Source organism: Dactylosporangium sp. NPDC006015, assembly GCF_040614215.1.
In the GTDB taxonomy this organism is placed as follows: domain Bacteria; phylum Actinomycetota; class Actinomycetes; order Mycobacteriales; family Micromonosporaceae; genus Dactylosporangium; species Dactylosporangium maewongense.
The window spans coordinates 115,188-170,612 of record NZ_JBEXUD010000008.1 but is presented as its reverse complement, the minus strand read 5'-3'; the positions used below and the strand labels follow the sequence as shown (position 1 = coordinate 170,612).

54 protein-coding genes and 1 pseudogene (2 of these 55 running past the window's edge) are annotated in these 55,425 nt (G+C 74.0%); 21 read left to right on the top strand and 34 right to left on the bottom strand.

Annotated features, from left to right (window positions below; translation table 11 throughout):
- Positions 1-271, bottom strand: the 5' end (the start) of a protein-coding gene (locus ABZ321_RS16550) for a helix-turn-helix domain-containing protein (protein WP_344509695.1). Its footprint begins 350 nt before the window's first position; 271 of the gene's 621 nt are visible here — the first part of the coding sequence; the start codon lies at positions 269-271; its stop codon lies off the left edge, out of view.
- A 50-nt stretch (positions 272-321) separates the two neighbouring features.
- On the opposite strand from ABZ321_RS16550, the gene ABZ321_RS16545 reads away from it, so the two are divergent.
- On the top strand, positions 322-1,269 hold the full coding sequence (locus tag ABZ321_RS16545) for an NADP-dependent oxidoreductase (protein WP_354891757.1): 948 nt from the start codon (positions 322-324) through the stop codon (positions 1,267-1,269).
- Between the two features lie 157 nt (positions 1,270-1,426).
- A complete protein-coding gene (locus ABZ321_RS16540; RefSeq protein ID WP_354891754.1) occupies positions 1,427-1,957 on the top strand; it encodes an N-acetyltransferase in 531 nt (176 codons plus the stop codon).
- A 69-nt stretch (positions 1,958-2,026) separates the two neighbouring features.
- Here ABZ321_RS16540 and ABZ321_RS16535 read toward each other — a convergent pair whose 3' ends face one another.
- A complete protein-coding gene (locus ABZ321_RS16535; RefSeq protein WP_344509689.1) occupies positions 2,027-3,223 on the bottom strand; it encodes a SpoIIE family protein phosphatase in 1,197 nt (398 codons plus the stop codon).
- A 68-nt stretch (positions 3,224-3,291) separates the two neighbouring features.
- On the opposite strand from ABZ321_RS16535, the gene ABZ321_RS16530 reads away from it, so the two are divergent.
- Positions 3,292-3,435, top strand: a complete 144-nt coding sequence (locus tag ABZ321_RS16530) for a hypothetical protein (protein WP_354891750.1) — start codon at positions 3,292-3,294, stop codon at positions 3,433-3,435.
- 40 nt (positions 3,436-3,475) lie between these two features.
- Here the strand turns inward: ABZ321_RS16530 and ABZ321_RS16525 are convergent, their stop codons facing one another.
- Positions 3,476-5,188, bottom strand: coding sequence for an MOSC and FAD-binding oxidoreductase domain-containing protein (locus ABZ321_RS16525; RefSeq protein ID WP_354891748.1), 1,713 nt, complete (start codon positions 5,186-5,188; stop codon positions 3,476-3,478).
- A 110-nt stretch (positions 5,189-5,298) separates the two neighbouring features.
- Positions 5,299-6,114: a DUF4142 domain-containing protein gene (locus ABZ321_RS16520; protein WP_354891745.1), complete on the bottom strand. Its 816-nt coding sequence runs from the start codon at positions 6,112-6,114 to the stop codon at positions 5,299-5,301.
- A gap of 261 nt (positions 6,115-6,375) precedes the next feature.
- Between ABZ321_RS16520 and ABZ321_RS16515 the strand changes: the two genes are divergently transcribed.
- Both ABZ321_RS16515 and ABZ321_RS16510 read left to right on the top strand, forming a co-directional pair.
- Entirely contained in the window at positions 6,376-9,159 is a 2,784-nt protein-coding gene (locus tag ABZ321_RS16515; RefSeq protein WP_354891742.1) for a ricin-type beta-trefoil lectin domain protein, read from the top strand.
- A gap of 128 nt (positions 9,160-9,287) precedes the next feature.
- A complete protein-coding gene (locus tag ABZ321_RS16510; protein WP_344509680.1) occupies positions 9,288-9,722 on the top strand; it encodes a PLDc N-terminal domain-containing protein in 435 nt (144 codons plus the stop codon).
- Between the two features lie 2 nt (positions 9,723-9,724).
- Here ABZ321_RS16510 and ABZ321_RS16505 read toward each other — a convergent pair whose 3' ends face one another.
- Entirely contained in the window at positions 9,725-10,612 is an 888-nt protein-coding gene (locus ABZ321_RS16505) for a polyphosphate kinase 2 family protein (protein ID WP_344509678.1), read from the bottom strand.
- 112 nt (positions 10,613-10,724) lie between these two features.
- Between ABZ321_RS16505 and ABZ321_RS16500 the strand changes: the two genes are divergently transcribed.
- Together ABZ321_RS16500 and ABZ321_RS16495 are read left to right on the top strand one after the other, a co-directional pair.
- A complete protein-coding gene (locus ABZ321_RS16500; protein WP_354891737.1) occupies positions 10,725-11,312 on the top strand; it encodes a hypothetical protein in 588 nt (195 codons plus the stop codon).
- 70 nt (positions 11,313-11,382) lie between these two features.
- Positions 11,383-12,195, top strand: coding sequence for an OmpA family protein (locus ABZ321_RS16495; protein WP_354891734.1), 813 nt, complete (start codon positions 11,383-11,385; stop codon positions 12,193-12,195).
- A 322-nt stretch (positions 12,196-12,517) separates the two neighbouring features.
- Here the strand turns inward: ABZ321_RS16495 and ABZ321_RS16490 are convergent, their stop codons facing one another.
- Positions 12,518-13,009 (bottom strand): hypothetical protein, encoded by a 492-nt coding sequence (locus ABZ321_RS16490; protein WP_354891731.1) that lies wholly within the window; start codon positions 13,007-13,009, stop codon positions 12,518-12,520.
- Positions 13,010-13,120: 111 nt separating this feature from the next.
- Between ABZ321_RS16490 and ABZ321_RS16485 the strand changes: the two genes are divergently transcribed.
- Both ABZ321_RS16485 and ABZ321_RS16480 read left to right on the top strand, forming a co-directional pair.
- Positions 13,121-14,035, top strand: a complete 915-nt coding sequence (locus ABZ321_RS16485; RefSeq protein ID WP_344509668.1) for a GH25 family lysozyme — start codon at positions 13,121-13,123, stop codon at positions 14,033-14,035.
- A gap of 61 nt (positions 14,036-14,096) precedes the next feature.
- Complete coding sequence (locus tag ABZ321_RS16480) at positions 14,097-15,467, top strand: squalene monooxygenase (protein ID WP_354891728.1); 1,371 nt, start codon at positions 14,097-14,099, stop codon at positions 15,465-15,467.
- 185 nt (positions 15,468-15,652) lie between these two features.
- Here ABZ321_RS16480 and ABZ321_RS16475 read toward each other — a convergent pair whose 3' ends face one another.
- The 3 genes from ABZ321_RS16475 to ABZ321_RS16465 all read right to left on the bottom strand — a co-directional run bounded on the left by ABZ321_RS16475 (position 15,653) and on the right by ABZ321_RS16465 (position 18,731).
- On the bottom strand, positions 15,653-16,207 hold the full coding sequence (locus tag ABZ321_RS16475) for a DUF3592 domain-containing protein (protein ID WP_354891725.1): 555 nt from the start codon (positions 16,205-16,207) through the stop codon (positions 15,653-15,655).
- Positions 16,208-16,291: 84 nt separating this feature from the next.
- Positions 16,292-17,584, bottom strand: a complete 1,293-nt coding sequence (locus tag ABZ321_RS16470; RefSeq protein ID WP_354891722.1) for a condensation domain-containing protein — start codon at positions 17,582-17,584, stop codon at positions 16,292-16,294.
- 415 nt (positions 17,585-17,999) lie between these two features.
- On the bottom strand, positions 18,000-18,731 hold the full coding sequence (locus ABZ321_RS16465; protein ID WP_354891719.1) for an SAM-dependent methyltransferase: 732 nt from the start codon (positions 18,729-18,731) through the stop codon (positions 18,000-18,002).
- A gap of 165 nt (positions 18,732-18,896) precedes the next feature.
- Between ABZ321_RS16465 and ABZ321_RS16460 the strand changes: the two genes are divergently transcribed.
- On the top strand, positions 18,897-20,759 hold the full coding sequence (locus tag ABZ321_RS16460) for an Hsp70 family protein (protein WP_354891716.1): 1,863 nt from the start codon (positions 18,897-18,899) through the stop codon (positions 20,757-20,759).
- On the opposite strand, the gene ABZ321_RS16455 is transcribed toward ABZ321_RS16460, so the two are convergent.
- The gene (locus ABZ321_RS16455; RefSeq protein WP_354891713.1) at positions 20,756-21,190 is read right to left on the bottom strand and encodes an HIT family protein; all 435 of its coding nucleotides are present in this window, start codon (positions 21,188-21,190) and stop codon (positions 20,756-20,758) included. The two genes, ABZ321_RS16460 and ABZ321_RS16455, sit on opposite strands and share 4 nt — an antisense overlap.
- A 28-nt stretch (positions 21,191-21,218) precedes the next feature.
- On the opposite strand from ABZ321_RS16455, the gene ABZ321_RS16450 reads away from it, so the two are divergent.
- Complete coding sequence (locus ABZ321_RS16450) at positions 21,219-21,737, top strand: O-acetyl-ADP-ribose deacetylase (protein WP_354891710.1); 519 nt, start codon at positions 21,219-21,221, stop codon at positions 21,735-21,737.
- 69 nt (positions 21,738-21,806) lie between these two features.
- A complete protein-coding gene (locus ABZ321_RS16445; RefSeq protein ID WP_354891707.1) occupies positions 21,807-26,090 on the top strand; it encodes a fibronectin type III domain-containing protein in 4,284 nt (1,427 codons plus the stop codon).
- On the opposite strand, the gene ABZ321_RS16440 is transcribed toward ABZ321_RS16445, so the two are convergent.
- Entirely contained in the window at positions 26,083-27,141 is a 1,059-nt protein-coding gene (locus ABZ321_RS16440; RefSeq protein ID WP_354891704.1) for an NAD-dependent epimerase/dehydratase family protein, read from the bottom strand. The genes ABZ321_RS16445 and ABZ321_RS16440 overlap by 8 nt on opposite strands.
- A gap of 92 nt (positions 27,142-27,233) precedes the next feature.
- Between ABZ321_RS16440 and ABZ321_RS16435 the strand changes: the two genes are divergently transcribed.
- Positions 27,234-27,857, top strand: a complete 624-nt coding sequence (locus tag ABZ321_RS16435) for a TetR/AcrR family transcriptional regulator (RefSeq protein ID WP_354892196.1) — start codon at positions 27,234-27,236, stop codon at positions 27,855-27,857.
- A 14-nt stretch (positions 27,858-27,871) separates the two neighbouring features.
- Here the strand turns inward: ABZ321_RS16435 and ABZ321_RS16430 are convergent, their stop codons facing one another.
- The 11 genes and pseudogenes from ABZ321_RS16430 to ABZ321_RS16380 all read right to left on the bottom strand — a co-directional run bounded on the left by ABZ321_RS16430 (position 27,872) and on the right by ABZ321_RS16380 (position 34,702).
- Complete coding sequence (locus ABZ321_RS16430) at positions 27,872-28,162, bottom strand: gas vesicle protein K (RefSeq protein ID WP_344509651.1); 291 nt, start codon at positions 28,160-28,162, stop codon at positions 27,872-27,874.
- Positions 28,159-28,479 carry a gas vesicle protein gene (locus ABZ321_RS16425; protein WP_354891701.1) on the bottom strand — a complete coding sequence of 107 codons (321 nt, stop codon included), beginning with the start codon at positions 28,477-28,479 and terminating at the stop codon, positions 28,159-28,161. Before ABZ321_RS16425 ends, ABZ321_RS16430 begins: the two co-directional genes overlap by 4 nt.
- Positions 28,476-29,288, bottom strand: coding sequence for a GvpL/GvpF family gas vesicle protein (locus ABZ321_RS16420; RefSeq protein ID WP_344509647.1), 813 nt, complete (start codon positions 29,286-29,288; stop codon positions 28,476-28,478). The genes ABZ321_RS16425 and ABZ321_RS16420 overlap by 4 nt, the downstream gene beginning before the upstream one ends.
- A gap of 22 nt (positions 29,289-29,310) precedes the next feature.
- Positions 29,311-29,802 (bottom strand): gas vesicle protein, encoded by a 492-nt coding sequence (locus ABZ321_RS16415; protein WP_344509645.1) that lies wholly within the window; start codon positions 29,800-29,802, stop codon positions 29,311-29,313.
- Between the two features lies 1 nt (position 29,803).
- Entirely contained in the window at positions 29,804-30,124 is a 321-nt protein-coding gene (gvpO, locus tag ABZ321_RS16410) for a gas vesicle protein GvpO (protein ID WP_344509643.1), read from the bottom strand.
- A gap of 19 nt (positions 30,125-30,143) precedes the next feature.
- Positions 30,144-30,377, bottom strand: a complete 234-nt coding sequence (locus ABZ321_RS16405) for a gas vesicle protein GvpG (RefSeq protein WP_344509641.1) — start codon at positions 30,375-30,377, stop codon at positions 30,144-30,146.
- Between the two features lie 3 nt (positions 30,378-30,380).
- On the bottom strand, positions 30,381-31,157 hold the full coding sequence (locus tag ABZ321_RS16400) for a GvpL/GvpF family gas vesicle protein (protein ID WP_344509639.1): 777 nt from the start codon (positions 31,155-31,157) through the stop codon (positions 30,381-30,383).
- 211 nt (positions 31,158-31,368) lie between these two features.
- Positions 31,369-31,560 (bottom strand): annotated as a pseudogene (gvpJ, locus tag ABZ321_RS16395) (gas vesicle protein GvpJ); the annotation flags it as partial.
- 6 nt (positions 31,561-31,566) lie between these two features.
- Positions 31,567-32,811: an SRPBCC family protein gene (locus ABZ321_RS16390; RefSeq protein ID WP_354891696.1), complete on the bottom strand. Its 1,245-nt coding sequence runs from the start codon at positions 32,809-32,811 to the stop codon at positions 31,567-31,569.
- A complete protein-coding gene (locus tag ABZ321_RS16385; protein ID WP_354891693.1) occupies positions 32,808-33,359 on the bottom strand; it encodes a hypothetical protein in 552 nt (183 codons plus the stop codon). Before ABZ321_RS16385 ends, ABZ321_RS16390 begins: the two co-directional genes overlap by 4 nt.
- 224 nt (positions 33,360-33,583) lie before the next feature.
- The gene (locus ABZ321_RS16380; protein ID WP_354891690.1) at positions 33,584-34,702 is read right to left on the bottom strand and encodes an RICIN domain-containing protein; all 1,119 of its coding nucleotides are present in this window, start codon (positions 34,700-34,702) and stop codon (positions 33,584-33,586) included.
- A 169-nt stretch (positions 34,703-34,871) separates the two neighbouring features.
- Here ABZ321_RS16380 and ABZ321_RS16375 point away from each other — a divergent pair, with 169 nt between their 5' ends.
- Positions 34,872-36,428 carry a hypothetical protein gene (locus ABZ321_RS16375; protein ID WP_354891687.1) on the top strand — a complete coding sequence of 519 codons (1,557 nt, stop codon included), beginning with the start codon at positions 34,872-34,874 and terminating at the stop codon, positions 36,426-36,428.
- 62 nt (positions 36,429-36,490) lie between these two features.
- Positions 36,491-36,943: a hypothetical protein gene (locus ABZ321_RS16370; RefSeq protein WP_354891684.1), complete on the top strand. Its 453-nt coding sequence runs from the start codon at positions 36,491-36,493 to the stop codon at positions 36,941-36,943.
- Positions 36,944-36,990: 47 nt separating this feature from the next.
- Here the strand turns inward: ABZ321_RS16370 and ABZ321_RS16365 are convergent, their stop codons facing one another.
- From ABZ321_RS16365 to ABZ321_RS16335, 7 genes are all read right to left on the bottom strand, one after another.
- Positions 36,991-38,253, bottom strand: coding sequence for a carbohydrate-binding protein (locus ABZ321_RS16365; RefSeq protein WP_354891681.1), 1,263 nt, complete (start codon positions 38,251-38,253; stop codon positions 36,991-36,993).
- A gap of 15 nt (positions 38,254-38,268) precedes the next feature.
- Entirely contained in the window at positions 38,269-38,826 is a 558-nt protein-coding gene (locus tag ABZ321_RS16360) for an N-acetyltransferase (RefSeq protein WP_354891678.1), read from the bottom strand.
- On the bottom strand, positions 38,823-39,815 hold the full coding sequence (locus tag ABZ321_RS16355) for a Gfo/Idh/MocA family oxidoreductase (RefSeq protein ID WP_354891675.1): 993 nt from the start codon (positions 39,813-39,815) through the stop codon (positions 38,823-38,825). Before ABZ321_RS16355 ends, ABZ321_RS16360 begins: the two co-directional genes overlap by 4 nt.
- On the bottom strand, positions 39,812-40,915 hold the full coding sequence (locus ABZ321_RS16350) for a GntR family transcriptional regulator (RefSeq protein WP_354891672.1): 1,104 nt from the start codon (positions 40,913-40,915) through the stop codon (positions 39,812-39,814). Before ABZ321_RS16350 ends, ABZ321_RS16355 begins: the two co-directional genes overlap by 4 nt.
- A gap of 98 nt (positions 40,916-41,013) precedes the next feature.
- Positions 41,014-42,270 (bottom strand): VWA-like domain-containing protein, encoded by a 1,257-nt coding sequence (locus ABZ321_RS16345; protein WP_354891669.1) that lies wholly within the window; start codon positions 42,268-42,270, stop codon positions 41,014-41,016.
- Positions 42,270-43,478, bottom strand: coding sequence for a MoxR family ATPase (locus ABZ321_RS16340; protein ID WP_354891666.1), 1,209 nt, complete (start codon positions 43,476-43,478; stop codon positions 42,270-42,272). Before ABZ321_RS16340 ends, ABZ321_RS16345 begins: the two co-directional genes overlap by 1 nt.
- A gap of 99 nt (positions 43,479-43,577) precedes the next feature.
- Positions 43,578-44,960 (bottom strand): hypothetical protein, encoded by a 1,383-nt coding sequence (locus ABZ321_RS16335; protein WP_354891663.1) that lies wholly within the window; start codon positions 44,958-44,960, stop codon positions 43,578-43,580.
- A gap of 193 nt (positions 44,961-45,153) precedes the next feature.
- Between ABZ321_RS16335 and ABZ321_RS16330 the strand changes: the two genes are divergently transcribed.
- Complete coding sequence (locus ABZ321_RS16330; protein WP_354891660.1) at positions 45,154-46,038, top strand: GNAT family N-acetyltransferase; 885 nt, start codon at positions 45,154-45,156, stop codon at positions 46,036-46,038.
- Positions 46,039-46,117: 79 nt separating this feature from the next.
- Positions 46,118-46,729 carry an HAD-IA family hydrolase gene (locus ABZ321_RS16325; RefSeq protein ID WP_354891658.1) on the top strand — a complete coding sequence of 204 codons (612 nt, stop codon included), beginning with the start codon at positions 46,118-46,120 and terminating at the stop codon, positions 46,727-46,729.
- Between the two features lie 43 nt (positions 46,730-46,772).
- Here the strand turns inward: ABZ321_RS16325 and ABZ321_RS16320 are convergent, their stop codons facing one another.
- Positions 46,773-47,936 carry an MFS transporter gene (locus tag ABZ321_RS16320; RefSeq protein ID WP_354891655.1) on the bottom strand — a complete coding sequence of 388 codons (1,164 nt, stop codon included), beginning with the start codon at positions 47,934-47,936 and terminating at the stop codon, positions 46,773-46,775.
- 184 nt (positions 47,937-48,120) lie between these two features.
- On the opposite strand from ABZ321_RS16320, the gene ABZ321_RS16315 reads away from it, so the two are divergent.
- Positions 48,121-48,282, top strand: coding sequence for a hypothetical protein (locus ABZ321_RS16315; RefSeq protein ID WP_344509601.1), 162 nt, complete (start codon positions 48,121-48,123; stop codon positions 48,280-48,282).
- A gap of 28 nt (positions 48,283-48,310) precedes the next feature.
- The gene (locus tag ABZ321_RS16310; protein WP_354891652.1) at positions 48,311-49,405 is read left to right on the top strand and encodes a tetratricopeptide repeat protein; all 1,095 of its coding nucleotides are present in this window, start codon (positions 48,311-48,313) and stop codon (positions 49,403-49,405) included.
- Between the two features lie 18 nt (positions 49,406-49,423).
- Here the strand turns inward: ABZ321_RS16310 and ABZ321_RS16305 are convergent, their stop codons facing one another.
- The 4 genes from ABZ321_RS16305 to ABZ321_RS16290 all read right to left on the bottom strand — a co-directional run bounded on the left by ABZ321_RS16305 (position 49,424) and on the right by ABZ321_RS16290 (position 54,450).
- Positions 49,424-50,209 carry a hypothetical protein gene (locus ABZ321_RS16305; RefSeq protein ID WP_354891649.1) on the bottom strand — a complete coding sequence of 262 codons (786 nt, stop codon included), beginning with the start codon at positions 50,207-50,209 and terminating at the stop codon, positions 49,424-49,426.
- Entirely contained in the window at positions 50,209-50,736 is a 528-nt protein-coding gene (locus tag ABZ321_RS16300; RefSeq protein WP_354891646.1) for a sigma-70 family RNA polymerase sigma factor, read from the bottom strand. The genes ABZ321_RS16305 and ABZ321_RS16300 overlap by 1 nt, the downstream gene beginning before the upstream one ends.
- A gap of 59 nt (positions 50,737-50,795) precedes the next feature.
- A complete protein-coding gene (gene eccCb / locus ABZ321_RS16295; protein WP_354891643.1) occupies positions 50,796-53,822 on the bottom strand; it encodes a type VII secretion protein EccCb in 3,027 nt (1,008 codons plus the stop codon).
- Between the two features lie 82 nt (positions 53,823-53,904).
- Positions 53,905-54,450: a class IV adenylate cyclase gene (locus ABZ321_RS16290; protein ID WP_344509591.1), complete on the bottom strand. Its 546-nt coding sequence runs from the start codon at positions 54,448-54,450 to the stop codon at positions 53,905-53,907.
- A gap of 111 nt (positions 54,451-54,561) precedes the next feature.
- On the opposite strand from ABZ321_RS16290, the gene ABZ321_RS16285 reads away from it, so the two are divergent.
- Together ABZ321_RS16285 and ABZ321_RS16280 are read left to right on the top strand one after the other, a co-directional pair.
- Positions 54,562-54,849, top strand: coding sequence for a hypothetical protein (locus ABZ321_RS16285; RefSeq protein WP_354891640.1), 288 nt, complete (start codon positions 54,562-54,564; stop codon positions 54,847-54,849).
- Positions 54,850-54,914: 65 nt separating this feature from the next.
- A protein-coding gene (locus ABZ321_RS16280; protein WP_344509587.1) for a hypothetical protein crosses the window boundary here: on the top strand, positions 54,915-55,425 show its 5' portion. 218 nt of this gene lie beyond the right edge of the window; only the first 511 of its 729 coding nucleotides appear in the window; it begins with the start codon at positions 54,915-54,917; the stop codon falls past the right edge of the window.

The window sequence follows — 55,425 nt, the reverse complement described above, 5'->3', positions numbered from 1 at the left end:
AGAAGCCGCGCCACGGGTCGGCCGCCGCCAGCCCTTCCGCCACGACCGCGGAGCACATCGTCATCTGCTCCGCGAACGCCTCGGTCAGCAGCGCCTCTTTCGTCTGGAAGTGCCGGTAGACCGTGGCGGGCCCGACCTCGGCGCGCCGGGCGATCTCGCGGATCGGCACGTCGGGCCCGTCGGCGGCGAACGCGAGGCGGGCGACGGCGAGGATGCGGCCCCGGTTGTCGCGGGCGTCCGACCGCAGCCGGGCTTTCACTTGTACCGTCACCGCTCTCACTTTAACGAAACGGACGGGGTGGTCCGTTACCGTCGGGCGGCATGCGAGCAGTGCAGTTCACCCAGTACGGGCCGCCCCACGTCGTCCACGTCACCGAGGTCGAGGCGCCACACGCGGGGCCAGGCGAGGTCCGGATCGCCGTGCGGGCCTCCGGGGTCTCGCCCGGGGAGGTGACCATCCGCTCCGGGCGCTGGCGGGACGTGGTGCCGACGACGTTCCCGTACCGGACCGGCTTCGACGCGGCGGGCGTGGTCGACGAGGTCGGGGCCGGCGTCACCGGCGTGCGGGCCGGCGACGAGGTCTTCGGCATGGTGAGCATGACGACCCGCGGCGCCAACGCCGACCACGCCGTCCTGACCGCCTGGGCGCCGAAGCCGGCCGCGTGGAGCTGGGAGGAGGCGGGCGGCGCGGCGGGCAGCGCCGAGACGGCGGTGCGGGTCCTGGACCGGCTCGCGGTCGGCGCCGGCCACACGCTCCTCGTGCAGGGCGCGGCGGGCGCGGTCGGCACCGTCGCCGTCCAGCTCGCCGCCGCCCGCGGCGCCACCGTCATCGGCACCGCGAGTGCGCACAACCACGACTTCCTGCGCACCCTCGGCGCCGAGCCGGTGACGTACGGCCCGGGCCTGCCCGACCGGGTCCGGACCCTGGCGCCCGGCGGTGTGGACGCGGTGTTCGACTGCGCCGGCGGGGCGCTGCCCGACCTCATCGCCATCGCCGGGGACCCGGCCCGCGTGGTCACGATCGCCGACTTCACCGCGGCGGCCCACGGCGTCCACCTGTCGCACGGCGCCCCGGCGGACGCCACCGACGACGCCGTCGGCACCGCCGATCCCCTGGCCGTGCACGCGCTGCCGATCGCGGTCCTGGCCGCCGCCGAAGGCCGCCTGCGGGTGCCGGTCGCGGCGGCGTTCCCGCTCGCCGAGGTCGCGGCCGCCCACGAGCTGAGCGAGACCCGCCACGCCCGCGGCAAGATCGTCCTGGTCCACTGAAAACCGGCTGGCCGCCCCGTGGGGCGGCTGGTTAGGCTCCGCCGCATGTCTGCACCAGTGCGAGCCGTCGTGCTCATCAAGACCCTGCCGGGCCGGCACGACGAGACCAACCGGGCGTTCCGTGCCGGGCCGGCCGAGGTGCTGCTGCTGGCGTCCTGTGGCTGAGCCGAGCACCCGGCCCGCGGTCGTCGACGACGCGTTCGTCACGGCGGCGCACGGGATCCTCGCCGGGCTCGTCGCCGACGGAGCGGCGCTCGGGTGGGTCGAGCCGCCGGACGTGGACGAGGTGGCGGAGCTGCTCGGGCACGTAGCCGCGGCGGTGGCGGACGGGGACGGGGCGCTGCGGGCCGCGTACGACGGCGGGCGGCTCGTCGGGCTCGGCTACTGGCTGCGGTACGCCCGGCCGACCCACCGCCCGCACGCCGACCTGGAGAAACTCGCGGTCGCGGCGGACGTCCACGGGCGGGGCGTCGGGCGGGCACTGACCGCGGCCCTCATCGAGGACGCCCGCCGGGCCGGGATCGAGGTGTTGACGCTCGACGCCCGCGGCGACAACGACGGTGCGCTGCATCTCTACCGGTCGCTGGGCTTCCAGGTGTACGGGCGGCTGCCGCGCTTCGTCGCGGTCGGCGACCGCCGCTACGACAAGGTCCTGCTCATGCTGGACCTGCGGGCGGCGCCCCGGTGAGCGACCGCACGGCGCCGCTCACGCCGGACCTGAGCGCGGCGCCCGGCGTGAGCGGTCGCACGGCGCCGCTCACGCCGGGCGTGCGGCCGGGGTCCAGGTGAGCACGAGGGCGGTCGCGTCGTCCTGCAGCTGGCCGTCCTGGCGGTCGAGCAGGGTCCGCACCAGCCGGCGCATCGTCTCCGCGGGGTGGAGCTGGTCGGCGAGGGCCTTGGTGACGCTCTCGACGAGGCGCTCGACGCCGAACTGCTCGCCGGCCGCGGTGCGCGCCTCGACCACACCGTCGGTGTAGAGCAGCAGCGCGTCGCCCGGCTCCAGGCGCTCCTCGGCGACGACCGGCGCCGGGTCGCCGAGGTAGCCGAGGCCGAGTGGCAGGGCGGTCGGCCCGGCCAGGGTCCGCACCAGCCGCCCGTCGCGCAGGAGCAGTTCCTCGGGGTGCCCGGCGCTGATCCTGCGATAGTCGCCGGTGGTGATGTCGAGCTCGCCGAGGACCGCGGTGACGTAGTCCGCCGGATACTGGGCATGCACCCACTTGTCCACCGACCGGTAGGTGTCGGCGAGGTCGAGCCCGCAGCGGCGGGCGTTGCGGTATGCGCTGATCGCCAGGGACGTCAGCGCGCTCGCCGCGATCCCGTGCCCGACCGCGTCGAAGACGGCGACGTGCAGCACCTCGTCGTTGATGGCGTAGTCGAAGGCGTCGCCGCCGACGTCATAGCAGGGCTCCAGGATCGCCGCGACCGCCGCGCTCGTGGTGGCGAACGTCAGCGGCGGCAGCTGGTTCCAGATGATCTCGGCGGCCAGCTGCATCGGCAGGCGCCGCCGGGTGCGCTCCAGGGCGTCGCCGTAGGTCCTGCGGGTCGCGACGATGCCGGCGAACGCGGCCGCGATGACCCGCAGCTCCTGGACGTCGACGTCGGTGTCCGGCCCCAGGTGGGCGGCGAGGACCCCGAGCCGGTCCGCGCCGCTGACGACGGGCACCCAGATCCGCTCGTCGGCGGCCGGGCCGGCACCGTCCGGGGCACGCACCGGCTCCCCGCCGGTGTACGCACGGCCGGCGAGCGTGCCGTCGATGCGCACCGGCTCACCGGGGGCGCTCCGCCCGCGCGGCAGCGGCAGGAGCTCCAGCTGCCCGTAGTCGACCAGATACAGCTCGACGTCCAGCGCGCCGAGCGCCACCGCGACCCGCGACGCTACCGCCGGCAGGTCCTCGGGCCGGGCATGGTGCAGCGCGTCGACCAGGTCGTGCACCGCCTGCATCGTCCGCGTCACCCTGTCCACCCCGGTCCTGTTGTGCCCACCCGATGGTGCTGCAGCATCGCCGAAACACCAAACGCGGCGTGACCGGCCACCTCTTCGCCGCCGAGCAGCACGCCGCCGCGGAGTGGAGCCGGCTCGACGCCCCGCGGCGCCGGCTCGACATCGCGTTCGCCGCCGCGACCCGGGTCGGCACCGTCTCGGCGGGACGTCGACGGACCCCCTGACGTGAGGCCGGTCACCACCCGGCGCCCGGCCTTCGCCCGTTCAGATGTCGAGGACCACGTCGGTCAGCGGGCGGGCGCAGCAGATGAGCACGATGCCGCCGGCGGGCGGGTCAACGGGCTCCGGATTCGAGGCGAAATCGCCGGACAGCAGGCCGGTCTCGCACGTGTGGCAGACGCCGGTCCGGCAGGACCAGCGGACCGGGACGCGGCAGGTCTCGGCGAGGTCCAGCAGGGTGCCGTCGCTGCCGGTCCAGCCCGCGGTGACGCCGCTGCGCGCGAACGTGACGGATGGGCCGGGCCCCGGGCGTGACCGGGGCGGTCCGGCCACGGATGTGCGTACACCTGGCGTCACCGCTGCAAGAGCGGTGAACTGCTCCCGGTGGATGTCGGCGACGCCGGCGGCGGTCAGGGCGGTCGTGACGTCGTCCATGAACCCGGCCGGCCCGCAGACGTAGGCGACCGCCGACGGCGGCAGGTCCAGCCCGCGCAGGACGGTCGCGTCGAGGCGGCCTTCCCGCGCGCCGCCGAGCAGGTCCTGCGGGCGGGGGCGGCTGTAGCAGATCACCTCGCGCGCCGACGGCAGCGCGCCGAGCAGCGCGTGGGCCTCGGCGGCGAACGCGTGGGCGGCGCCGTCCCGGCTGCCGTGCAGCCACCAGACGGGGCGGTCGGCGCGGCGGGCGGCGAGGTCGTGGAGCATGGCGAGCAGCGGGGTGGCGCCGATCCCCGCGGAGACGAGCAGCACCGGACGGTCCGACCGGTCGAGGGTGAACGTGCCGCGGGGTGCGGCGGTGTCGACGGTGGCACCGGCCCGCGCGTGGTCGCGGAGGTAGCGGCCGCCGGCGCCGTCGGGCTCGAGTTTCACGCTGACGCGGTACGAGGGTCTGCCCGGCTCCCCGGACAGCGAGTAGCTGCGCACCAGGCCGGGCGCCAGGCGCAGGGTGAGGAACTGGCCGGCTTCCGCGGCGGGCAGCGGGCTCCCGTCGGGCGCCTCCAGCCGCAGCGACAGGACGTCGGCGGTCTCGCGCTCAACGCCGGCGAGCCGCAGCGGGCGGAACCCGGGCCAGGCCGGCGGCGGCGCGACCGCGGCGAGGCCCGCGTTGCCTTCGCCGCCGGGCTGGTCGAGCAGGGCGCGCAGGGAGTCCTTCCAGCCGGGGCTGAGCGCCTCGATCCGCAGTGCCCGGGCGGCGGTGGCCCGGTCGTGGCCGGGCAGGTAGAGCAGCGCGTCGGCCGCCGCGACGGTGATGCTCTCCGGGCCGTCGGCGACCTTCACGATGTCGTCGCCGGCGCGGACCTCGCCCTCGGCGATGACCCGCAGGTAGAAGCCGGGGCGGTGATGCGCGACGAGCAGGGCCGGCAGCTGGGGCTCGCCGAGGCGCAGCCCGACCCGATAGCAGGTGACCCGCGGCTGGGTCACCTCGACGACGGCGCTCCCGACGCGGAACCTGTCCCCCACGCACACCCCGTCGTCGGGCAGTCCGTCGACGGTGAAGTTCTCGCCGAAGATGCCGGGCGTCAGGTCGTCGCGCCGGAGGTGTTCGCTCCAGTACCGGTATGAGGCGAGCTGGTAGACCAGGACGGCCCGCTGCTCGCCGCCGTGGCCCGCGAGGTCGCCCTGGCCGTCGCCGTCGAGGTTGAGCCGGCGCAGCATGACGGGCCCGTCGACCGGCGCCTTCCAGACGCCGGTGTGCACGGTCCTGCCCTGCCACTCGACGTCCTTGGGCAGGCCGACGTTCACCGACACCAGCGTCGCCACGGGACCGACGCTAGCGGCCCCACCGCCCGGCGACACCTCCCAAGGGGGTGACGCTCAGCCTCGACCCCTCAGCCTCGACCGCTCAGCCTCGACCGCTCAGCCTCGACCGCTCAGCCCGCCGACGCGGGAAGCACCGGCCCTCCGGGCACCGCCGGCCCGACCGGCACCGCGGACCCGGCAGGCACCGTAGGCCCAACGGGCACGGTCGGCACCACGGGCACCGTAGGAATTACCGGCATTGTTGGATTTACGGGGACCGTCGGCACAGCGGGCACGGTCGGCACCGCGGGAACAGTCGGCACCGCCGGAACAGACGGCACAACGGGCACGGTGGGCACGGCCGGGACGGACGGCACGGCGGGAACCGTCGGCGCCGGGGTCGCGGACGTCGCGGCGCAGTCCAGGTCGGTGAGGGCGTCGGCGATCGCCTTCCGGTGGTCGCGCACGGTCGGCAGCATCGTGCCGGCCAGCGAGCGCAGCTCCGGGTTGGTGCCGGTCTGGGCCTCCCGCTCGAACACGCCGACCGCCGCGACGTGGTCGAAGTACTCCACCATCGCGTACGTGCAGTCCAGCGCCGGCCCGGTCATCGACGAGAGCGCGGCGAACACGACCCGCTGCTCCGCGTCGAGCTGCTCAGGCACGGTCAGGCCCAGGCCGACCGCGAGGCCGCGCAGCGAGTTGCCGACCGCGGTGTGGTCGACGATCATCCGGCTGCCGAACGCCCGGATCGTCGCGTCCTGGGCGTTGATGCTGGCGTGCCGGCCGGCCGCGATCTCGAACGCGCCGCCGCGCCCCGCTGCCGTGGCGAACGCGCGGTCCTGCTCGGAAACGGCCGGCGGGGCCGCGAACGCGGAGGAGGTGGCGCCGGCGCCGGCGAGCGCGGTGCCGACCGCGAGGGACAGGGCGGCGCGAAGACGGAACCGCATGGCGCGACCTCCGGATCTTGAGGGGTTGTCACTGCCTACGGTTTCCAGCGCTCCCGGGCCGCTAACGCGGGCTTCGGGTGCAAAACGGTCGCCTTCTGTAGCGAGGCCACAAACTTTTGCTGAGAACGTCGAAAGGTATGGACATGTCGATGGGAACTGCCTAATCTTCCGGCGAGGTGGTCCAGTCGTCGGCGTCGATAGGCCCGCCTGCTTCGCGTCCCGACCGCCATCGAGACGCTTCCAACCCCCTCAGGAGGAAGCATGGTGCGCAGGTTCCTCACCGCCGCCACTGTCGCCGCTACCGTTGCCGCCATCGGAGTCTGGGCCGCGCCCGCCAGCGCGATCCCCGCGCAGGAGCCCGGGGTGACCCTGCGCGTCTACGACGTGCAGACCCCGCTCAGCGCCCTCTGCACCCTCAAGACCGGCCAGACCCCCAACGTCGACAAGCTGATGCCGACGATCAACTGGACCACCCCGGCCGACTTCGGATTCGACAACCTCTTCGTCTCGCAGGTCATCGCCAACGTCAACATCGCCACCGCCGGCAGCTACACGTTCCGGCTCAGCAGCGACGACGGCTCGCGCCTGGCGATCGACGGCGCCACCGTCATCAACCACGACGGCCTGCACGGCGCGACGCCGCCGAAGGAGGGCACCGTCACCCTCACCACCGGCTACCACGCGCTGCGCATCGACCACTTCGAGCGCGACGGCGGGCAGCAGATCACCCTCGAGTGGAAGACGCCCGGCTCGTCGGCGTTCGTGCTCGTGCCCAACTCGGTGCTCAGCACCGACGCCGGCGTCGTGCGGGTGACTGCGCCCGGCCGCAAGGAGTGCGAGGGCGCCGGCGACTCCCCCGGCGACGGCCTGCCGCTGACCTCGGTGCACCCCGGGTTCACGCTGACGAACCTGCGCCCGAGCGGCTTCGAGCCGAAGGTCACCGGCATGGACTGGCTGCCGGACGGGCGCCTCGTCATCTGCACCTGGGGCGGCAACGACCAGTCCGGCACGTCGCAGGCCGGCGAGGTCTGGATCCTCGGCAACACCGGCGGCGCGACCAGCCCGGGCAACGTCACCAGGAAGAAGATCGCCGGCAACCTGAAGGAGCCGATGGGGCTCAAGGTCGTCGACGGCATCGTGTACGTCAGCGAGAAGGGCAAGCTGACCGCGCTCGTCGACACCACGGGCGACGAGGTCGCCGACCAGTACAACACCGTCGCCACCTGGCCGTTCAGCGGCGCGTTCCACGAGTTCGCGTTCGGCCTGCTGTACCGCGACGGCTACTTCTACCTGAGCCTGTCGGTGCCGATCGACTACGGCGGCGCGAGCACCGTCCCGCAGCCCGTGGCCAACCGTGGCACGTCCATCAAGGTGAACAAGGCGACCGGCGCCGTGGAGTACGTCGCCGGCGGCCTGCGCACGCCGCACGGCATCGGCTGGGGCCCGGAGAACGGCCTGTTCGTCACCGACAACCAGGGCGGCTGGCTGCCCTCGTCGAAGCTGGTTCAGATCAAGCCCGGCCGCTTCTTCAACCACTACAACACCCCCGCCGGCCCGTTCGACTACAACGCCGTCACGCCGCCGGTGCTGTACATGCCGCAGAACGAGATCGCGAACTCGCCGAGCACCCCGATCGTCATGCCCACCGGCGTGTACGCGGGCCAGCTGCTCATCGGTGACGTCACGTACGGCGGCCTGCAGCGCGCGTACCTGGAGAAGGTCAACGGCGAGTACCAGGGCGCGCTCTTCCGCATGACGCAGGGCCTGGAGGCCGGCATCTCCGAGGTGAACATCGGCCCCGACGGCGCGATCTACCTCGGCGGGCTCGGCGCCGGAGGCAACTGGGGCCAGTCCGGCAAGCTCCTCTTCGGCCTGCAGAAGCTGACCCCGAACGGCACCGCCGTGTTCGACATGCTCGCGATGCGGGCCACCGCCGCCGGGTTCGAGATCGAGTACACCCAGCCGCTGTCGGCGGCGACCGCGACGGATCTCGTCTCGAAGTACAAGTTCGAGCAGTGGCGGTACGAGCCGACCGCCGCCTACGGCGGCCCGAAGGTCGACGAGGAGAACCTGACCGTCACCGCCGCGACCCTGTCCGCGGACGGCAAGAAGGTCTCGCTGACCGTGTCGGGGCGCAAGCCGGGCCGGGTCGTGCACATGCGGTCGCCGCGGCCGTTCAGCTCGAGCAGCGGGCTGTCGCTGTGGAACACCGAGGCGTGGTACACGCTGAACTCCATCCCGGGCGGCGCCACCGTCGCCAACCTGGCGCTGAACGCGGCCGCGACCGCGGACAGCTCCTGCATCGCGGCGGAGAGCCCGGCGAAGGCCGTCAACGGCACCGTCTCCGGCGGCACCGCCGACAAGTGGTGCTCCAACAGCGCGAACAAGTGGCTGCAGGTCGACCTCGGCGCCGCCAAGTCGGTCGGCCAGATCGTCGTCCGGCACGCCGGCGCGGGCCGGGAGAACGTCGCGAACAGCAGCAACTTCAACCTGCTGACCAGCACCGACGGCACCACGTGGACGACCCGCGCGACCGTCACCGGCAACACGGCGAACATCACGACGCACAACTTCGCCGCGGTCTCCGCCCGGTACGTGCGGTTCACCACCACCGACGCCTACGCCCGCGTGTACGAGCTGGAGGTGTACTCGCAGACCGGCACGACGGCCGGCCCGATCACGGGTATCGCCGGCAAGTGCCTGGACATCGACAACGCCGGCACCACCGACGGCACGAAGATCCAGCTGTGGACGTGCAACGGCACCGCCGCGCAGCGCTGGAGCCGGGTCGGCAACACGTACCAGGCGCTCGGCAAGTGCCTCGACGTCGACAACGCCGGCACCGCCAACGGCACCAAGGTCCAGCTGTGGACCTGTAACGGCACCGGCTCCCAGGTCTGGATGCCGCAGGCGAACGGCTCGATCCTGAACCCGCAGTCCGGCAAGGTCCTCGACGCCCTCGGCGGCGCCTCCGCCGACGGCACCCAGATCCACATCTGGGAATACGCGAACGTCGCCAGCCAGCGATGGGTGGTCGCGGCCTGATCGCGCAGGGGGCCGCGGTCTCGCCGCGGCCCCCGTTCACCCTCCGAGGGCGATGGACTCTCCCCCCGATCGGCTCACGCTGAAGGGGACCGGGACTCACCCGGGTGAGAGGCCTTCGGAGGTAGGCAATGGACGTCTCGTTCGGCGAAGTCGTGCTGTCGACCCTGTGGTTCATGCTCGTGTTCGCCTGGATCTGGCTGATGGTCAGCATCATCACCGATCTCTTCCGGGATCCGACCGTGTCCGGCTGGGGCAAGGCGGCCTGGACGGTGTTCCTGATCGTGCTGCCGTGGATCGGCGCACTGACCTACCTGATCGCCCGGGGTCGGTCGATGAACGAGCGGGCCGTGCAGCGCGCACAGCAGCACGAGGCCCAGTTCCGGCAGTACGTGCGTGAGGCCGCTGCTGAGACTCCCACGACACCACGGGTCGCCTCCAGCGCCGACGAGCTCGCGAAGCTCGCCGACCTGCGGCAGCGCGGCGTGCTGACCGACCGCGAGTACGAGCGGGCCAAGGCGTCGCTGCTCGGCTCCAACGGCGCCGCCGCACGCCAGACGGCCTGATCTCATCCCTCTTCCAACGCGCCGCGGACTTCCTGGAGTTCGCGGCGCGCCTGCGTGTCCAGGACCGGGTACTGCGGGTTGATCCCGTCCAGCGCGTTGACGATGACCGCCGCGGCGGCGATGCGGGAGAACCACTTGTGGTCGGCCGGGATCACGTGCCACGGCGCGTGCTCGGTGCTGGTGTGGGTCAGCATGTCGGCGTAGGCCTGCTGGTACCGGCGCCAGAACCCGCGCTCGTGGAGGTCGGCGGCGGAGAACTTCCAGTTCTTCTCGGGGCGGTCGATGCGGGCGAGCAGCCGCTTGCGCTGCTCCTCCTTGGACACGTTGAGGAACAGCTTCACGATCTGGAAGCCGTTGTCGGTGAGGTGCCGCTCGAAGTTGTTGATGGCCTGGAACCGGCGCCGCCACACCGAGCCGTTGCGGGCCCGCGGCGGCAGCCGCTGGCGGTCGAGCAGCTCGGGGTGCACCCGCACCACGAGGACCTCCTCGTAGTGCGACCGGTTGAAGATGGCGATCTCGCCGCGGGCCGGGAGGCGGGTCGCGTACCGCCACAGGAAGTCGTGGTCGAGCTCCTCCGCGGACGGCACCTTGAAGCTGTGCACCCGCACGCCCTGCGGATTGACGCCGCTCATCACGTGCCGGATCGTGCCGTCCTTGCCGGCCGCGTCGAGCGCCTGCAGCACCACGAGCAGCCCGTTGGTGTGCTGCGCGGCGAGCCGCGACTGGAAGTCGGCGAGCATGGCCACGCCGCGCTGCAACAGTTCGGTCCCGGCCGCCTTGTCGATGAGGTCGCCGGTGTACCCGGGATCGAAGTCCTTCGGCAGGCGCACCTTCGAGCCGGGACGGACCCGCAGCGGGGCGATGAGTTCGGCGATGCGGTCGTGCGGCATGGTGCTCACCTCTCGTCAGAGCGCCGTTCGTACCCATGGCCGAGCCCGCCAACCGCCGGGCGGCGCCGATCGCCCGCGCGCCTCACCCGGGAAGTGGCATAGTGTCGTCTCCGTGCAACGGGGACTCGCACCGCTCGCGCTCGCCGTCCTGCTGGCCGCGGCGGGCTGCTCGGCATCGGGCACCGCCGACTCGGCAAGCCAGGTGACGCCGTCGGCCCCCCGGCCGGCCCAGAGCCGGTTCGTCGCCGCCTGCGCCGCCCCGGTCTCCTCCGCCGCTGCCGCCCCGTCCTCGTCCGCCGTCCCGTCTGCTGTCCCTTCCGCTTCGGCCTCCCTGGATCCCGAGGAGCAGTTCCGGCTCAACGACCAGGCCAACAACGCGTTCCGGCAGCGCCGCGCGCTGCCTCCGCAGTACATGGCGGCGCTGCAACCGTGCGTGGAGCAGGTCAAGGCGGGACTGGCCCGGCTGCGCGCCGAGGGCCGCTTCGACGGTCCGTCGATCGAGGGAGTGCTGACCGGCGCCGGCCTGGCCGAGGTGGAGAGCCATAAGCCCGGCCGGCTGGACGCCAACGCCGGCGGTGGGCTGCTGTTCTGCGGCAACTCCGGCCTCGGGTACGTCTTCGGCGAGCACGGCCCGCCCCGCACCACCGTCGACGCGGGCGGCGGCATCGCCGACGGTGGATGCCTCCCGGCACCCGACTGAGTGACGCGCGGGGTGTCGGCTACCCGCAGGTGACGAGCGTCGCCCCTCCCGGCTGCCTACGCTCCGCGCCATGAGACCTGCCCGGCGTCACACCGCCGCCGCCATGCTCCTGCCGGCCACCGCCGCCGGCGTGCTGCTGCTCGCCGGCGCGCTGCTCGCCGGCTGCGACTCCGGCGGCACACCGGCCGCGAGCCCCACCACCGGCACGGCCGCACCCGCGTCCACCGAGGACACCGCGTCCTCCGGCGCCGAGGACCCGCCCGCGTCGCTGCCGCCGGGCGCCCAGCCGGGCCTCGACGACTACGACGGCGACGGCCAGAAGGACCCGACCTGCGCGACCCAGGACTTCGGCGCCGGCCTCGTCCTGCGCATCCCGTGCCAGATCGGCAACGCCCACGACCCGGAGAACGACACCCGTCTCGTGAAGGACTCCCTGTACCGCCTGCCCGGCCCCGACGTCGACCTCACCGGCGTCTCCGGCTCGATCCTGGAGGCCCGCACCCCCGAAGGCGTCCACGTCTACATCGTCACCTTCAACAGCGACGCCCTCTTCGCGACCGGCAGCGCCGACATCGGCAGCACCAACACCCTCGACAACACCATCAAGGTCATCAACAAGCTCTACCCGAACGGCACGATCCAGGTCCGCGGCCACACCGACGCCACCGGCTCAGCCTCAGCCAACCAGACCCTCTCCCAGCGCCGCGCCGAGACGGTCCGCGCGTACCTCACCAGCCACGGCGTCACGGCCACGTCGGTCACCTCCGCCGGCCTCGGCAGCACCCAGCCCCTCGTCGAGGAGAAGAACACCGACGGCTCCGCGAGCACGGCCGGCCGTGCCTTCAACCGCCGCGTCGAGCTCGTCATCCGCCTCCCGAAGTAGCCCGGACCGCCCGCTTCAGTTCCAGCCGGGCGCGAACCGTCGCATCACCGCGTTGCGCGTCAGGTCGGGGTGCTCCGCGACCAGGCGCGCGTACGCGGTGTCCACGAACCCGGTGCACCTCGACGCCATCCACCGTGAACTCGACGTGGACCAGGAAGAGCCTGTACCGCAGGTCGGTGTCCGTGAGCGACGCGGCATCACGGCCACCGGCCCGCTCCCACGTCACGGACCCCGGCGACGCCGGCCCGGGAACCTCGAAGTACATGCTGATCATGAAAGCTCCACGTCTGGACGACCGCGATGGTGCGCGGCATCTTGCCGGTCAGACCTGCGCGTGCGCCAGTTCCTCGGCCAGCATGGCGAGGAGGCTCTGGGAGAAGGCGCTGTCGAGGTCTGGGGTGACGAGGGTGACGAGGGCCAGCCCGGCGGTGACCAGCGTGGCCCGGTACGGATCAAGATCAAACCGGTATTCGCCGCTGCGGTCGTACGGGTCACCTTGCAGCTCGACCGGGACGGCCGGCACCGTCGCCGGCTGGTAGACCACCTGGAACGGGCCCTCGACACCGTCCATCAGCGTGTAGCCCTCGTCGTCCCAGCGATCCAGCATGTCCTTGTCCCGGGCCGCCAGCAGGTAGCCGGCGCGAAACGGCATCGCCTCGCGGGGGACGGGCCACGGCACGAACGCGTCCTCCCGATGGCCCTCCACCGCGACCAGCATCTCGGGCCACCGGGCGTGCTGACGCTGCAGCATCGCCCAGACGCCCGTCTCGACGCGACCGCCCGCCACGAACAGCGAGTCGTGCCCGGTGATCATTGCCCGTACCAGCCAGTTGTCACTCCGACTCAATAGCACATCGCGGCGTGGCGGGGCGGGCGTGGATCGGCGCGGCGGGCCGGGTGGGCGGGGGCGGGGCACACTGGAGCGGTGACGAAGGCTCCGGGGACGGTGTGGCGTCTGACCCGTGCGACCGTCGCGGGCCTCGTGCCGGCGTCGCGGCGCCTGTGGCGGGCCGCGGCCGGGTTCACCCGGCGGCACCCGCGGGGCGTGGCGGCCTGGTCGCTGCTGGTGACCGCGCCGGTGTGGGCGGTCGCATCGGCGCCGCTACTGCCGCTCCCGCCGGCGGACCCGCCCGTGCTGGCGGCGGTCGCGGCGATCCAGGCGGAGCGGCCGGTGGGGTACCCGGTCGGCGGGATCGACATCTCCAGCCACGACCACCGGCAGTTCGGCATCCACTGGCCGACCGAGGTCGCGGCCGGCAGCGCGTTCGTGTACATCAAGGCGACCGAGGGCAGCACGTACGTCAACCCGCACTTCGCGGCGGACTACACGGCGGCGCGGCGGGCCGGGCGGTACGTCGGCGCCTACGTGTACGCGCGGCCGGACCGGGGTGACCCCGTCGGGCAGGCCGAGCACTTCCTGCGGCACGCCCGGTTCACCCGCGACGCGCGGACGCTGGTGCCGTTCGTCGACCTGGAGTGGCCGTACGCGGGAGTGCGCACCGACGCCTGCTACGGGCTCACGCCGGCGCAGATGCGGGCCTGGATCCACGCGTTCGTCGACCGGATCGAACGGGGCGTCGGCCGCAAGCCGATGATCTACACGAACACCAACTGGTGGAACCCGTGCACGGGTAACGACGCGTCGTTCGGCGACCATCCGCTGGACATCGCCGGGTACACCGCGAAGCCGCCGAAACTGCCCGCCGGCTGGACGACGTTCGCGCTGTGGCAGTACCGGCCAGGGGACCCGGACGAGCGGCACAGCCATGACCGTGACGTCGTCAACGGCGAGCCCTCGGCGCTGCGGGCCCTCGCCTGGCCGCCCCCGCCGGGAGCCTGAGCGCCGCAGACCGCAACCACGGAGACGACATCGACCGTGTGTGATCCATAGGCTGCTGGGTGTGACAGGGGACACGACGGCGGTCGTCATCGGGGCCAGCATCGGCGGGCTGCTCGCCGCGCGGGTGCTCCGCGAGCACTTCGGCCGGGTCGTGGTGCTCGACCGCGACACGCTCGGCGCGGCGCCGGCGCACCGCCGCTGCGTGCCGCAGGACCATCAGCTGCACGTCCTGCTGGCCCGCGGGCGCACCGCGCTGGAGGAGCTGTTTCCCGGGCTGTCCGCGCAGCTGCGCGACGCCGGGGCGCCGATGGTCGACCTGCACGGGCAGGTCCACTGGTACAACGACGGATACCTGATGCGGCGGGCGCCTTCGGACCTGGTCGCCGCCGGGGTCGGCCGGCCGCTGCTGGAGCACACCATCCGCGAGCGGGTCCTCGCGCTGCCCGGCGTGCGGCTGGTGGCGCGGACCGACGTGACCGGCCTGGTGCTGTCCGCCGACGGCAGCGCCGTGACCGGGGTCCACCTGAGCACCGGCGGCACGCTGGCCGCGGACCTCGTCGTCGATGCCGGCGGCCGGGCGTCGCGCGGGCCGCTGTGGCTGTCGGCGGCCGGCTTCCCGGTGCCGGCCGAGGAGCGGGTGCAGGTCGACGTCACGTACGTGACGCGGCGGTACGAGTACCAGCCCGAGCACCTCGACGGGATGTCCGGGGTGCTGACCAACGCGGTGCCCGGCGCGCCGCGGTCCGGCATCGCCGCGACGCAGGAGGACGGGCTCGTCGCCGTCGCGCTCAACGGCATGCTCGGCGAGCGCCCGCCGACCGACGACGCCGGGATGGCCGCGTTCGCCGACAGCCTCGCCGCGCCGCACCTGGCGACGATCATCCGGTGCGCGGTGCCGGCCGGCGATCCGGTGACGATGCGCTATCCGGCCAGCGTCCGGCGCCGGTACGAGCGGCTGCGGCGCTTCCCGGAGGGCTACCTCGTCGTCGCCGACGCGCTGTGCAGCTTCAACCCGATCTACGGCCAGGGCATGACGGTCGCGGCGCTGGAGGCGCTCCTGCTGCGGCGCCTGCTCAACGCGTCCGGCGGCCGCACCGCCGGGCTCGCGCGGCGGTTCTTCCGGCAGGCCGCCCGCATCGTCGACGGACCGTGGTCGATCGCGGTCGGCACCGACCTGCGCTTCGCCGAGGTGCCGGGGCGGCGGACGCTCAAGGTCCGGTTCGTCAACGCGTTCGTGCACCGGCTGCACCGGGCGGCGACCCGCGACGCGAACCTCGGTGCCGCGTTCCTGCGGGTGCTCAACCTCGTCGCGCCGCCGACGTCGCTGCTCACCCCCGGCACGATCCTGCGGGTGGTGTTCGGCGCCCGCGGCACGATCAGCCGGCCACGCACCCCGGCACCGGTCCCGGCGGAGCCCGCCGTCCGCACCTGACGTCCATCGGGTGCCGGTCCTCACGACCCCTGCAGTCGTTGCCGCTGACGAGGGGCCGTGGCGCGTGGCTGCCGGTCGCCTGGTCGTGCGCCGCCGTCGTGGCCGGCGATAGCTTGGGCTGGCCGGTGTCGGAGACGACGGCGGGCAGGAAAGCGACAGGCGGTCGCGGTCGTACGCCGCCGTCGTTAGAACAGCAGCCCCGCGGCGACGTCGACGGCGACGTGGGCCGCGGCGTCGTCGGCGATGCGGTGCCGCTGCTGGGCGTGCTCCCAGTCGATGACGGCGAACGCCGGGTCGGCCGGGTCGACGCGGACGGGCAGCACGGCGCCGGGCCTGACGGTCCGGCGCAGCCGCTGCGGGACGACCTGCCGGACGACGGCGGTCGCGGTGCCGCCGGGGACCGGGACGGCGAGGGTGATGCGGGCGACCGGGTCGTCGTTCTCGGCGTTGGTCACGTTGTGGGCGGCGGTGACGGTGGCGAGGCAGGGCGTGCCGGTCCGCAGCACGCGCCGCTGCCGGGCGAAGCGCCGCGCGCCGACGACGAACAGCGGCACCCCGACGGCGAACAGCACGACGGTGACCCCGGCGACCGCCGCGGCCGCGATCAGGTCGTCGCTGGTGGGTGCGGCGGGCAGCGTGACGAAGAGGAGGGCGGAGACGCCCGCGGTGACGAAGGCGACGAGCGTCAGGATGCAACCGGTGAGCCGCGCGAGGCCGGCGCCGGAGTTCAGGCTTGACATGCGGACCAGGATGCGGGCAGCGGCTGGGCCGGTCAGTCGTGGCAGGACCAGGCGCGTTGTGGTGTCCGCACCACAACGCCCAGGTCAGGGCCCTACTGCCGCAATGCCGACAGCGCCCGCGGCACGGTCCCCGGCGCGGGACGCCACCGATTCCATCTCGTGCAGGATTCTGGCGGCGTCGGACGGGGCGAGGAAGTGGCTGTCGACGTACATCGTCAGCTCCAGCACTTCGTCGGACCCGTCGACGTTGAGGAAGAAGCCGGACTGTGGGTCGTCGTGCGCGCTGACCCACGCGAACTCGCCGTCCGGGCCGGCCGGCGGCGTGACGGGCCGCAGCGAGCCGCCGAACCGGCGGTCGTTGTAGTTCACGTCCAGGTCCACCCCGGCGCCCCGGTCGGCGGCGACGGCGGCGATGCGGGCCTCGAGGTCGCGCCGGTCGTAGTACGCGTACTTGTACGCCGCCATCGCCGCGCCGCGGGCCCTGCGCACGACGGTCCCGAGGTCGCCGGTCGTGTCGAGGACGCACAGGCCGTTCTGCGACACGGGGCTGACGCTGCCGTCGAGCTCGGCGCGGAAGCGGTTGCTCGCCATCAGCCGCAGCGGCAGCACGACCACGCCGGTCACCGCCGCGAACGCCGTCGCGAACACGGCCAGCAGCACGGCGGCCGTGTCGGTGCCGTGCTCCTCCGCCACGGCGAGCAGCGCCGCCGGGAGCGCCGTCGTGCGGTAGACGCCCTGGTGGTAGCGGGGGCTGCGCACGTCCCGCGACGGCGCCACGACGGGCACGGGGATCTCCCGCAGCCGCGTCTCCCAGTGGCGTAGGGCGGCCTGGTTGTGCCGGCGCGCCGCCGGAAGCGCCTGCTGGCGTGCCTGTTCGAGCGGCGCGGCGCCCCGCACGGGCAGCGGGGTGCGGGCGGCGGTCTCGGCCATCATCACGACCGCGCCCGCACCGTCGAAGACCAGGTGCGACATGACCAGGACCGCATGGGTGCACCGGTCCCCGTCGACGACGGCCGCCATCCGCACCGGCCACCCGTGCTCGTAGTCGAAGGGCGTCGTCCGGAACCGCTGGGCGACGGCTTCCGCGTCGCCGTCGACGACCTCCAGGTCGATCGTGCCGCTTTCGTGCACCACCTGCCGCGGCAATCCATCGACGGTTGGAATGAAGCGGGTGCGCATCGACTGGTAGCGCCCCATGAGGTAGGCGAGCTCACCGGCGACGTCCTCGACCGTCGCGCCGGGCGGCAGCGGCCGCGCCCCGCCCATCGCGAACGACCGCCCGAGCCGGCGCATCTTCAGCCACACGTCGAGCTGGCCCCACGACAGTTCTCCGCTCCCGGATCCTTCCCCGGCGAACGGCACCACCACCGCATCCATGGCGGTCACTCTAAGGGAGCCAGCGCCGCTTGTACGGCTGTCGCGTTTGCAGGTTGTGTGCAGTCCTGCAGCGCCCGTCGCCGTTGCCCGTCGCCGTCACCTGGCACTGGGGGCGGGGAGCAGCGCCCGGTGCGGGGAACAGAGAGCAGGGAGCGGCGCCTGGCGAGGGGCACGGGCGCGGGCGCGGGGGCACGGGCGGCGGGCGCGGGGGCACGGGCGGCGGGCGCGGGGGCACGGGGCGCGGGGTACGGGTGCGGGGCGCGAGTACGGGGCGCCGGACGCGAGGAGCGGTGCGCGCGCCGGACGCGGGACGACGGACGACGGACACACCGGACGCGGGGCGCACCGGACGCGGGAGCGGTCCGAGGCCGCCGTCAGTATCGAGAGCCCCACCGAAGGGGCGGACGACGAGGCGTCAGGGCTTGGTGGCCAGGCCGCCCCAGAAGGCGTCGGGGACCTGTTCGGGGTCGCCGTCGGGGCGCCACAGGGCGACGGGCACGATGCCGTCGGATGTGGTGCTCCAGGGGCCCAGCAGGTCGGCGAAGCGGGCGGGGGCGCGCATGTGGAAGCCGGGGCCCATCATCGCCAGGGCCTGCGGGAACGACTCGAGCTCGGTGCTGTCGAAGTCGAACGCGAGGCGGCTGCCGTCCGGGACGGCGTCGTGCATCGCGTCTAGGGCGCGGGCCAGGGTCGCGTCGTCGAGGAACGCGGCCAGGCCCAGGAACACCAGGGCGACCGGGCTGCCGTCGAGCACCCGGGCGCGGGCGTCGGGGTCGATGCCGTCGAGATCCGTGGCGTCGCCGAGCGTGTAGCCGACGTCCGGGAGCCCGGCGACGAGGCTGCCGCCGGCGGCGACGATGTGCGGGTCGATGTCGGTGTAGAGGACGCGGGCGCCGGGGGCGCTCTCGTGGACGTTGCCACGGGTGGGGATGCCTGCGCCGAAGACGAGGAACCGGTCGATGCCTTCGGCGGCGAGGTGGCGCACCGCCCGGCCGGAGAACGCGCGCAGCGAGCGGAAGATGTCGGCGCACGGCCCGTACGCGGACTCGAACGCCTGCGCGGCGGCGACGTCGACCGGCAGGTGGTCGCTGCCGCCGAGCCAGTAGTCGATCATTCGTGCGGTACTGGGGGCGTCCGGCTCCGTCATGCGCTCCAGCATGCCCCGCCCGGACCGGCCCGCGCGACCGTCCGGCGTGGCGCCACGCCGAAGCGGGCCGGTTGCCGGATTTCCGTGATCCCGAACGGTTGTCCGGAACCGCACGGGATCACGGGCGTTGCCGAGACGGTGACGGCGATCAGTACCGTGTGGGGCGTGACGCGGTTGGGGATCGACTTCGGGACGTCGACGACGGTGGCGGTGCTGGCGGTGGACGGCCGGGAGCCGCGGCCGCTGCTCTTCGACGGATCGCCGCTGATGCCGTCGGCGGTGTGCCTGGACGAGGGCGGCGGGCTGGTCGTGGGACGGGACGCGCTGCACCTGGGGATGGCGAGCCCGGGCAGGCTGGAGCCCAACCCGAAGCGCCGCGTCGACGAGGCGTCGGTGCTGCTCGGCGACGCGGAGGTGCCCGTCACGCGGCTGTTCGAGGCGGTGCTGGACCGGGCGGTCGCGGAGGCGGCGGGGATGTCGGGCGGGCCGCTGACCGACGTCGTGGTCACGTGCCCCGCGGCGTGGGGTGAGCGGCGGCGGCAGGTGCTGCTCGGCGCGGCGCCGGCGGGGGCGCGGCTGGTTGCTGAGCCCGTCGCGGCGGCGCACTACTTCGCCGACGTGGCGGGGCACCGGGTGCCCGTGGGCGGCACGGCGCTCGTGTACGACTTCGGCGCCGGCACGTTCGACGCGTCGGTGGTGCGGCGCACGGAGGGCGGGTTCGAGCTGCTCGCGACGCTCGGGCTGGACGACACCGGTGGCCTCGACGTCGACGCGGCGGTCTTCGCGCACCTGCGGGACGTCGTGCCGGATCCGCAGGGGTACTGGCCGCGCCTCGCCAACCCCAAGGACGCCCTCGACCGGCGCGTGACGCAGCAGGTGTGGGACAACGTGCGGACGGCGAAGGAGATGCTGTCGCGGCTGCCGTCGACGCTGGTGCACCTGCCGCTGTTCAACGTGGAGGTGCCGCTGGACCGGGACACCCTCGGGCGGCTGGCGGAGCCGGTGCTGCGGCGGACCGTCGGCACGAGCGTGGAGGTGCTCGCCGTCGCGGGGCAGCCGATCTCGTCGTTGGCGGCGGTGTTCCTGGCGGGCGGGTCGAGCCGGATGCCTGCCGTGGCGGCCGCCCTGGACCAGGCGCTGGGGATCGCGCCGGTGGTGGTGGACCAGCCGGAGCTGGCGGTGGCGGAGGGAAGCCTGCGCGGCTTCGACCAACCGGCCACGACAGCGCCCGTACCCGTCACAGCGGCAGCACCCGTACCCGTCACGCCGGCAGTGCCCGTACCGGTCGAACGTGGCGCCGGCGGCGCGGGGACCGGAGCGGCTGCTGGGTGGGCAGAGCAGGCCGCGATCCAGACTTCCGGCGTCGCGGGGGCAACGGGTGTCCAGCCGGCTCCGCCGGTACATCAGCGAAAACGCGACAAAGGACGGCTGCTGCTGGCCGGTGGCGCCGCGGTGCTGCTCCTGCTCGCCGGTGGTGGCGGTGCCTATGCGTGGTCGCAGCGGCCGGACGGGGTGCGGGCCGCCGCGCTTCCGGTGGTCCTGCCAACGCCCTCGGCGTCCCCGTCTCCGTCGGTGTCGCCGTCGCCGACCGTGAGCGTGGCGGCCGGGCTGGACCCGTGCCTGGTCGGGCGGTGGCGGCAGACGAGCAGCGAGATCCACGTCAACAACGGCTCGAAGCGGCAGCAGTTCAGCGGGGGCGCCGGCATCGTGCAGGAGTTCGACGGCGCCGGGCGCATGTCCTACGACGCCAACGCCTCGCAGCCTTACAAGGCCACGTTCGACGGGGCGAGCTGGACCGAGACGTTCCGCGGCGTGGTCACCGGCAACTACCGCATCCTCGACGGCGCGGTCGTCCTCAGTGGACTTTCGGGCGAGATCAGCTGGGTCATCGACCGCAACGGCAAGCGCAACAACAGCGGCAAGGGCACGCTCGCCGTGAAGCCCGAGCGGTACGTGTGCGAGGCGACGAAGCTCATCCAGTACGGCCCCGACGGCGACTACACCAACGAGCTGGAGCGGATCGGCTAAAGGTGGGCCCGCAGCGCCGCGGCGAGTTCGTCCCGCCGCCGCTCGCTGACCCGCTCCCCCTCGGGCACGCCCAGGTAGCCGAAGACGCCCGGGCCGCGGCGGTCGTCGGGCTGGTCGGGCATCCGCGGCACGATGTGGAAGTGCACGTGGGCGAAGCCCTCCTTCTCGGCGAACTGCACCACGTAGGTCTTCACGCAGCCGGTCACCGCCGTCAGCGCCCGCGACAGCCGGACCTGCCAGAGCCCGAGTCCCGCCGCCTCCGCGTCGGTCAGGTCGGCGACCGTCGTCACGTGCCGGCGGGGCACCAGCACCAGCCAGCCCGGCAGGCTCGTGTCGAAGCAGTGGGCGGCCCGCCAGTGCTCGTCGGCGGCGATGCGCTCGCGCGGCGGCGCGGCCGCCTGTCCGTCCTGGCGGCACGAGTAGCAGTCCATCCACCGACCCTAGTGGACAATGGGCGGCATGCGGGTCGAGCTCGTCACGGGTGACATCACCGCCGAGCAGGTGGACGCCATCGTCAACGCGGCGAACACGTCGCTGCTGGGCGGCGGCGGGGTGGACGGCGCGATCCACCGCAAGGGCGGGCCCGCGATCCTCGAGGAGTGCCGCGCGCTGCGGGCCAGCCGGTACGGGCGCGGGCTGCCGGTCGGGCAGGCCGTCGCGACGACCGCCGGGCGCCTCCCCGCCCGGTGGGTGATCCACACGGTCGGGCCGGTGTGGAGCGCGACCGAGGACCGGTCGGCGCTGCTGCGGGGCTGCTACGAGCGCTCGCTGGAGGTCGCCGGCGGGCTGGGCGCGGCGTCGGTGGCCTTCCCGTTGATCTCGTCCGGCGTGTACCGGTGGCCGAAGGAGGACGCCGTCGTGCAGGCCCTCGCGGGCATGCGCGCGGCTCCGGCCGGCGTCGAGCTGCTCCGGCTCGTCCTGTTCGACGACGAGACGCGGCAGACGGCCGAGCGTGTGCTCCAAACGCTGGAGCGCTGACCCCGCCGGTTTGCCCCGCTTTGTTACCACGGGGTAACCCATTCATCCATGTAACGCTATACATGCACCATGCGCGCCCGCCTGACTGTTCTGCTGCTGGTCGCAGCGCTGCTCTACGTGCTGCCCGACCGCACCCCCGCGTCCGCCGCGCCGCCCGCCGGCGGCATGACGGGCACCCAGCTGACCACCGCGTTCAACACCTACGGCGACACCAGCGGGAGGTGGAGCGGGGCGGACAGCACGGCGTCGGTCCTGCTGCCCGACGGCCGGATCGTGTGGCTGTTCTCCGACACGCTGCTCGGCACCGTCAACGCCGACCACAGCCGCCCGCGCAGCTCGCCGTTCATCAACAACTCGATGGTGGTGCAGGACGGCAGCGCGCTGACCACGACCCTGACCGGCGGCACCGCGAGCGCGCCGCAGGCGCTGCTGCCGCAGACGGCCGACGGGCAGTTCTACTGGGTCGGCGACGGCGAGGTCGAAGGATCGAACCTGCGGGTGGTCTACAACCGCTACCGCCGCACCGGCACGGGGAGCCTCGACGTGGCGCTCAGCGGCACGGTGCTGGCGACGTTCGCGCTGCCGTCGCTCGCGCTGACCGGGGTCACCGACCTGACCCCGGCGGTCGGCAGCACCGTCACCTGGGGCGCGCAGCTGGTGACCGACGGCGGCTTCACGTACATCTACGGCTCTGACTACGTGCCCGCCGACGCGATGCGCTTCGCCCGCCTCGCCCGGGTCCCGGCCGGCGGCCTGAGCGGCCCGTGGGAGTTCTGGAACGGCACCGGCTGGTCGGCGAGCGCGGCGAGCTCCGCACGGCTGCCGCTGTCCGGCGTCGGCACCGCATACGGCGTGCAGAAGCTCGGCGGCCAGTGGGTCCTCGTCACGGTCGAGAGCAACGTGGTGTTCAACGCCCAGGTCGTCGCCTACACGGCGAGCAACCCGTGGGGCCCGTTCAGCGGCCCGGTCGACCTGCTGACCGCGCCGGAGCCGGCGAACCAGTCGGGGGTCATCGTCTACGATGCCCACGTGCACCCGGAGCTGGCGCCGTCCGGGAAGCTGCTGGTGTCGTACAACGTGAACTCCCTCAACGACGGGGACCTCTACGACGACGCCCGCATCTACCGCCCGCGCTTCGCCGACATCGCGTGGCCGCGGCCGGTGCCCGACCCGGCGACGGTCCCGGCCGCGCCGGCGTCGCTGACGGCGACCGCGTCCAGCGCCGGCACGGTCGCGCTGTCGTGGCCCGGCAGCAGTCCGTCCTATGTGGTGTATCAGCGGGACGTCACCGCCGGGCAGACCCACTTCGCGCGGGTCGGCCAGCCCACCACCGCGAGCGCGACGCTCGGCGGGTTCAAGACCGCGCACACGTACGAGTTCAAGGTGGCCGCCCGCAACGCCAACGGCGAAGGGCCGGCGTCGCCGGTGCGCAGCGTCCTGATGACGATCGCGCCGCCGGCCGCGCCGGCCGGGCTCACCGCCGTCCCGCAGAGCGACGGCTCCGTGAACCTGGCGTGGTCGGCGGTGCCGAACGCGTGGCGCTACGACGTGTCCCGCCGCGACCTGACCGCCGGTGAGACCGACTACGTCGAGGTGAGCGACCCGACCCCGGCCGACACGACGGCGACCATCGCGTGGCTGACCAACGACCACCAGTACGAGTTCGTGGTCACCGCCTCGCACGGCGGCGGGAAGTCCCCGTACTCCACGTCGGCCACGGCGACCGTGCACTACACCGTGCCGCCCGCACCGGCGAACCTGACCGCCACGGCGCAGGGCGACGGCACCATCAAGCTCGACTGGACCAGCACCGCGAGCAACGTCTACTTCTGGGTGTACCAGCGGGACGTGACCAACGGCGAGGCCGACTTCACGAAGCTGCCGCTGCCGACGACCGCGCTCACCCTGACCGCGGGGTACCTCGCGCACAACCACCGCTACGAGTTCAAGATCGTCGCGAACAACCTCGGCGGTGACTCGCCGCCGTCGAACCTGGCCCAGGCGACCGCCGTCTACCCGGCACCGGCCGCGCCCGCGAACCTGCGCGCGGTCGCCGGCAACGGGCAGGTGCAGCTCACCTGGGACACCAGCCCCACGCCGGACGTGTGGTACTGGGTGTACCAGCGCGACGTGACCGCCGGTGAGGCCACGTTCCAGCAGCTGCCGATCCCGATCTCGACGTGCTGCACGATGACCGCCGGGTATCTGGTCAACGGGCACCAGTACGAGTTCAAGGTGACCTCGGTGGCGGCCGGCGGCGAGTCCGGGCCGACGAACCTGGTGCGGTCCACGCCGAACCTGCCGCTGCCGCCACAGGTGACCGGGGTGACCGCGACGACCCGCAGCGACGGCCAGATCGGCCTGTCGTGGGCGTCGGCCGGGCCAGACCTGTACTACTGGATCGCGATGCGGGACGTGACCGTCGGCGGCGCGATGACCCGCCTGTCGCTGCCGACGACCGCGCTGTCGTTCACCGCCGGGTACCTCACCCACAACCACGTCTACGAGTTCACGGTGACCGCCGCGAACTCCGCCGGCGAGGGCCCGGCGTCGGCGACGGCCCGCGCCACGGCACGGTTCTCGCCGCCGCCGGCGCCGACCGGGTTGACGGCGATCGCGGCCGGTGACGGCACGATCGACCTCGACTGGGACGCGCCCGCGCCGAGCCTGTACTACTGGGTGTACTACCGGGACGTGACCGCCGGCGCCGCGTTCGCGAAGTCGGGGCTGCCGACCGACAAGACGTCGGCGTCGTGGGGCCCGCTGGTCAACGGGCACGTCTACGAGTTCAAGGTCACCGGCGAGAACCAGGGCGGCGAGGGCCCGGCGTCCGCGACCGCGCGGGCCACGTCGACCGGCGGGCTGCCGAAGGCCCCGAGCGGGCTGAGCGCGACCGCCGGGGACGGGCAGGTGACGCTGCGCTGGACGGCCTCGGGCACCGCGAACGTCTACTACTGGGTCGAGTACCGCCCCGCCGGCGGCACCTGGCAGCGCCTGCAGTACCCGGTGACGACGTGCTGCGCGTATACCGTCGGGCTGCTCGCCAACGGCACCACGTACGAGTTCCGGGTCCGGGCCAACAACGTCTCCGGCGACAGCCCGGCGTCCAATGTGGCCAGTGCCCGGCCGCTGCCGCCGCTGCCCGCCGCGCCGACCGGGCTGACCGCGGCGGTCGGCGACGGGCGGATCACGCTGCGCTGGACGGCGTCGAGCACCCCGAACGTCTACTACTGGGTCGAGTACCGCCCCGCCGGCGGCGTCTGGCAGCGCCTGGAGTACCCGCTGTCGACGTGCTGCACGTTCACGGTGACGTACCTGACGAACGGCACGTACTACGAGTTCCGGCTGCGGGCCACGAACCTCGCCGGTGACTCGGCGCCGTCGGTGGCCGCGGGTGCCCGGCCGATGCCGCCGCTGCCGACCGCGCCGGGCAGCCTGAGCGCGGCGGCGCAGGGCGACACCGCGGTGCGCCTCAGCTGGACCGCGTCGAGTCCGTCCAATGTGTACTACTGGATCTACTACCGCTATGCGGGGACCTCGGCGTGGACCCGCGCCGCGTACCCGGTCACCACCTGTTGCACGTTCACGATGAGCCTGCTGACGCCGGGCCGCACCTACGAGTTCATGCTGCGGGCGGAGAACCTCGCCGGGCTCAGCGGCAACTCCAACGTGTCCTCGGCGACGCTCACCATCATCACGCCGGGCACGCCCGGCGGCGTGCGGGCGTACCCGACGTCGACCAGCACCTCGGTGTCGACGGTGACGGTCGCCTGGAGCGCGGCCGCGAACGCGACCGGGTACTCCATCGAGGCCCGGGCGTGCCGCGGCGGCGGGTGGCAGACCATCAAGATGATGATCACCAGCACGACGTCGACGGTGAGCTACACGACCGGCTGCTACGAGTACCGCGTCGTGGCGGACCGGTTCGGCAAGTACGGCGGCCGCAGCGGCTCCGTGATCGCGTTCGGGCCGGTCGACGACTACCCGTGGGCCGACTACTGGTTCCCGTACCTGGACCCGTACGAGTTCGTGAAGAAGCAGTGCACGTCGTTCGTGGCCTCACGGGTCGACAAGTACTACTCCCGCAAGCCGCCGAACTTCAACGGCATCAACTACTACAACGCCAAGAACTGGGACGAGGCCACGGCGAAGTACGGCGGCGCGATCAGCCACACCGCTGCGCCGGGCGCGATCGCGCAGTGGAACGGCGGCCAGTACGGGCACGTCGCCTGGGTGTCCGGTGTGGACGGTGGGATGGTGTTCCTGGAGGAGTACAACTTCAACAACCCGGAGGCGTACGGCCGCCGCTGGGTGTCGGCCTCCTCCGTGGACAACTTCCTGCTCGTCAACTGACACTCTGCCGGGCCGGGCCGTTTCTCGCGGGCCGGCCCGGCCGGACGATGCCGTGCCGGATCAGGCTGTCGGCCATCTCGACGATGGATTCCTTCGCGGGGCGGGGAGTCCAGCCGAGCTCGCCGGCGGCCTTCTCCGCGCTGACGAGGGCCGGCACGCCGACGTAACCCAACGCCAGACGGATTGTCCGGTCGAAGCGGGCGACCGTCCACATGAGCCAGCGCGGCATGCGGGCGGTCGGCACGCGGTAGCCCTGCGGGCCGAACTCGGCGGCGAGCACCGCCGCGATCTCCTCCATCCAGCGGTGCTCGCCGGCGACGATGTACCGGTTGCCGGCGGCCGCGGGCGTCTCCATGGCCAGCCGGTGCGCCCGCGCCACGTCGCGGACGTCGACGACGGCGAAGCCCAGCCGCGGCACGGCCGGCATCCCGCGGCTGAGCAGCAGCCGGATCACCTCGGCGGACGTGGTGTGCATCGGCCGCTGGAGCGGCCCGAGGACCAGCCCCGGGTTGACGGCGACGAGCTCCAGGCCGTGCTCGCGGGCGATCGCCCACGCGGCCCGTTCGGCGAGCACCTTGCTCTTCGGGTAGGCGCCTGCGCCGGATGCGTCGGGCCAGTCCTCCTCGGTGAACACCTGGCCGGCGGTGCCGTGGTCGTGGCGGATGGCGTCGATGGACGAGGTGAGCACGACCCGCCGGACCGTGCCCGACGCGGCGGCGGCGCGCAGCACCCGCACGGTGCCGTCGACGGCGGGCCGGACGACCTCGTCCTCGGTGCGCGGCGCCGACGGCGGGTTGGGCGAGGCGACGTGCCAGACGGCCGTGCAGCCGGCGACCGCCTCGGCCCACCCGGCGTCGGCGTCGAGGCTCGCCCGGACGACCTCGAACGCGCCGCCGGTCCGCTCGGCAATCTCCCGCAGGTGGGCGACGTCGGCGGTGGCCGGGTCGCGGACCGTCCCCCGTACGGCGTACCCGTGGGTGAGCAGCTCCTCGATGCAGTGCCCGGCGATGAAGCCGGTGGCGCCGGTGACGAGCACCGTTCCCTTCGACACGACGAACCCCGATCTAAGCGCCGTTTAGAATCTAAGCACTGTATAGTCGGCTTCGGTGGCCGGCGTCAACCGCCTACAGTCGGAGGGTGCCGATGCCGCAGACCCGAGCCAGCTACCACCACGGCGGCCTTCGTGACGCGCTGCTCGCCGCCTGCGTGGCGCTCATCGAGGCGGAGGGCATCGCCGCGGTGAGCCTGCGCCGGGTGGCCCGCGACGCGGGGGTGAGCCCGGGCGCGCCGTACCACCACTTCCCGGACCGCTCCGCGCTCTTCGCCGCGATCGCGGTGCAGGGCCATCAGCTGCTGCTGGAGCGCCTGCGGGCGGCCCGTGAGGCGGCGCCCACCGCGTTGCGCGGGCTCGGCGCGATCCTGGAGGCGTATGTCGCCTTCGCCCGCGAGCACCCCGGTCACCTGCACCTGATGCTGCGCAGCGAGCTGTCCACCTCGTCGCAGGTGCCCGAGGCCGCCCACGCCGGCGAGGCGGCGATCCAGCTGCTCACCGAGACCGTGCAGGACTGCCAGCGCGAGGGCTCGGCCCCGGCCGGCGACCCGGAGCCCCTCGTGGCCGCCGTCTGGGCGCTCGCGATCGGCATCGTGACGCTGTGGCTGGACGGCCCCCTGGAGGGGCGGTGCGTGCAGCTCGGCACCACGCCCGAGGCGCTGACCGCACGCATCACCGCCCTGCTGGAGTCACTCCTGGCCGGAAGCGCGGCCTAGCGCAGGCGCACCGGTCAGTCGCGGGGCAGCAGCGGGCCGAGCGGGCCGAGGTCGATGTTGAGGTCCTCGGGGCGCAGGCCGAAGTGCTCGCGGAGCTCGGCCATGCGTTCCTCGAGCGCCATGAGCGTGAGCCCGATCCGCTCCACCTGCTCCGCGGAGAGGTCGCCCACGTCGACCCGGCGCAGCGCCTGTCGTTCGACGAGCTGGCGCAGCAGCTCCACGACGGTGAGCACGAGCGAGGCGAAGCCGCGTTCGACGGAGTCGCGGTCGAGGTCGATCCGCCCGTCCCGGGGAAGGTCGTTCACCGTGACCCCCTCCCTTCTGGGACCATGCCGCTGACCGTGCCTTCGACCGTGCCTTCGACCGTGCCTTCGACCGTGCCCTCGACCGTGCCCTCGACCGTGCCCTCGACCGCGCCTTCGACCGCGCCTTCGACCGTGCCGCCGACCGTGCCGCCGGACGCGGTCGAGACCGACGAGACCAGGGCGCGCAGCGACACGCGGACCAGGTCGACCTCGGCGATGGCGATCGTGACGTCGCCGGCGACGACGACCCCGGTGGTCAGCACCCGGTCGAGCAGGTCGACGAGGGCGACCTCGCGCGAGTGGACGGCGTCGCTCACGCGGGTCCGCCGGCGTGCACGGGGGCGTCACCCGGCACGCGGTCCGGGTCCGACGGTTCCGCGCCGAGCGCGGGGACGAACGAGTACGGCGGCCACGGCCCCGTGAGCCGCAGCGTGATCGTTGGGTACCGGGCGGCGAGGGCGTCGACGGCCGCCGCGAACGCCGCGGCCCGCTCGTCGGGCACCAGGTATGCGCCGTTGAGCACCATCGCCTCCGGTTCGCCGGTCAGCCGCCGGTCCTGGGGCGCGTGCCGGTGCGCCCCGTCCGCCCGGCGGGCCAGCTCGGCGTGGGCCGCGTCCGCGTCGCGGGCCGCCTCGTCGTGGCGCCGGTCGCGGGCCGACAGTTCGGCGCGGCGGCGCTCCAGGTACGCGGTGCCCGCCCCGCCCGCCCTGGTCTCGGGCACGGGCGCCGGGCCGCCGCGCACGTACCCCTTGACGCCCCACTCGGTCCGCCCGGTCACGCGGTCCAGCGCACCGGTGAGCCCGGCGGCGTGCCGGACGAGGGTCGCGGTGATGCGAGCCTCGTCACGGCACACCGTGGCGAGCCCTGCGGGCACGACCGGGGCGGCCGAGGCGAGCGCCGCCACGACCCGGTGATGCTCGACCGCGGTCCGCGCCACCCATTCCGCGTCCTCCAGGCGAGCCTGCAGGGCGCCGGCGTCGGACAGCCCGGCCGGTGCGGTGCTGACGAAGGCGCAGAGGCCCGCGGCGTGGACCGCGCGGACCGGTGCGTCACCGATGCCGGTGACCTCGACGGGCACGCTGTCGCGGGCGACGGCGTACAGCCACAGCAGCCCTCCCTCGCTCACCGCCACAGCACCTCCATCTCACTCACCGCTCGTCGCCGCGCCGGCGGCTGCGGCTGCGGGGACGAGCCTCCCCGTCCGCCGGGTACCGGTCGTTTTCGGCCGCCTGGTGCGCGGGCTCCACCGCGGGCCGGCCCGCACGCCGGTCACCGCCCGGTTCGACCGCCGGCCGGGCAGACTGCCCGAGGTCGTCGGGCCCGAGGTCATCACGCTCTCGGTCGTCGCGGCCGAGAGCCTCGCGGCGCGCGTCGCCGCGCTCGACCGCCCTGCGGCTGGACGAGGACAGCCACGGATCGGTCTCCCACCAGTCGATGCCGAGCTGCCGCGCCGTGTCGACGGACGCGATGACCAGCCGCAGCTTGAGGGTGAGCAGCTCGATGTCGAGCAGGTTGACCTGGATGTCGCCGGCGATCACCAGACCCCGGTCCAGGACCCGCTCGAGGATGTCGGCGAGGTTCGTCGGCTGGTGCCCGGTGCCGAGCGCGGGGGCGGGGCCCATGCCTGGTGAGGCCACCATGTCAGCTCACCTTCGCATCGGTGCTGCCGCGCAGGTACCGGCGGTCCCGGTGGCACGCCAGCAGTTCGCCGTCATCGTCGAGCTCGACGAGGTACAGCCCGAGCATGTCGGCCGATGACGGGATGCGACGCTCCTCGACGACCTCGACGCCGACGACCCAGCCGCCGTCGTCGGCCGGTTCGACAGACACGACGCCCAGCGTCTCCTTGCCGGTCAGCTGGCCGACCTCGTCGACCGCGAGACGGGCGATGGCGCCGGCCGGGAGCGGGTCGGGACGGGCCTTCGCCCGCCGTTCGCGCGGTTCGGTGCTGGAGGGTGTCATGCTTCTGCCTTCCGGTCGTTCAGCCGGTCGACCGGGAGGTGACCCGGTCGAGGATCTCCTGCTCGGCGGCGCGCCGCTCGTCCTCGCTCAGCTCGCCGCGGGCCACCGCCTCGTCCAGCGCCTCCAGCTGCCGGCGCAGCCCCTGCGGGCTGTACAGCTCCTGCTCCGCCTGCTCCAGCAGCAGCTCCGCGATGGCGGTGACCGCTCGTACGGGCGCCAACGGCAGCGTGAGGATCGTCAAGAGCAGGCCCATGGCTCAGTCGTCCCGTGCCAGGGCCAGCCGGTTGACGAAGTCATAGGGTGCCGCCGGGCCGAGACTGCGCATCTCGACCCGCCCGCTCCACCCGTCGGCGAGCTCGGCGAGCACCGCGTCGAACTCGGCGCGGTGCGCCTGCTCGACCAGCACGGGCAGGTGCACGGCGTCCAGGTCGTGGGTCGGCTCCGCCACGACGAGGTCCTCCACGACCTTGCCGATCCGGTCGACGGCGGTCCGGGTGTCGGCCTGCCGCATCGCCTCGATCGCGGCGTTGATGCGCTCGCCCAGGGCCATGCGCTGCTGCGTGGTCTCCTGTTCCGGCCGTCCCTGGATGTACTCGCGCAGCTGCCGCGCGTCGGAGTCGGTGTCGAGGATCTCGGCGAGCACGGCGTCCTCGATGTACCGGCCGCGCACCACGTACTCCACGCGGCCCTCGAGCCGGTCGAGCAGCGGGGCGATCATGTCGTGCTGGTCGGCCAGCAGCTGCCGTATCGCCTCCGCGTCGCGCAGCACCGTGCCGAAGCGGACCGGGAGCACCGGCGCCACGGCCGCGGTGCCGTCCAGCAGCCGCTGGTAGGCGGTCAGGTCGTCGGGCCGGCCGAGCGGGCGGTCGAGCGGGACGTCGCTCACCAGCGCGGTCAGGTCGTCCTCGGTCACCGTGGTGACGTCGGCCGGCGGGCTGCCCACGCCCTGGGCGCTGCCGGTCGGCTCGACGTCCGACGGCACCACGCCGTAGAGCATCATGCCGACCCGCGGTGCGGTGGTGTCGGTGGCCACGTCAGCCTCCTCTGCGTCGCCGCGGCCGGTCGCGGTCTTCTTCGCCCGGGCCGGCGATCTGCTCCAACATGTCGCCCGCCTTGGACAGGATCTTCTCGCCGGCGCCTTCGATCGCGCGCTTTCCGGCGTGCCCGGCCATCGCGCCCTTGGCGCCGCCGACCATGTCGGACAGGCCGCTGCCTTCCTGCGACTTCAGGTCCAGCCGGTTGGCCGCCTCCGCGAACCGGAGGTATGTGTCGACGCTGGCGACGACGACACGCGCGTTGATGGTCAGGATCTCGATGCCGACCACCGCGACGCTGACGTGCGCGTCGATCACCAGTCCTTTGTCGAGAATGGTGTCAATCACGTCGGCGAGCGACGAGGACTGCCCGCCCCCGCCACCGGCCTGCACGACCGACATGCTCGCTCACCCCCTCGCGCTGCTGCGCTTGCGGCGGTCGCCGGGTTCGGGGCCACGGCGGTCGCGGGTCTCGGCGCCGGTCCGGCGCGGCACGGCGCGGCGCCGGGGGCGCGCCTGCGGCGCCTCCTCCTCGTCGCCCTCGTCCTCGCCGCCTTCTTCCGCCTCGGCCCGGGTCTCGTCGCCCTCTTCTTCGGTTTCGCCTTCTTCGGTTTCGCCTTCTTCGGTTTCGCCCTCTCCGGTCTCGCCCTCTCCGGTCTCGCCCTCTCCGGTCTCGCCCTCTCCGGTCTCGCCCTCTCCGGTCTCGCCCTCTCCGGTCTCAGCCTCGCCGGTCTCGTCCTCGGCGCGCTCGCCCTGCTTGCCAGAGTCCGGCTCCTCTTGCTGCTCCTGCTCCTCGCGTTCGCGCTCCTGCTGCATGGCGGTCTCGTGGTCCAGGACCACCTCACCGTCGCGGATGATGCCGCGCCAGCCATCGACCTCGTCGGGGTTCAGGATCGTCTGCGTCATCGTGTGCCGCACGAAGTGCTTGAACTCCAGCCTGGCCCGCCGTCCCTGTGCGCGCCACAGGTTGCCGGTGCGCTCGAAGAGCCCCTTCGGGTAGTACTCGAGGACGAGCACGATCCGGGTCAGGGTCGGCGTGAGGGCGTGGAACGACACGGCGCCGTTGACGTAGCCCTTGGCGCCCTTGGACCGCCAGACGATGCGCTCGTCGGGCTCCTGCAGCACGATGTTGGACTCCCAGTCGCGGTGCGACAGGAAGATCTGCGCCCGCCAGTGCAGCTTGTCCTCGTCCTGCCGTTCGACCTTCTCGACCTTCTTCGTGAACTTCGGGAACTCCTCGAACGACGTCCACTGGTTGTAGGCGACCCGGATCGGCACGCCGACGTCGGCCCACTCGAGGATGCTGGTGACCTTGAGCTTGCGGGTCGCGCTGCGGCCGCCACCGAACAGCTTCTTGATCTTCGCCCAGCCGCCGGCCAGGCCGCCCTTCGCCGCCGCCTTCACCGGCGAGCCGCCACCGGCGAGCTCCTCGGCGCCTTTCGCCGCGGCCACCAACTTCGGGCTGCCGCTCTGTTGGGCGTACTCGTTGAGCCGGCCGGTGAGGTCGCCGATCTTGCCCTCGACCCGGTCCTGCACGGCCGTGAGGGCCCGGCGGCCCAGCGCGCCGGCGAAGTTCTGCAGCTCCTGCACCAGCAACCGGGACAGATGGGCACCGATCCCACCGCCGGGGGCGCCGCGCGTTTCGCTGGTCATCGTCTTGCCGTGGCGCGCCGGCGACGGACCGGCGGCTCGGGTTCGGACTCGGGCTCCTCTTCGGTGCCCTCGTCTTCGGTGGCCTCGTCACGCGCCTGTCGCGGACGGGATCGGCGGGCGGCGGGCCGGGGCGGCGGTGCCTCCTCGGGCTCCTCCAGCTCCTCGAACTCCTCGTCCTCGAACTCGGCGTCGTAGTCCTCGTCACGGCCGCGGTCCTCGTCACGGCGAGCGCCCTTCCGGCCCGCCGAACGCAGCGCATCGCTGCGCTCCCGGAGCCGGTCGCTGACGGAGTCGATGCGCTGCGACACGGCGGTGCGGGCGGCCGACCGGCCGGCGTCGACGAGCGGGCGGGCGAGACCGGACAGCTGGCCGAGTGCCGCGGAGCCGCCGACGAGCTTCCGTCCGCGAGCCACCAGCTCGGTCGGGTTGCCGCTGAAGCGCCCAGCCGCCGCGGCGGCACCGAGCAGCATCGCCATGCGCAGTTTGCGCCGCCGGCCGAGCATGTATCCGACCATGATCGCCAGCGTGACCTGCAGTGCTCGTTTCATGATGCGACCCTCCGGGCGCAGTTCGCGGGTGGTAGCGCCCTTGGGCCGCCCTACCCGGATCTCGGGCGGCAAACCAGCCCGCACCGATTCGCTCGGGATCGCCCCCGGATGGCCGCCGCCGGACCGGCAGCCAGGTCTCGATGGTCTCCCTGGCTCGGCGTCGGCGGCGCCTGCCCTCGCCCGGTGACGGCCCGGTCTCTTCCCCGGAGGCCGGGCCGTCGCCGCTACTGTTGGAAGCGCCAGGTCTGGTTCGACTGGGCGGCGCCGCAGTCCCAGATGATGAGCTGCGTGCCGTTCGCGGTGCCCCACGCGTCGGCGTCCAGGCACTTGCCGGACTGCGGGTTGCGCAGATTGCCATTGACGAACTGCCACTGCTGGGCGCCGTTGCTCAGGCACGTCCACAGCTGCACCTTGGTGCCCGCGGCGGTGCGCCCGCCGGCCACGTCGAGGCATTTGCCGGTCCTGCTGTTGACCAGGGTCCCGCCCTGCCACCGCCAGCGCACCTCCGGGCCGCCGTGGCAGTCCCACAGCTGGACCTTCGTGCCGTCGGCGTCGCGTCCGCCGGAGACGTCGGCGCAGCGGTTCGAGCCGGCGCCGACGATCATCTGGCCGGTGGGGGTGTCGACGACACCGCGCCGGTTGCCGCGGCTCCACGCCTTCAGGCCGAGGCCGAGGTTGCCGGGGATCGTGCTGTTGAGGTAGTCGCGGTACCAGCCGAGCCAGTACGGCAGCCCGCCGCTGTTCTGGTTGTAGCCGTGCGCCTCGCCGGCGTGCACCTCGACCTCGCCGGGCACGTGCAGCTGCTGGAAGTAGAACTGCTCCCCCAACTGGTGCAGCATCTCGTGCACCCAGCCGGCCAGGGCGTCCTGGTTGTAGCCGAGGTCGTCGCGGGCGTTGATGCTCGTCCAGCCGGTGTTGTACGGGCCGGGCGAGCCGCTGGAGAAGTACGCGTGCGGGCGGAACGCGTTGTAGACGAACACGCCGTCCCATTCCTGCGGGTGGACGTACTGCGCGACGTCGTCGGGCACGTTGCCCGGCTCGACCATCAGCCCCTGGTAGCCGATCGACGTGAGCGGCCGGGGCGACACGACGACCTGCGTGTTCATGTCGACGGTGCCGCCGGTGAGGTCCTCGACCATCCGCGGGAACGTGCTGAGGAATGCGGTCCGGGCCGCGTCGATCTGCGCCTGGCTCAGCGTGGCGGTCAGGCCGGGCACCTGCGACACGGGCTTGATGATCATCAGGAAGCGGAGCGAGACGGCGGGAGCCGCGGCGGCCTCCGCGGCCGGCATCGCCACCGCACCGCCGTACGCCAGCAGCAGACTCAGGACCGCGACGAACATTCGCGTCGATCTGCGTCGGACTCGATGCATGGACAACCTCCGATCGGGTGACAGCCAGCATCGGCTTCCGCGCGGCACGCTCCAAAGGGGTTTCGCAAAGGTTTCGATGCCGCGACCTGCGACGCGGCCACTCGTTGAGCCCGCGGAGCCGACGCGAAGGAGGCAGTCGATGGATCCGCAGCACACCGACGTGTACCGCTACTGCGTGGTGCTCGCGTGCGGTGACGAGCCCCTGGCGCGGTCCGCGACCGAGGCGGCGCCGCCCGGCGCGACGGGCTTCACGGTCGCGCGCGACGCGGTCAGGGAGGGGCTCCGGCAGCGCCCGGCGCCGGCCGCCGCGACGGGTGACGCCGCCGCTCTCGTACTGTATTCGGCGCGGCCCCTGATCGAGGAGCACCACTGGAATCTGCTCGCGCTGATGGTCCCGGAGTACGCGGGGCGGCCCCGCCATCGCCAGGTCGATCTGGCGGGAGTCGCCGCGGTCCTGGGCAAGAAGGTCGACGTCACCCGGAAGGCGGTCGACCGGTTGGTGGAGCCCGGCGGTCTGCTGGAGCTCGCCCTGTTCACGGCCGCCGCCGCGGCGGACCCTGCGACCGGCTGCCCCGACCTGCCCGCCGTCATCGCCGCCGCCAGCACGAAGCGCCTGCGCCCCGCCGTCCGCAAGGCCGTGGCCGCGCACCTTCCCACGTGCGCGACGTGCACCTCGGCGCATCAGACCCGGCCCACCGCCCTCGCCGTGCTGAGCGAGTTCCCTCTCCCGGAGGCGCCCGCCGAGCTCACCCTCCCGGAGGTGCCCGCCGAGCTCACCGAACCAGGCGACGCCCCGGATCCGGCCGGCCTCGCCGAGTCTGACGTGCCGGACCCGGCCGGGCTCGTGGAACCTGACGTGCCGGACCCGACGGAGCGCGTCGGCCCTGCCGCGCCGGTCGCGGCGCCGGGCCCTGCGCCGGCATCGGAGCCCGACGCGGACGACATCACCGTCGAACTGCCGCCGCAAGTCCCGGCGGCACCGGAGCGCGAGCCTGAGCCGGCTGTCTACTACGTGACGCCGGCCGTCGCGGCAGCTCGGCTGCCGTTGCTGCGGCGGCCGCCCGTACTCCTGGCCGTCGTCCTCGTCCTGCTCGCCGGCGCCGCCGTCGCCGGCATCTTCGGCCTGCGGAGCGGAACACCGAAGGGGCAGGCCTCGGCGAGCGACGCCACCACCCCGGCCGCGCCGCCGTCCGCCGTCGCGGCACCGGGTTTGATGGTGCCGGCCTCGCCCAGCGCCGGTCGTACACCTGCCGCATCGGGACATGCGAAACCTTCGACGGCCGCATCGGCATCGCCGGCCGCCTCCGTGCCCGCCGCCGGTGGCATGCCGCTCGTGCCCGCGGCGGACCGGCTCCGCGAGGTGCTGCCGCTGACGGTGAAGGCGCCCGGTTGCCCGGGGCAGACGTTCGGCGGGTCGTGCTACTCGATCCAGCCGTTCACACTGCCGTTGGAGGTGGCCGTGCCGGCCGGCTTCGACGAGGCACGGCTGGCGGACGCCCTCCAGTGGACCGTTCGGACCGAAACGGTCCTCGGCCCGGTCGCGTTCCACGGCCGCGGCAACCACGCGCGGATCAGGGTCACCGACAGCGGCCAGGCCACCCCGCCCACGGTGTGGGTCGTGCAGGCAGCCCTGACCGTCAACGGCGAGACCCACCTGAGCGACGAGGTCACCCTGCGGGTCTACGCGACCACCTGAACGGCGCTCCACAGGCTTCCCGGCGGGCTGAACGCGACGAAGCTCAATGCGATGCTGGAAGCATGAGCGTCACGCGGACCCCGCTCCGGGTGCTGACCCCGGACGGCACCCAGGAGTGGGCCCTCGACCGCGCCGAGACCGACGAGGCCCTGGAGCTCACCCTGCGGGCCCCCGACGGGCGAGAGTGGGCGGCAACCGGGGTGGACTCGTTCCGCGCGCTGGAGGCGATGCGGTTTCAGGTCGAGCCCGACGGTATCCGGCTGTGCTGCAACGGTGCCAGGCCCGACGTCTACCCGTCCCGCATGGCCATTCCAGGGACGGACGGCGACGTTGCGTATCGCCTTCGGCGCGGTCGCCGGAAGTCCGCACGCAGGCTGGTCAAGGCGCTCGATCCGGCAGACTGCGCCGACGTGGTCACCGTCGCGGAGCAACGGGCCTGGTATGAGGACTGGCTCAGGACCGTCACCGGCTGGCGCTGGCCGCTGTACGCGCTGCTGAGCCTCGTCCGGCGCTGACTGTGGAGCGTGGGCCGCGGCGGACAGTCCACCGCGGCCCACCTGACTCACGCGATCTGGGTCAGCTTCCACCAGTTGACGCTGAATCCACCGGTCGATGCGTAAAGCCCGAACTGGTGCGTGCCGGCGGGCACCTCGACCTCCCTGGACACCGTGCGCCACTGGGTGGTGCCGCCGGTGTTGGGCAATGTCACCTCGCCGAGCGGGGTGGCGCCGGCGTTGATGTCCAGCGAGAGCCGGGCGTTGCTGGCCGCGGTCGCGATCCGGTACTCCACAAGATAGCGGGCCGGCTTGGGGACGTTCACGTTGCCGAAGGCGATCCAGTCGCCGGTGTCGAAGGCCGTCGCCTGGCCGCCGCCGGTGTCGCTGGTGGCGGCGGTCGTCACGCCGTTCATCAAGGTGTACGCCTCGGCCTGGAAGGTGCGGGTGTGGCAGCCGCCGCTCAGCTCGCAGATATCCCCACGGGCGTTGGAAACTTTCAGGTCGTCGTACCAGATCCAGGAGTCGTTGGCGGGGGCGAACGAGGCGGTGGCGCCGCCCGCGAACGAGGAGAAGTACGCCTTGTCGACCTGGTCGGCGTTGGTGACGAAGCGCAGCCCGCGGATCGAGGCGGCCTGGACGCCGTTGTACCAGATGTCGATCTCACCGTCGGCGTTGGCGGAGCCGGCGGTGACCGTGTTGACCCGCAGCCGCTGGACCAGGTTCACCCATTGGCCGCGCGGGTAGTAGATGAGCGAACCGTCGGGGCGGGTGAGGTCGACGAAGTCGCCGTACTGGCCGGCGTGGCCCATGTGGTAGTAGTAGATCGCGGCCTTCCCGCCGGAGCGCCAGATCATGCGCGAGCTGAAGCCGTTGGTGCCGTCGCACACCTGCCCGCCGGAGCACGACCCGCCGCCGGCGAGCCCGAGGCCGACCTTCCCGGCGAACTCGGTGGTCCCCCAGCTGAAGTCGCTGCTGAAACGCACCCAGTAGGACAGGTAGTACTCGCGGCCGCGGGTCAGCTGCAGCGGTGCCTGCGCGCCGGAGTCGGCCGGGCCGATCTTGCCCTTCGGGTAGAACACCCGCAGCGACTTGCCGCCGGTGTGGCTGAAGTTGTAGCCGTCGATCCAGGTGCGGGTGCTCATGCCCTGCTCCCACGGGGCCGTCCACCCGTCCTGGGCCCAGGCGCCCAGCGTGTAGGCGGTGCCCCGCTCGGGGCGTTCGAAGGTGTTGTACCGGAGGCTGCTCGTCGCCGCCGACGCGGCGGGGGTGACGGCGGGCACCGCCGCGGCGGCGATCAGCAGCAACGCCACGAGAACCGTTCTTCGCATGGTCGCTCCTTTGACTCAAAGGTTGCGGACGAGGGTGCTTCCCCAGGCGTGGCGGTGCGCCTCGGTGAAGCCGAGCGCGGTGTAGAAGGCGACCGCTCGGGTGTTCGCCTCCGCCACGCCCAGGTGCACGCCCGCGACGCCACGCCCTTGGAGCGCCGCGAGCACCGTGTCCATGAGCCGCCGGCCGCAGCTCTGCCCCTGCAGCCGCCGCGCCACCTTGATGTGCAGGTGCGCGGGGTGCGTGTCGAACCACGGCCGGTGCGGTCCCGCCGGCGCGAACGTGCCCGGTGGGTACCGGCGGCGGAGCCGGGGCCACCAGTGCGCGTCCAGCCACTGGTTGAAGCGCACCGTGTCGGCGGTCGCGGACACGTAGCCGCCGACGCCCGCGTCGTCCTCGACGACGAACGTCAGGCCCGGGTCGGCGGCGAGGTACGGCCCGGCGTACACGTGGCCGGGCAGCTTGTCGTCGACCGGTCGCGGCGGCGTGCTGAGACCGGTCGCGTCGGTGGTCGCGCAGATGCGGTACACCGCGGCGAGGTCGGCGCGGCGGCCCGCGCGTACCCGGGCGGTCATGACCGGCACAGGGAAGCCGGCCGGCCGCTCGCGGCGGAGGCGTAGATGGCCAGGACGGTGGCGACGACCGAGCGGCCGTAGTCGCCGCCGACCTCGGGCGGGCGGTGGCCGCGGCAGGCGGCGACGAAGTCCGCGAGCTGCGCGGTGAAGGCCTCCCCCGTCCCGCCGCCCGGCGCCATGACCTGGGTCTCGGGGGCGCCGTCGCGGCTCGCCCAGGTGCCGTCGGTCGACGACCAGCGCAGCGCGCCGCGGGAGCAGACGACGGTGGTCTCGTCGTGGAAGCGGCCGGCGGCGCTGGTGAGCAGGAAGCCGGCCGCGACGCCGCTGGACAGCGTCACGGAGCCCATCGCGTCGGTCTCGACGGCGTGGCCGTCGCGGTGCCACACGCGGGCGGTCGCCGACTCGGCGGTGCCGTCGCCGGCCCACTGGATGCGGTCGAGGCCGTGGATGCCGACGTTCATCACGATGCCGCCGCCGGCCATCGCCGGATCGAAGAACCAGCCGGGGCGCGAGCCGCGCTGGTAGTGGGCGGTGCGGTGATGGTGGATCGCCAGGACGTCGCCGAGGTCGCCGGAGCGCAGGAGCCGGGCGACGCGGTGCGCGGCGGGGTCGAACCTGACCACGTGCCCGACGGCGAGGACGACGCCGGCGGCCGCGCACGCCTCGATCATCGCGGTGCAGTCGGCGACGGTCGTGGCCATCGGCTTCTCGACGAGGACGGGCACGCCGGCGGCGGCCGCGTCCAGGGTCATGCCGGCGTGCAGGGCGTGCGGCGCGGTGATGACGACGCCGTCGAGTGGTTCGCGGGTCAGCATCCGGCGGTGGTCGGTGTAGGCCGTCGCGCCAGTGCCCGCCGCCGCCTGTACCGCGGCCGCCTCGTGGATGTCGCAGACCGCTGTCACCCGGACTCCGGGCACGGCGCGCGCCGCTTCCAGATGGAGCGCCGCGACGATGCCGGTGCCGATGACCCCTAGCCGGAACCCGCTCATGCGCGCGCCCGAGCGGAAGGCCGACGGACGCGCGGCGGGGCGCAGGAGCCGCGGACGGTGAGGCGGGGCTGGAGCTCGATACGGTGCGCCGGGGTGGTGGGGTCGTCGACGAGGCGCAGCAGCAGGTCCGCGGCGAGCGCGCCGAGCTCCGCGCGGGGCGGGGCGACCGCGGTCAGCGGCGGGTCGACGAGCTCGGCCACGTCGTCGTCGTACGCGACGAGCGACAGCTCCGACGGCACCCGCAGCCCGATCCGGCGGGCCGCCGCGAGCAGCGCCGCCGCGTCGCGGTCGCCGTGGCAGAAGACGGCGGTGACGCCGGCCGCGCGGCAGGTCGCGGCGTAGGCGTCGATCTGCGCGGGCGTCCACTCCTCGTGCAGCACGCGCGCCTCCGGCACGGCGACGGCACCGAGCGCGGCGGCAGCGCGGTCGAAGCCCTCGGTGACGACCGCGGAGTTGCCGGTGCGGATGCGGCCGAGAAATCCAACACGCGTGTGACCGAGGCTGACCAGGTGCCGGATCGCGGTGTGTACGCCGCCGAGGTGGTGCGTGGTCACGAACGACACCGGGTCGTCGGGGTCCGGCCGTGGCGGGCGGCGCTCGACCAGCACGTACGGGACCGGCAGCCGCCGCAGCGCGTCGACGTGTGCCTGCGGGTCGTCGGCGACGTGCAGGTTGGGCACGAGGATGAGCCCCTCCACGCCGCTGCCCAGCATCCGCCGGATCTGGGTGCGTTCCAGGTCGGGGCGGTTCTCCGAGCTGGCGAGCATGACGCCGGTGCGGGCGGCGGTCAGCGCCCGTTCGATGCCCTCGATGACCTTCGGGTAGTAGTACGACGTCGACGGCACCACGACCCCGACGGTCCGGCGGGATCCGGTGGGGACGCTCGCGACGTACGTGCCGGACCCCTGCCGCCGCACGGCGACGCCCTCCGCGACCAGCAGGCCCACGGCCCGGCGGACGGTGTTGATGCCGACGCCGTGGCGGGTCGCGAGCTCGGCCTCGGTCGGCAGCCTGGCGCCGACGGGCTGGCCGCTGTCGGCGATCCAGCGCCGCAGCCGGTCGGCGACCATCTCGGTCTTGAGACCCTGGTGCGCAGACATTCCATCATGGAATGAATCGACGTCCGTCTCTGTCATGCGGAAATGATGCGACCGCGGGCGAACAGACGTCAATCAAGCTGGCACTTCGTGGAATGTATTCAACCTATGGACACCACCCTGGCCCACGCCGGCGGCACGATGGGCTCGACGTCCGGGTCGTCCTCGTCCCAACCCGTCTCCCGGGGGAACAGGCCGACCACGGTCCGGCACGGCGGGCGCACCTCGGGCCACGGCGTCTGCCCGTCGGTGAGCGCCACCACGACGTCCGGGCGGGGTGCAGTCCGCAGGGCCCGCTCGAACCCGGCCCGCAGGTCCGTCCCGCCGCCGCCGATCAGCGGGATCCCCTCGGCCCGGCACAGCGCGTGCGCGAGCCCGGCCGCCGCGTCGCAGGACAGCACCCGGACCAGGTCGCGGCGGCCGCCGACGGCCCGGCCGATCGCGGCGACCTCCAGCAGTGCGCTGCCGAGCTCGGCGTCGCTGACCGAGCCCGACGTGTCGATGATGATGCTGACCTGCGGCGGGCGGCGGCGCAGGCTCGGCAGCACCACGCCGGGCAGGCTCGCGGAGCGCCGTGCGGGCCGCCCGTACGTGTAGTCGTCGCCACCCGCCGCGCCGGCCACCGCGGCGCGGACCGCGGCGCCGAGCAGCTCCCGCCACGGCTGCGGCGGGTGGAACGCCACCTCCGCCCAGCGCTGCCAGCCCTTCGGCACGTCGCCGGGGCGGGCCCTGATCGCCTGCGCGACCCGGAACCGGACCGCGTCCAGCTCGTGGCCGCTGAGCCCGTGCGCGCCGTCCGGGCCGAGGTCCCACGGCCGTTCGAGGCCGTCGGCGCCGCTGCCGCAGTCCAGCCACGCGAGGCCGCCCGTACGCGGCCCGAGCCGGAACTGCCGCAGGTAGTCCTCCATCAGCTCGCCGTCGCGCAGCCCGAGGTCGGCGGCGGCGACGGCGCCGGTAGGGCGGGCGAGGCCGTCGCCGTACACGTCGTCGTTGATCTCGCAGTCGGCGGCGATGTTCATCCGCAGCCGGTCGCCGGCGCCGTGCAGGCCGTGCACCCGGGCGACCCGGTCGCCGCGGCCGTGGTGGTCCCGCAGCAGGTGCGCGACCTCGTGGACCCACACGCCGGCGAGCTCCTCGACCGGGGTCCGCGCCACGAACGCCGGCGACGCGTAGCAGCGCCACTGCCGGTCGACGGCCATCGTCGGTACCCGCCGCGACTCGACCACGTGCAGCGCGAACAGCGCCGTCGCGAGGTACGGCCGGACCCGCGCGGCGAGCAGCCGGGCCGCGTACAGCTTCCCGGTGTCCAGCGCCACCGGGCCGCCCGCGACGGACGCCTCGGCGGTGTCGCGCGCCATCAGGCGGCCACCGCCCGCTGCGACAGCGACACCGCGCCGGCGAGGCGTTCGATCAGGTCGGGCACGTCCCAGTCGGCGTGGCGCTGTGCGGCGAGCGTCGACGCCGGCACCACCACGAGGTCCGGGGCGCCGGTGTCGACGGCGGCGGCCAGGATCGCCCACGCCGCGTCCCACCGGTCCTTCGACGGCTGCCGGCGGACCGCTTCGACGACGCCGTCGAGGGCCGCCTGCCGCAGGTCGCCGCGCTCCGGCAGGACCGCCGCGGCCGGGTCGGCGAGCAGCGTCTCCGGGTCCGGCAGGTCCATCCGGTCGAGGCTCGCGAGGAGCTCCAGGCCCGGGCCGTCGCCGACGGTGCCGCGGACCAGCATCGAGAGCACGTCGCGGGACGTGCCGGCGGCGACGGCGAACGCGGTCAGCCGCAGCGCCATGTCCCAGCTGCGCGGCGACGGCCACGGACCGCCGCGGCGCGCCTCGCTGCCGGGCAGCTGGTGCACCAGCCGGGGCCGGGCGGTGAGCAGCCCGCACACGGCCCGGCGGGCGAACGTCACCGCCTCGGTCAGCTTCCGCGGATCCAGCCGGGGCAGCGACGCGCGCGGCCAGGTGCCGCCGAGGCCGCGGACGACGACGTCGTGGTCGTGCACCCACTGCAGGTGCACGAAGCGGTTCGCGAGCGGCGCGGACAGCTCCCACCCGTCGGCGGCGGACGACCGCGGGTTGGCGGCCGCCACGATCCGCACGCCCGGCGGCAAGCGAAGGGCGCCGACACGGCGCTCCAGCACCAGACGCAGCAACGCGGCCTGCACGGCCGGCGGCGCGGTGGACAGCTCGTCCAGGAAGAGCAGGCCGCGGCCGGCGTGCACCAGGCGCACCGCCCAGTCCGGCGGGGCCATCGGCACGCCCTGCACCGCCGGGTCGTCGCCGACGACGGGCAGCCCCGAGAAGTCCGACGGCTCGTGCACGCTGGCGATGACGGTGGTCAGTGGCAGGTCGAGCGCCTCGGCGAGCTGGGTGAGGGCGGCCGTCTTGCCGATGCCTGGCTCGCCCCACAGCAGGACCGGCAGGTCGGCGGCGACGGCGAGGGTCAGCGCCTCCAGCTGCGTGTCGGTGCGCGGCTCCGTCCCGGTGTCGTGCAGCAGCGCGAGCAGCTCGGCGGCGACGTCGAGCTGATCGGTGAACGAAGCGGTGACCGGAGAACTGAACGAGGACATGAGGCATCACCATTCGGGGAGAAGTCGTGATCCGGCCTCCGGATGAAGGCCGGCGGTGCACCGGAGCAGCCCGGCGCGGGGCTGGAGACGTGCGATGGGTCAGCGGCGCGCGGCGCGGCGTTCGGGTGCGGGGCGGGTGCGGGACAGGCCGGCGCGGAACAGCCCGTGCGCGACCTTGCGCAGCGCCGCGTCGTCGAGGGTTTCCCGCAGCGCGCCGTGCCGCAGCAGCGCATCGGGGCCGAGCAGCCCTTCCACGACGGCGAGCGCGCCTTCGGTGTCGCCGTGGTCGAGCCGCGCCCGTACGTCTGGGAGGCACTCCGGCCGGCGGTGCGCCTCGTCGATCGCTTGCAGGCACGCCAGCGGGGTCCCGCCGAGCGCGGCGAGCAGTTCTTCCCGGCGCACCTCGGCGGGGTCGTGGTCGAGCGCGACGAGCGTGCCGCCCACGAGCCCGATCCGGTGCCGCTCGCCCCTGCACTCGACGACCCGCGGCGTGCTCGGGTCGTCGTCGCGGCGGGTGTACGACGCCGGCCGGCCGGGCGCGAGCGCCGCCGCGACGAGCGGGTGCAGCCCGTCCGCGCCGATGAGCCCTTCGCGCAGCAGTTCCACGTCGGGCAGGACCCACGTCGCGGCGTCGGGCAGCACTGGTCCCCCGCCGCCGCGCCCGCGGGCCCGCGCGATGCGGGGCTCGGCGCCGTCCGCGACGGTCACGACGAACCGGTGCCGGGCCCCGAGCCGCACGGTCACCGCACCGCCGGCACACGCGTCCGCCCGCAGCAGGATCCCGGCCTCGTCGGCCCACCGGTCGGCCGCCGCACTTCCCGCCGCCGCGAAAGGTGAAGCCGCCCACCGGTCGACCGAAGCCGCCGCCACAGCCGAAGCCGAAGCCGCCCACCGGTCGGCCGACGCCAAGGCCGAAGTCATGGCCTCGGCGGGCTCCGGGGGCGGCGCCGGACCGGTGGCGCCGTGGCCGGCCCTGGTCCGCAGCTCCCCCGCCCGGCGCGCGTCCCACAGGTGCCGGTGCAGGTCGAGCCGGAACCGCGGATCCGGATGCGGGTGCGGATGCGGCGCGCCGGTCCGCCGCGCCCCCTCCCACAGTGCGAGGCTGATCCGCTGCCCCGCGCCCGCCCACGCCGGCGGCGTCCGGACCACCAGGTGCACCGGGCCGTGCCGGGCGAGGGAGATGGTCAGCCCCGGCCGCAGCAGGCCGTCCGGCGCGATCCGCGGCATGTGCCAGCGCAGCAGGTCGGGGGCGAGATGGCGCAGGTCGGCCCGGATCGACGCGGCCAGCGCCGCACCACCGCTCCGAGCCACTGCCTTGAGGTCGAGATCGACGTCGACCCGTGCCGCGGCGCACGCCCCGGCCCAGTCACCGGCGTGCCGGCGGGCGGTCGCTGACTCGATCATTGATTGCGGCACGGCGAACTCGCGCACGCGCCGCCAGAACGTTCGGCGGGTGTCCCCAGTCGCGTCAAGGATGTGCATCAGCACTCACCTTGCGCGGATGGGACCCCCAATCTACGACGTGAGGTAGTCATCGGCGCGAGCATACAACGATCCCCGCACCCGTGTCAGTCCTCGACCCGTGGCTTCGCCGGTGACGTCGGACCCGTTCGTCGACGAGCTTGAATCCCAATAAGCCGTTGCGTCTTCGGTGCGGTGGTGTTTGGGTCGACGCATGTCGATCACCGTGCAGCGTTCGACGCCGGACTCGTTGGGCGAGATCGTCGAGGCGGTGGCGGGCTGGCAGCACGCCGGCGGGCCGGTCCAGCTTCATCCAGGTGACCTCGGGTGGCACTGGAGGTTCGGCGCGCAGGAGTTGGCCGGGGCCGTCCGGGTGTGGACCCGTGACGGGCAGATCTTGGCCGTTGGCATGGTGGACGACACCGCGGGCCTGATCCGGATGGGCATCGCACCGAGCGTCGACGACGACGCCGCATTCGCGGCTCACCTGCTGACGGACCTGTCGGAACCAGGACACGAGGTACTGCCCGGTGGCGCCGAGGCCGTCGAGGCCCGCTTCGGCACCGCCTTTCGAGGTCTCCTCCGTCGCAGCGGTTGGGTGGCCGATGAACCGTGGACCCCGTTGTTCCGTGACCTGGCTGTCCAGGTGGAGAGCTGCGGACTCCGGGTCGAAGTCATCGACACGCACGACACTCGGGATCGGATCGTTCAGGATCGGGTCGCGGTGCAGCGGGCAGCGTTCGCCGGCTCGACGTTCACCCTGGAGCGCTGGCGCGCGATGGCCGCTGCCCCGCCGTACCGCCGGGCTCGGTGCCTGGTCGGTTACGACCGCGACGGCGATGCGGTGGCCACGGTGACGGTGTGGTCGGCCGGGGAAGGGCGACCGGGTCTGCTTGAACCACTGGGCGTCCATCGGGATCACCGTGGCCGCGGATACGGCCGCGCGATCACCGTGGCCGCGGCCGCCGCATTGCAGGAGATGGGGTCGTCCAGCGCGACAGTGTGCACCCCGAGCAGCAACGTCGGCGGCGTGGCGACGTACGTTTCGGCCGGCTTTCAGAAGCTCCCGGACGTCACCGACTTCCGCCGCACGATTTGACCGTGCCGTCCCAGTCGAAAGGGTGAGGAAGCGCCTGATGGTGAGCCACCACACGAACGGAGCCGCGCAAGGCGCTGCCGTGCTGTTCGACGCCGACGGCGTGCTGGTCGACTCCTACGCCGCATACCGGCGGATCTGGACTCGCTGGGCCTTGCACCGAGGCTTGGACCCGGCGACCGTCTGGTCTCACACCCACGGCAGGCGGGCGGTCGACACCATCGCGGTCGCCGCACCCCGCCTCGACCCCGAAGCTGAGTACCGACTCGTCCGTGACTTCATGGCCGAGGAAGGCGACGCGTTCCCGGTCTACCCTGATGCCGCAGCGGTCCTGCAGGTGCTTCACGCTGACCGGTGGGGCGTGGTCACCTCTGGCCGTGCCCAGACCGTCCGGCAGCGGCTCCGCGCCGGCGGGCTGCCCGACCCTCCGGTCCTGGTGGACAACACCCACGTCACGCGCGGCAAACCCCACCCGGAGGGCTACCTCCGCGCAGCCGGACTGCTCCGGACACCAGCCGAGCGGTGCCTGGTCATCGAGGACGCTCCCGCCGGAGTCGAAGCGGCCCGGACCGCGGCGATGACCGTGATCGGGCTGACCACCACCCATTCCGCCGATCAGTTGACCCACGCCCATCACGTCGTCGGCAGCCTCACCGACGCGAAGCCGTTCATTCAAGATTGGCTTCGCAGTTGACGCTCGGCGGGCGGGTGACCGTCGCCGGCGGGCGCGGCGGATGTCACCGCGGCGCCGGGGCGGCGCGGCGGACCAGCGCGGCGGCGAGGGCGAGCAGAGCGACGGCGGCGGCGAACAGCAGCCGCAGCAGGCCGAGGGCCGTGGCCGCCGCGGCGAGCAGCGGGCCTGCCCACATGCCGGCCGTCATCGCGAAGGTCAGGGCGGCGTTGTAGCGGCCGCGGAGGGCGTCGGGGGCGAGGGCGTTGACCATCGCGGGCAGCGCGCCGGACAGCAACAGCTCGCCGGCGCCCATGAGCACGGCGGCGAGCGGGAGCACGGCCCAGGCCGGGGTGGTGACGGTGGCGCACAGCAGCCAGCCGGCCGACCAGACCGCGGCAGCGGCGGCGACGAGTCGCGGTGGCGTCAGTCGTACACCGGCGCGCAACGCCAACGGGAGTCCGGCGATGATCGTGAGGCAGTTGGCGACGCCCGCCCACGACATGAGGTCCGGCCGTCCACTGTGGATGGCCAGGACGGGCAGGCCCGCGGTGTAGACGCCGTATCCGGCGGCGGAGGTCAGCACGGCGACGAACAGCACGCGCAGCAGCCGCCGGTCCGTGAGCAGCGCGCGGTAGCCCGGACCCGCCAGGGTGCTCGTCGCTCGTTGCCCGCCGGTGTACGACCAGCGCACGGCCACGATCGCGACCAGGCACGTGCCGGCGGCGGCCCACCACAGCCAGGTGAGGTCGGCGACGAGGACGGCCACCGCGGAGCCCGCGCCCATGCCCGCGTTGAACAGGGCGAACTGCAGCGTGAACGTCCGGCCGTGCACCTCCTCCGGGACGAGCCCGGCGATCAGCGTCGCGTACGCGGGCAGCGTCACCGCCCACCCGAACCCGACCGCCGCGACGGCGCACCCGAGCAGCAGCGGATGGCTGCCGGTGGCGACGAGGACCAGGCCGCAGACGGTCGTGGCGAGGCCGGCGGTCATGGCGAGGCGCCCGCCGTGCCGGTCGGTGAGGACGCCGCTGAGCCAGTTGCCGGGGAAGCTGGCGAGGGCGAGCAGCGCGGTCATCGCGGTGGCCGCCGCGAGCGGGATGCCCTTGCCGGTGTGCAGCAGGATCACCAGGTAAGGCTGGGTGAGCCCGATCCCGGCGGCCGACACGACGTCGCCGAACAGCAGCCGCCGCAGCGCCGCCGGCATGGTGTCCGTCTTCGTGTCCTGCATGGTTCGCTCCCGTACGGTCGCGGCCGGTGTCGGCGGCAGTGTGTGCGGGCGCGCTTGCCGTCCACTTGAGCGCTGGCGCTCCGGCAGACGGCGCGGGCGCTCCAAGTGCGCCACAAGTACGGGCCAAGCGGTGGCGGCCACGCTCACGGGGCACACCTCACCACGAATCCGAAGGAGCACTCCCATGCAGCGTTCTGTCGTCGCCACGCCCGTGGTCCGCACGCAGGTCCGGGGCGGCGGTCTCGCCACCAACCACAGCGAGGCCGTCGCCACGCCCGCCGCCCCGGCGCTTCCGGCGCGGGGCCTGACGACCAACCACAGCCAGGCCGTCGCCCGGATCGCCTGAGCCACGGCAGCGGGTGGCGGAGCCGGCCATGACACCTGATCCCGTCGACGAGGCGGTCGCCCTGCACGACCTGGCGCTGTCCGCCTGGGACGAGCACCGCTACCCGCGGAGCATCGACCTGTGCCGGCGTGCCCTCGGCATCCTCGAGGCGCACGCCGGCGCCGGCAGCCCCGACACCGCCAACGTGCTCACCCTGCTCGGCAGCGCCCTCGACGAGCTCGGCAAGCACGCGGCCGCCGAGGCATACCACCGCCGCGCCACCGCCGTCATGGCCGCGCTGCCGTCCCGGCCGGAGGTCCTGCTGCGGCTGCGCGTCCAGGCGACCGCGGCCCTGGCCGGCAACCTGCGCCGCCAGGGCCGCTACGCCGCGGCGGAGCGGCTGCTGCGGGCCGCGTGCGACGACGCGGCGCCGCGCTTCACCGACCTGGAGCTGGTGCCGCTGCGCAACGAGCTCGGCGTGCTGTACAAGTTCGCGGGCCGCCACGACGACGCCCAGGCCCAGTACGCCGCGGTCCGCACGGTGCTGGAGGCGGCCCACGGCCCGGACCATCCCGCGCTCGCCGCCGTCTGGCACAACCTCGCCGGCCTCGCCCACAGCCGCGGCGACCTGGCGGCCGGCGAGGCGTACGCGCGGCGCTCCCTCGCCCTGCACCGCGCGTGCCTTCCGCCCGGCCACCCGGCCGTCGTCGCCGACGAGGCCCACCTCGCCGCGATCCTGCAGGCCCGTGGCGAGCCGGCGGAGGCGGAGCCGTTGCTGCGCCGGGCGATCGCGTACTTCACCGCCCGGCACGGCCCCGACCACCCCGACGTCCTCACCAACCGGCACAACCTCGCCGCCGTCCTCGCCGCCCGCGACCCGGCCGCCGCCGAGGCGCTGTACACGGTCGTGCTGGCCGGGAAGCGCCGCACGTACGGCGCGTCGCATCCGGAGGTCGCGCTGACGCTGACCAACCTGGCCGCGCTCGCAGCCGCCCGGGACGACCACGACGCGGCCCGGGCCCTGGCCGTGGAGGCGCACCGGATCCTCGCCCCGCAGGTCGCCGCCACCCACCCCGCCCTGGCGTCGGTGACGGCGTACCTCACGGTGCGCGGCGGCGACCAGCCGGCCAGGGCGGCGGCGTAGCGCCCGGCCGGGCCGGGGTCAGACCGGCCAGGTGGGGTCGGTGGCGATCGCCTGCAGCTGCTGACCGGTCAGGGGAGGCTCGGAGCGGGTCGCGGTGTTGGTCTTCTCCCCGACGGCGTTCCAGGTGCCGACCACGATGCGGACGCCGTCCGGCCGGAACACGTCGACCATGCGGAGGGTGATCCGGTCGTGTCCGGCGTCCTCCGACGGGCCGTCGGTCAGCACGAGCAGCGTGCCGTCGGGCAGCGTCGAGTCGACGCAGTGGGTGCCGGGCGGCTCCTGCCGCTTCGCGCAGGAGAACTTGTCCATCGGGTCGTCGCCGGAGACGCGGCCGGGCGGGACGGCGCGGCGGTAGTTGGGTTGCACGTTGACCTGCACCTTGCCGCGCCCGGCCCGGTCGGTGAGGATCAGCTCCGCGAAGCCCGGCTGACTGTCCGGCTCCGACGTCGCCAGCCCGGCCGGGAGCAGCCGCCGGAGGGTGGCGAGCATGACGTCGGCCGGCACCTCGGGCCGCGGGGAGCCCGCGCCGGACGCGGCCGGCAGCGCCGCGGATGCGGCCGGGGCGGACGTCGCGACCGCCGGCGGCTGGGCGGTCGTCGCCGCCCCGCCCGACCGGTCCAGCGCGAACGCGGCGGTGCCGACCGCGACGCCCAGCACGGCGACCCCGCCGACCAGCATCGTGAGCCGTTGCCGGGTCCGGGCCCGGTCGGCGCGGGCGAACACCGCGGCCGGTCCGGCGCCGGCCGGCGGCTCGTCGGCCTCCACGGCCGCCTGCAACGCCGTGCGCAGTTCGTCGAGCGGCATCAGACCATCCCTCCATCGCTGAACATGAGCTCCCCCACGCTGCCGGCGAGCAGCTGGCGCAGCGTCGCCAGCGCCTTCGCCGACTGGCTCTTCACCGTTCCTTCGCTCACCCCGAGCACCGCCGCGGTGTCCTCGACGCTGCGGTCCTCCCAGTAGCGCAGCACGACCGTCGCGCGCTGCCTGGCGGGCAGGGCCCGCAGCGCCGCCAGCACGGTGAGTGCGGTGGCGCGGTCGCCGGCCGCCGCGGGCGGCTCGGCCGCGCCGGCGGGGTCCGCCCAGGTCCGCTCGCGGCGCCGCGAGCCGCGCTGGTTGTCGTCCAGGTACACCCGCAGCAGCACCTGGCGGGCGTACGCGTCGAGGTGCTCGACCCGCCCGCGCCGCGCCGCGGTCACCACCTTGGCCAGCGCTGTCTGCACGAGGTCCTCGGCGCGGTGCCACTCGCCGCACAGCAGAAACGCCGTGCGGCGCAGGTGCACGTACCGGGTTTCGACGTACTCGTGCAGGTCGGACTCGATGTCTCGGGTCACGGGTACCTCCCTTCACCACACCTGGACAGGTGCGGCGGGCGGGCGGGTTGCCCCGAGCTTCACAAACTTCCGGGCGCCGGTGGGTGCCAGGCCAGCTGGACGAGCCGCCGGCCGTGCCGCCGGGTCGCGTGCCAGCCCCGGCCCGGCGGCAGGGGCCGTGGCGTGATGCCGGCGAGCAGCGGCCCGTCCTCGCGGGCGCCGGACAGCACGACCGCCTGGGCGGACAGGTCCCGCAGGCGGAGCAGGACCGGCTCGTACATCGCCCGCGCCGCGCCGCTGGTCCGGCGGGCGACGACGACGTGCAGCCCGATGCCGGCGGCGTGCGGCAGGAGGTCCATGAGGGCGGCGAGGGGGTTGGTGGCGGTGGCGACCAGGTCGTAGTCGTCGACGAGCAGGTACAGCTCGGGGCCGCGCCACCGGCCGGGGTCGCGCAGCCGCTCGGTGAGCGCGGTGGCGACCTCGCGCAGCACGTGGTCGGCGGACTGGGGGCCGGTGCAGTGCCCGAGCAGGTGGGCGGGGCCGGCCGCGCCGGCGAGCCGGCGGCGGTAGTCGACGACGACGGTCCGGGCCTCCTCCGGCCGGTACGCGCGCTCGATCGAACGGGCCAGGCCGCGCAGGAACGCGGTCTTGCCGGAGCCCTCGCCGCCCAGGACGATCAGGTGCGGGTCGGCGTCGAAGTCGGCGACGACCGGCCCGAGGCCGATCTGCTCGACGCCGATCGGGATCCGGCCGCGCCGCGGCTCGGGCAGCGACTCGGGTGGCAGCCGCTCGGGCAGCGGCTCGACGGGCGGCGCCGGCTCGGACGGCCACGCCGCGCGGATGTCCGCCACCGCGGCGTCCAGGTCGCCGTCCTCGGTCAGCCGCGGCCGGGCCACCAGCAGCTGCAGGCGGTCGGCGGTGATGCCGCGGCCGGGCACGTCGTACGGGATCCGGGCGGCGGCCCGCCGGTCGATCTCCGACTCGCCCGCGTCGCCCAGGCGCAGCTCGATCCTGGTGGTGAAGGTGTCGCGGAAGGCTGGGCGCAGCTGCGCCCAGCGCCGGGCTGTGACCGCGAGACGGATGCCGTGGGCCGGCCCCCGCTGGGCGAGGTCGTGGAGCATCCACTCGATGCCCTCGAAGTCCTCGAAGTCGCTGCGGACGGCGCCCCAGTCGTCGACGAGCAGGAACCGGCGGCGCGTGGGCTCGCGGTCGAGGCAGGCGTGCAGCTCGCCGAGGATCCGTGGCACCAGGTCGCGCCGGTGGCGGTCCGCGACGGCGGCGGTGTGCGGCAGGCCGGCCACGGGGGCCAGGGCCCGGCCGCCGCCGGACTCCAGTGCGTACAGGTGCGTCTCGGCCGGGGTGTACGTCAGGGCCAGCCCGAGCGCGAGCGTCTGCAGCGCGGTCGACTTCCCGCTGCGCGGCCCGCCGACGATCACGATGTTGCCGCCGTCCGGTGGGACGTCGAGGACGTCGTAGCGCCGCTCGAACGGCCGGTCGACGCGGGCGACCGCCACCCCGCCGGGCCGCCGCGGCGCCGTCAGCCCGCGGCCGGGGGTCGTCGTGAGCGGGCCGAGCAGCTCCCCGAGCGCCGGCGACGCGGTGAGGGGCGGCAGCCACAGCTGGGTCGCGGGCGGGGCGGCGGCGCGCATCCGGTCGGTGAGCACCTCCGCCACGCTCGGCGGCGCCCACGGGTCGAGGCCGCGCAGGACGCTGTCCCAGCCCCCGCCGGGCGGCAGGTAGCGGTGGAACGTGACCGGCGCGAGGAACCGGACCGGCGTGCCGGACCCGGCCCGCAGGTAGCCGACGCCGGGCGTCATGGGTAGGTCGTAGGCGTCGGGCACGCCGATCACGGCGCGGCTCTCCCGCCCGCTGAACGTGCGCATCGCGACCCGCACCGGCAGGTAGTTGTCCAGGCCGCGCAGCCGGCCCTCCTCGAGCCGCTGCGCCGCCAGCAGCTGGTGCACGCCGAGCGACCGGCCGACCCGCCCGACCTGCACGAACAGGTCGATGAGGTCGGGCCGTTCGGTGAGCAGCTCGGTGAACTCGTCGATGACGACGAACAGGCTCGGCGCCGGGACGGTCCGGTCCCGCGCCCGCCGGTCGAGCTCGCCGGCGACGGTGTCGAAGAAGCGCTCGACGAGATCCGGTGACTCGCCGACGCCGGTGATCATCGCCGCGACGTGCGGCAGGTGCTCGAACGGGCGGAAGGTGCCGCCGCCGTACCGGTCGACGAAGACGAAGTTGAGGTCCGCCGGGGAGTGCGTGACGGCGAGGGCGAGGATGACCGAGCGCAGCAGCTCCGACTTGCCCGACCCGGGGGCGCCCACGATCATGCCGTGCCGGCCCGACGCGAAGTCGAGCTCGACCGGCGCGCCGTCCGTCCCCACGCCGATCGGCACGCGGAGCCGGTCGCCCTCCGGTCGCGCCCGCCAGGTGGCCGCGGGGTCGAAGGCGCCGGGGTCGCCGAGGCCGAACAGCTCCTCGAACCGCACCCGCCCGCTCCGGTCCTCGTCCGCGGCCGCGGCCGCCGGGGCGGGCACCAGCCGGGTGACGGCGTCCAGCACGGACCGCGCGGCGGCCACCACCTCGCCGGGCCCGAACTCGGCGGCGCCGGTCAGCGCCCGCGCGATGGTGCGCAGGTCGCTGCCGGGCAGCAGCGCGAGCTCCCCCAGCTCGTGGACCGCCGACAGCGCGTCCTCCACGGGGTACCGGAGGTCGAGCGCCTCCCACGCCGTGGCGAGCCGGTCCGCCGGCGCGGGCCCGGGCTCGATCAACGAAGCCCCCGCCAGCGCCGCCACCTGCCGGAGACGGTCGGGCCCGAACCGGGCGGCCAGCGCCGACTGCAGCGCCGCCCGCAGCCGTGGGTCGATCTCGTGGCGGCCGTCGCCGGTACCGGCGAAGAGCGCGGACCGCAGCAGCCGCTCCTCACCTCCGGGCGGCAGCGCCAGAGCGGGGAACGCGTCACGGATGCGGTGCAGCAGGCCGGCGTCCACGGCGACCGGGACGGCGGCGTGGCAGGCCAGCTCCAGAGACCCGGCCGGCAGCTCGAGCCGGGCGGCGGCGAGCAGCTCGGCCCCGGCCGGCGCACCCGCCCAGGCGGCGGTCACCGTGTCACCACGGCGGGAGGCGCAGGCACAGCGTCACCGTAGCCCGCGGATCCGCCGGGCACTGCCCCACCGGTGCGCGGGCTCAGAAGAGCAGCTCGCGGGCGTCCGGGTGGACGGCCGCCGCCAGCTCCGCGTAGTTGCGGGGCTCCGCCGGGCCGATCAGGTCCGCCACCTGGTCGCGGGCGGCCGCGATCTGTGCCGGTGGGCCCTCGAACTCCGCATACGTCCCCAGGCGGGGCAGCTCGTCGATCGCGACGACCAGCGCCGCACGGTGGAACTCGCGGCGGCGCTTCGCGAGGCGCCACACGAGGATCAGGCCCTGGTCGGCGAAGGCTGCCCGTACACCACCTGGATCCGGCGACGGGAACTCCACCTCGATGCGGTGGTTGGTGCCGTCACCGGCCTGCGTGCGGGGGCCCTTGAAGCCGGCCGTCGCGGTGGCGCCGGTGATCCGCAACCGGGCGACGAGGTCCTGGGCGCGTAGCCGGCCGTCGGGGGTGTCGTAGTACTCGTCGAGCTGCTCCTGCGGCGGTGCGGCCCGGAAGCCGAGCGCTTCGAGCCGGGCCGTGAGCGCCCCGGGGTCCGGCACGGGGTGTTTGCTCTCGACCTCGTCCACCCCGCCGGCCACGCGCTCCATGGTACCGGCGGCGCCGGTTTCAGCGTCCCGTCAGCCGGGTGCCCATGCCGGCTGTCCGATGGCGAACAGTGTGCAGCCGTCGGTGTCGCTTATCCTGCGCGCATGATCGTGGTGGAAGGGCAGTCCAACGAGCGGCTCGTCCTGGACGGCGAGTGGTTCGAGAAGCAGCGCGGCGGGCGGCCCGTCACCCGCAACCCGGCGTCGACGTTCCGCGGGGCGCAGTGGAACGACATCGAGCGGCGGGTCAGCCTGTTCGGGCGCGAGAAGGAGCACCTCGTCCAGGTCACGCTGGCGTTCGAGGGCAGCGGGTTCGTCGGGTTCATCACCGCCGCCGCCAACCGGCCGGCCCTCGCCGCGCTCGTCGAAGGCCTGGAGCACGCCGCCCGCTGAGCGTTGTCGGCCGGCGCCCGCGGTGCAGAGGGTTGCACGCCGGGCGGGCCGGGTAGCCCGCGCGGATGGTGACTGGCGCACAGCCGATCCTGCGGAGGCTCACCGCGCAGGGCCAGGCGCTGTTCGAGCCGGTGTACGACGCGGTCCGGCTGCGCCGGTACGACCGGTTGTGGCTGGGTCCGGCCGTCGCGGTGCTGGTGACGACGCTGGCGATCGCGGCGCGGACCAGGCCCGGGCATCCGGTGATCAGCCGGTATGCCGTCACGCATCCCGGCGATCCGCTACCGGCCGTCCTGCTGCGGCTGCCGCTGTCACTGTTCGCGCCGGCGGCGCTGCTGCCGTTCTGGTTCGCGGTGATGCAGGTGCTGCTCGTGTTCAGCCTGACCCAGGCGGTGCTGGGCACCGTGCGGGCCGTCCTTGTCGCGGTCGCCGGGCACAGCGCGGCAACGCTGTCCGCGGCGCTGTGGATCGCCGCCAGGCCGCCGGTGGGGCTCGGGATGCAGGACGCCCACCTCGCCGACGCAGGCCCGTCGGCCGCGGTGGTGGCGGTCTTGGCCTACGCCGCCGTCCGCCTGC

Excerpts from the sequence above, each read along its gene's own strand:
- ABZ321_RS16360 (WP_354891678.1), bottom strand. The coding sequence starts at position 38,826 with ATGACCGCCCGGGTACGCGCGGGCCGCCGCGCCGACCTCGCCGCGGTG.
- ABZ321_RS16545 (WP_354891757.1), top strand. The coding sequence starts at position 322 with ATGCGAGCAGTGCAGTTCACCCAGTACGGGCCGCCCCACGTCGTCCAC.
- ABZ321_RS16520 (WP_354891745.1), bottom strand. The coding sequence starts at position 6,114 with ATGCGGTTCCGTCTTCGCGCCGCCCTGTCCCTCGCGGTCGGCACCGCG.
- ABZ321_RS16380 (WP_354891690.1), bottom strand. The coding sequence starts at position 34,702 with ATGTTCGTCGCGGTCCTGAGTCTGCTGCTGGCGTACGGCGGTGCGGTG.
- ABZ321_RS16355 (WP_354891675.1), bottom strand. The coding sequence starts at position 39,815 with ATGAGCGGGTTCCGGCTAGGGGTCATCGGCACCGGCATCGTCGCGGCG.
- ABZ321_RS16340 (WP_354891666.1), bottom strand. The coding sequence starts at position 43,478 with ATGTCCTCGTTCAGTTCTCCGGTCACCGCTTCGTTCACCGATCAGCTC.
- gvpO (WP_344509643.1), bottom strand. The coding sequence starts at position 30,124 with ATGACACCCTCCAGCACCGAACCGCGCGAACGGCGGGCGAAGGCCCGT.
- ABZ321_RS16510 (WP_344509680.1), top strand. The coding sequence starts at position 9,288 with ATGGACGTCTCGTTCGGCGAAGTCGTGCTGTCGACCCTGTGGTTCATG.
- ABZ321_RS16335 (WP_354891663.1), bottom strand. The coding sequence starts at position 44,960 with ATGCACATCCTTGACGCGACTGGGGACACCCGCCGAACGTTCTGGCGG.
- ABZ321_RS16390 (WP_354891696.1), bottom strand. The coding sequence starts at position 32,811 with ATGACCAGCGAAACGCGCGGCGCCCCCGGCGGTGGGATCGGTGCCCAT.
- ABZ321_RS16405 (WP_344509641.1), bottom strand. The coding sequence starts at position 30,377 with ATGGGCCTGCTCTTGACGATCCTCACGCTGCCGTTGGCGCCCGTACGA.
- ABZ321_RS16515 (WP_354891742.1), top strand. The coding sequence starts at position 6,376 with ATGGTGCGCAGGTTCCTCACCGCCGCCACTGTCGCCGCTACCGTTGCC.
- ABZ321_RS16385 (WP_354891693.1), bottom strand. The coding sequence starts at position 33,359 with ATGAAACGAGCACTGCAGGTCACGCTGGCGATCATGGTCGGATACATG.
- ABZ321_RS16465 (WP_354891719.1), bottom strand. The coding sequence starts at position 18,731 with ATGACGGAGCCGGACGCCCCCAGTACCGCACGAATGATCGACTACTGG.
- ABZ321_RS16435 (WP_354892196.1), top strand. The coding sequence starts at position 27,234 with ATGCCGCAGACCCGAGCCAGCTACCACCACGGCGGCCTTCGTGACGCG.
- ABZ321_RS16375 (WP_354891687.1), top strand. The coding sequence starts at position 34,872 with ATGGATCCGCAGCACACCGACGTGTACCGCTACTGCGTGGTGCTCGCG.
- ABZ321_RS16305 (WP_354891649.1), bottom strand. The coding sequence starts at position 50,209 with ATGCCGCTCGACGAACTGCGCACGGCGTTGCAGGCGGCCGTGGAGGCC.
- ABZ321_RS16490 (WP_354891731.1), bottom strand. The coding sequence starts at position 13,009 with ATGATCACCGGGCACGACTCGCTGTTCGTGGCGGGCGGTCGCGTCGAG.
- ABZ321_RS16330 (WP_354891660.1), top strand. The coding sequence starts at position 45,154 with ATGTCGATCACCGTGCAGCGTTCGACGCCGGACTCGTTGGGCGAGATC.
- ABZ321_RS16315 (WP_344509601.1), top strand. The coding sequence starts at position 48,121 with ATGCAGCGTTCTGTCGTCGCCACGCCCGTGGTCCGCACGCAGGTCCGG.
- ABZ321_RS16310 (WP_354891652.1), top strand. The coding sequence starts at position 48,311 with ATGACACCTGATCCCGTCGACGAGGCGGTCGCCCTGCACGACCTGGCG.
- ABZ321_RS16505 (WP_344509678.1), bottom strand. The coding sequence starts at position 10,612 with ATGCCGCACGACCGCATCGCCGAACTCATCGCCCCGCTGCGGGTCCGT.
- ABZ321_RS16320 (WP_354891655.1), bottom strand. The coding sequence starts at position 47,936 with ATGCAGGACACGAAGACGGACACCATGCCGGCGGCGCTGCGGCGGCTG.
- ABZ321_RS16470 (WP_354891722.1), bottom strand. The coding sequence starts at position 17,584 with ATGGATGCGGTGGTGGTGCCGTTCGCCGGGGAAGGATCCGGGAGCGGA.
- ABZ321_RS16475 (WP_354891725.1), bottom strand. The coding sequence starts at position 16,207 with ATGTCAAGCCTGAACTCCGGCGCCGGCCTCGCGCGGCTCACCGGTTGC.
- ABZ321_RS16285 (WP_354891640.1), top strand. The coding sequence starts at position 54,562 with ATGATCGTGGTGGAAGGGCAGTCCAACGAGCGGCTCGTCCTGGACGGC.
- ABZ321_RS16445 (WP_354891707.1), top strand. The coding sequence starts at position 21,807 with ATGCGCGCCCGCCTGACTGTTCTGCTGCTGGTCGCAGCGCTGCTCTAC.
- ABZ321_RS16365 (WP_354891681.1), bottom strand. The coding sequence starts at position 38,253 with ATGCGAAGAACGGTTCTCGTGGCGTTGCTGCTGATCGCCGCCGCGGCG.
- ABZ321_RS16415 (WP_344509645.1), bottom strand. The coding sequence starts at position 29,802 with ATGGTGGCCTCACCAGGCATGGGCCCCGCCCCCGCGCTCGGCACCGGG.
- ABZ321_RS16350 (WP_354891672.1), bottom strand. The coding sequence starts at position 40,915 with ATGTCTGCGCACCAGGGTCTCAAGACCGAGATGGTCGCCGACCGGCTG.
- ABZ321_RS16450 (WP_354891710.1), top strand. The coding sequence starts at position 21,219 with ATGCGGGTCGAGCTCGTCACGGGTGACATCACCGCCGAGCAGGTGGAC.
- ABZ321_RS16455 (WP_354891713.1), bottom strand. The coding sequence starts at position 21,190 with ATGGACTGCTACTCGTGCCGCCAGGACGGACAGGCGGCCGCGCCGCCG.
- ABZ321_RS16345 (WP_354891669.1), bottom strand. The coding sequence starts at position 42,270 with ATGGCGCGCGACACCGCCGAGGCGTCCGTCGCGGGCGGCCCGGTGGCG.
- ABZ321_RS16370 (WP_354891684.1), top strand. The coding sequence starts at position 36,491 with ATGAGCGTCACGCGGACCCCGCTCCGGGTGCTGACCCCGGACGGCACC.
- ABZ321_RS16495 (WP_354891734.1), top strand. The coding sequence starts at position 11,383 with ATGAGACCTGCCCGGCGTCACACCGCCGCCGCCATGCTCCTGCCGGCC.